We start from the raw sequence: 57,671 nt of genomic DNA, 5'->3' as shown, positions 1-57,671 counted from the left end.
ACCGCGAACACATCGGCGAAGTCGGCGCCCACACGCAGTGAGACCGGCACCGTCATAGGACGCGTACTGAGGTTGCGCAACCGGAGGTCCTCGCGCATCCCCTCGCCGACGTAGCGCCGACGTTCCAGCAGGAGTTCGCTCTGCGCGCCGTGTGGCGGGACGCGGGAGACGAACGTGGTGCTGTAGGGATCCTGGGAAAGCACGGTGAGGTGGTGCGGCCGGTGGCTGTCCACCCGGACCTGCCAGTCGGAGATGACCCGCACGTCGCGGAAGAACAGCCCCTGCGGCGCCTCGGCCTCCATGTCGCCCGAGGTGCCCGAGACGCAGAACGTCGGACCCTCGACCAGCGTGACGGTGGCCGCCGTCAGTACGGCCGGTTCCGTCTCCTCGATGATCGCGCCGACCTCGTCGGTCATGGCCCCTCCTAGCCCGGGGCGCCGACGAGAGCCTCGAAGTCCCGGGGCAGCTGGGACATTACGTGGCGGAACTCTCCGTCACTGACCGCGTCCTTCAGGGTGCTCAGCTCGGCCCGTACGCCCTCACGGGCCTCGTCCGGGCTCACCCCTGCTCGCCTGCTCACCCGATTGATGAACTCGTCGAGTCCGAAGCTTTCGGCCTCCGGAGTGGGAGAGACCAGCGGTTCCTTCAACGGCTTGGGCAGTTCGGACGCGAGGTCCTCCGCCTCACCCCTGGTGAGCCGCTCGGCCAAGGTTTCCAGGGTGGCGCGGGTGAGGGGCTCCGCCTTCTCCGGGGGGACAGGGGCGCGCCGGGTGATGGTGTCGAGGAAGGTGTTGTAGTCCATGAGTCGTCCTTTTTCTGATTTGCACTGCCTGGCGTGGGACCTGAGGCAGCCACCGAAAGGTGCGTTGTTTTGTGGGGGTGGCGGGCTGATGCGCGTCATGGTGCATGCGCCTCAGCAGAGGCCATTTCCATTCCATGCTCCGGATGTGGGCCACACCCTGCTTGCTCCCAGCGGGCGGAAAAGCGGCGGGCTCCATAGACCTCCGAGCACAAGTGCAGACGGTCCGCCACGGCAAAGGGGACACCGACGCCGGTCCGCGTCAGGGCGCCGTGCCTGTGAGCGCGGTCGGCTTTCCGCCGTCGCGTTTCCGGCCGAGCCGGCTCCTGCGCCGGGCCCGGTCTTGTTCCAAGCTCGTCGGGACGCCCTGACACAGTCCCGCTTCCCCGAGTCGGTCATGTCGTCCGGTCAGTGGCTCTCGTTCGAGGCACTGCAACCCCGCGCAGCTTCCTGCGGAGGGACGGCCGTACGGCTGGCCGGGGGATGCCTGCGCATTTCATGCTGCTCTGCCAGGGTGGGAGGGGGGGTTCTTTTTCGGCCTGGGGTGCGGAGGCGCTCAGCAGGCGGGCTCTGCGAATCTCGACCGGTAACAGCCGATGGCGGCGCTGGCTGGAGCGAAGGACGCCGTCCGGTTCCCGGTAAGGAGGCGAGAGGCATGACCGTGATGGCTGTGTCGAAGTTCGAGAGGTTCTTCCGCGCCGCCGCAGGCCTCGACGTGGACAAGAACGACCTTAAGCGGTACGGCGACTTCGTCGACGCCAAGCTCTACGACCTCCTGGTCGTCGGCCAGGCCTCGGCCAAGGCAAATGGCCGGGATACCGTCGAACCGTGGGACCTACCGATCACCAAGGGACTCCAGGAGAGCATCCACCGGTTCCGGCGGCTCGACGAGGAGGTCGACCTGAAGCCGATCCTGGAACAGCTCGCCGCGCACCCTCCCCTCGACAGGGCACCCACGCAGGAGACCGAAGAGCGCTACCCGGAGATCATCGGCGGTCTCAGCGTCGCCCTCGCCGAGACGTTCAAAATCATGTATCCGGATGTCAAGAACCCGCAGACCAGCCACTGGGACGGCGTGACCGCGGTGTTCGACCGGCTGCTGTAGCAGTCGCGCCCCGGTGCACGTCACCGATCTGAACCGACAAGGCAGCAGACGGATGCCAGCACGTCGACGCCCGCGGCGACGGCTGGGCTTGGACCAAAGTCGTCCTCCACCCGGACGGCAGCTCCAGCTGATAGATGCTCGAGGCACCCTCGGCCGCGGCTTGCAGTCCCCGGTCCGGAAAAGGGATCCGAACGGGCCCTGCCGGGTGTCCCCGCCGCTCGCGTCGTACAAACAGCGACTCGTGAAGGGAGCCGTACCGTGACACAGGAACTGCAGGGGATGCGGGTGGCGATTCTGGCCACCGACGGCGTCGAGCGCGTGGAACTCGACCAGCCGCGCGGTGCGCTGCAGGGCGCAGGGGCGAAGACCGAGATCGTCTCGCTCCATCCCGGCGAGATCCAGGCCCGCCAGTTCGACCTCAACGCGGCAGGAACCTTCCCCGTGGACCGCCTGGTCGCCGACGCCTCCGTCGACGACTACCACGCCCTGCTCCTGCCCGGCGGCACCATGAACCCCGACCAGCTGCGCATGGACCGCGACGCGGTGCAGTTCGTCAGGGACTTCATGGCCAGCGGGAAACCGGTCGCCTCGATCTGCCACGGCCCGTGGACGCTGGCGGAAGCCGACGCCGTGCGCGGCCGACGCCTGACGTCCTGGCCAAGCATCCGCACCGATCTGCGCAACGCCGGCGCGGAGGTCGTCGCCGACCAGGAGGTGGTCGTCGACGGGCAACTGGTCACCAGCCGCGGCCCGTCCGACCTGCCCGCCTTCTGCGCCGCCGTCGTGGAGCAGTTCGCCCGGGCGCACCATCCCATGCCCGGCTGAACCAACGGCAGGTCGCCGCGGAGAGAGCAGGCGGTGCACGGTGGCCGTGGGCTCGCTCTCCACCCACGGGCTCGTCATCCGTGGCGGTCGCCTCCGTACGGCCCCCGGTCCGTGGCGTCGCGCGGCCGCGTCGAACGTCGCCACCTGAGGTACCCCGCCGCGAGCCGCGAGCCGCCAACCCGAATCGCCGTCCCGCCTCCTGTCCTCGCAGACCGACCGTTGGTGCCACTTTTCGACCCGCTGGGCGCAGGCGGGGTGACCGGGCGAACAGCCACTCTGGGGCCTGTCGGGACCGCACGGCGGTCCGTCTGCGGAAGGAGTGGCCATGACCGAGCAGGCCCGCAGGGCCGTTGCCTCGTACTCGACGTACCAGGAAGCCGAACGTGCCGTCGATCACCTCGCCGACCAGGGCTTTCCCGTTCAGAAGGTGGCGATCATCGGTCGGGACATGCGCCTTGTCGAACAGGTGATCGGTCGAATGGGGTACGGGGGGGCCGCCCTCCACGGCGCAGCCTCCGGAGCGCTGCCCGGCGTACTCGTCGGCTGGATCTTCGGGCTGCTGAACTGGCTGAATCCGGTCGTCTCCGGTCTGCTCCTCGCCCTGTACGGGCTGATCTTCGGAGCGGTGGTCGGTGCGCTGCTCGGCGTGCTGTTGCACGCGGCCCAGGGCGGCCGCCGGAACTTCGCCTCGGTCCGCTCGATGGAGCCCAGCCGGTACGACGTCGTGGTGGACGAGGACGTCGCCGATGAGGCCGTCCGGCTGGTCGCCGGGCTGGAGAGCAGGGTCGGCGCGAACACGGAGAGCACCTCATCGAAGGGCGGCCGCCCGCGCAGCGACCCCGCCCCCAGCTGAACGAGTTTCGAAGCCGGGCGGACAGGGCCCGGAGGGTGAGCGGTCGCCGACGGACGTCGACCGCCGCGGAAGGAGTTCCTCATGGCCAAGGCAGTGGGCATCGACCTGGGCACCACCAACTCGGTGATCGCCGTGTGGGAGGGCGGTGAGCCGACCGTCGTGCCCAACAGCGAGGGCAACCGGACCACGCCGTCCGTGGTGGCCTTCACCGACACCGGTGAGCGCCTGGTGGGCCAGCTGGCCCGGCGCCAGGCGATCCTCAACCCCAAGGGGACCATCTACTCGGCCAAGCGGTTCATCGGCCGACACTTCGACGAGGTCTCCGACGAGGCCAGGGCCGTCGCCTACGACGTCGTCCCGGGAGAGAACGGCGAGGCCCGCTTCAAGGTGCGTGACAAGCTGTACGCGCCTGAGGAGATCAGCGCCCAGGTGCTGCGCAAGCTCGCCGACGACGCCTCCAAGCAGCTGGGGGAGCGGGTCACGGAGGCGGTCATCACGGTGCCCGCCTACTTCAACGACGCCCAGCGCACCGCCACCCGTGACGCCGGCCGGATCGCGGGCCTGGAAGTGCTGCGGATCATCAACGAGCCGACGGCGGCCGCCCTCGCGTACGGCATGGACAAGAAGCAGCACGAGACGGTGCTCGTCTTCGACCTGGGCGGCGGCACGTTCGACGTGAGCATCCTCGACGTCGGCGACGGCGTGGTGGAGGTGCGCTCCACAGCGGGTGACAGTCATCTGGGCGGCGACGACTTCGACAGGCGTCTGGTGGATTACCTCGCGGACGACTTCCAGAAGGAGAACGGCATCGACCTGCGCAAGGACCCGCAGGCGCTGCAACGCCTGTTCGAGGCGGCGGAGAAGGCCAAGACCGAGCTCAGCTCCGTCACCCAGACCCAGGTCAACCTGCCGTTCATCACCGCCGACGCCTCCGGGCCCAAGCACCTCACCGACTCGATCATGCGCTCCACGTTCGAGCAGATCACCGCTGACCTGGTGGAGCGCTGCCTGGGACCGGTCCAGCAGGCCATGGCCGACGCCAAGGTCGGCGAGAACGACATTGACGAGGTCATCCTCGTCGGCGGCTCCACCCGCATCCCCGCCGTCCAGGCGCTGGTGCGACGGCTGACCGGCGGCAAGGACCCCAACATGAGTGTGAACCCCGATGAGGTCGTGGCGCTGGGCGCCGCGATCCAGGCCGGGGTGCTCAAGGGCGAGGTCAAGGATGTCCTGCTGCTCGACGTCACCCCGCTGTCGTTGGGCGTAGAGACGCGTGGCGGAGTGATGACGAAGATCGTCGAGCGGAACACCACCATCCCGGTGCGCCGCAGCGAGACCTTCTCCACCGCCGAGGACAACCAGCCGGCCGTCGATGTGGTGGTCCTCCAGGGCGAGCGCGAGCGGGCCGCCGACAACCGGGCGCTCGGCCGGTTCCAGCTCACCGACATCCGGCCGGCGCCGCGGGGCGAACCACAGGTCGATGTCACTTTCGACGTCGACGCCAACGGCATCCTCAACGTCAGCGCGCGCGACAAGGACACCGGCAAGGAACAGGGCATCACCATCAGCGAGAGCTCCAACCTCGACCGGAGCGAGGTCGAACGCATGGTCCAGGAGGCCGAAAGCAACCGGGGCCAGGACCAGGCACTCCGCGAGGCCGTCGACGCCCGCAACGAACTCGACGCGATCGCCTACCAGGTCGAAAAGCGTCTGAACGAACTGGCCGACGCCGCGCCCGCGCACGAAAAGGCGCGAGCCGAGATGCTGGTGGCAGAGGCCCGCGACGCGGTCAAGAACGAGGCCGGAGTGGACAAGGTCAGGCCGCTGATCTCCGAACTCCAGCAGGTCTACGCCGGGCTCGCCGCCCACGAGGCCGAAGCCGCGGCGGCGAGTGGTCCGTCGGACACCACCGGGCCGGACGCCTCCGGGCAGGGCGGTGCCGGCGCGGACGAAGACGTGATCGACGCCGAGTTCGACAAGGGCTGAGGTACCCGCCATGCCGATCCCTCCCCAGGACCGATCGTCCGACCTACCGCCCGAAGGCGCCGCACAACCGCCGCAGGGCGACCTGCCCGAGCCCGCGCCGCCGAGCACGGAGGCCGAACCGGGGCCCGACGCGGCCACCGGTCCGGCCGGCGCCGAGGACGAGTACGCGGCCGCGCTGAAAGAGGTCGAGGACCGCTGGCGGCGTGCTCTCGCCGACCTGGACAACCTGCGCAAGCGACACGCCAGGGAACTGGACCGGGAGCGCGCGGTCGAACGCGCCCGCACGGCCGCGGCCTTCCTTCCCGTCATCGACAACCTCGAACTGGCACTGAACCACGCGGGCTCCGACCCCGGGGCGATCGTCGAGGGGGTTCGCGCCGTGCGCGACCAGGCCGTGTCCATCCTTGAACGCCTTGGTTACGAGCGTCACGCCGAGACCGGCGTCCCGTTCGACCCGTCCCGGCACGAGGTCGTCGGCGTGGTCCAGGACCCCGACGCCGAACCGAACACCGTGGCGCAGGTGCTGCGCCCCGGCTACGGCGAGGCCGAGCGGCAGCTGAGGCCGGCCGCCGTGACCGTCGCCAAGCGGGAGTGAGCGGCCATGGCACGCGACTTCTACGAGGTTCTCGGGGTCCCGCGAGACGCCGACAAGGACGAGATCCAGCGGGCGTATCGCAAGCTGGCCCGCAGGTACCACCCAGACGTCAACAAGGACCCCGAGGCGGAGGAGCGGTTCAAGGAGATCAATGAGGCCTTCAGTGTCCTGTCCGAGCCCGACCAGCGGGCCCGTTACGACCGCTTCGGCGAGGACTTCCGGAAGGTTCCCGAGGACTGGGAGGAGCGGGTCGGTGCCGGCGCGGGACCCGGCGGCGGCTTCCGCTGGTCCACCGGGGGCGGCCCCCGGGTCCGGTACGCCACCAGCGGCTTCGGCGCGGAGGACGTCGACGTCGAGGACCTGTTCGGCTCGTTCTTCGGAGGCGCCGGACGGATGCGTGTCCCCGGAGCCGACCAGGAGGCCGAACTGCCGCTCACCGTCGAGGAGGCCTACCGGGGAGGCCGTCGCACCGTCACGCTCGCCGGTCCCACAGGGCAGCCGCGGCGGTACGAGGTCGACGTGCCACCGGGTATCACCGACGGGCAGCGTATCCGGCTGGCGGGCGAGGGCGGCCGGGGCAACGGTGACGCCCCCGCGGGGGACCTGTACCTGCGGGTGCGGATCCAGCCGCACCCCCAGTTCCGCCTCGACGGCCGGGACGTGTATGTGCAGCTTCCGGTCACACCCTGGGAGGCCGCGCTGGGTGCGACGGTTACGGTGCCCACGCCGAGCGGGGAGACGGCGAAGGTGAGCGTGCCCGCTGGCTCGTCCAGCGGCCGGCGTCTGCGGCTGCGCGGTGAGGGCATGCCGAACCCGCGCGGCCCGAACGGCAACCTCTACGCCGAACTCCGGATCATGGTGCCGTCCAGGCTCACCGACCGGGAGCGCGCACTCTTCGAAGAGCTCGCCGCCGTCTCCTCGTTCGACCCCAGGAGGACACGATGAGTGACCCACGCGCCGAGGCACGCCAGGCGTCTCGGCTGACGGCTCCCGCGCCGACACGCGTCCGGTACGCGATCGTGCCGGTGCCCAGGCTCTCTCTGCATACCGTGGCCCGCCGCTCCGGGGTCCATCCCGACCTCATACGCCGGTTCGTCGCTCTGGGCCTGGTCGAGGCCGAGCGCGACGCCTCCGGAGGGCTGGTGTTCGACCCCACGGCACCGGCCGCCCTCGCCCGCGTCCAGCGGCTGCGCACCGGGCTGTGCCTCAACTACGCATCCATCGGCCTGGTGCTCGACCTGCTGGACCGCATCAGCATGCTCGAAGCCGCCCTGCGCCGCGCCGGTACGAGGAGGGAAACACCCCCATGGACATGAACCGTCTCACCCAGAAGTCCCAGGAAGCCCTCCAGGAGGCCCAGAGCGCGGCCGTCGGCATGGGGCAGACCGAGGTCGACGGGGAACACCTGCTGCTCGCGCTTCTCGATCAGGAGGACGGTCTGATCCCACGGTTGCTGCAGCAGGCCGGCACCGAGCCGAAGGAGCTGCGCGCGGCCGTGCGCGAGGAACTCGCCCGCCGCCCGAGGGTCACCGGTCCCGGCGCGGCACCCGGCCAGGTCTTCGTCACTCAGCGCCTGTCCCGCCTGCTCGATGCCGCCGAGCGGGAGGCCAAACGCCTCAAGGACGAGTACGTGTCGGTGGAGCACCTCCTGCTCGCCCTGGCCGAGGAGGGCTCGGCGACCGCCGCCGGACGCCTGCTCAAGGAGCACGGCGTGACCCGGGATTCGTTCCTGAGCGTGCTCACCCAGGTCCGCGGCAACCAGCGCGTCACCTCCGCCAACCCTGAAGTGGCCTATGAGGCTCTGGAGAAGTACGGCCGCGACCTGGTCCTCGAGGCTCGGTCCGGGCGACTGGACCCGGTCATCGGCCGTGATGCGGAGATCCGCCGCGTCACCCAGATCCTCAGCCGCAAGACCAAGAACAACCCCGTCCTCATCGGCGATCCCGGCGTCGGCAAGACCGCCATCGTCGAGGGCCTGGCCCAGCGCATCGTTCGCGGCGACGTCCCCGAGGGACTGCGCGACAAGACGGTGTTCGCTCTCGACATGGGCTCCCTGGTCGCCGGCGCCAAGTACCGCGGCGAGTTCGAGGAACGCCTCAAGGCCGTCCTGTCCGAGGTGAAGGCCGCCCAGGGACGCATCCTGCTCTTCGTCGACGAACTCCACACCGTCGTCGGCGCGGGCGCCGCCGAAGGGGCCATGGACGCGGGCAACATGCTCAAGCCGATGCTCGCCCGCGGCGAACTCCACATGATCGGCGCGACCACCCTCGACGAGTACCGCAAGCACATCGAGAAGGACGCTGCCCTCGAACGCCGCTTCCAGCAGGTGCTGGTCGACGAGCCGAGCGTGGAGGACACCATCTCCATCCTGCGCGGACTGCGCGAACGCCTCGAGGTCTTCCACGGCGTGAAGATCCAGGACACCGCACTGGTCTCCGCGGCCACCCTCAGCCACCGCTACATCACCGACCGGTTCCTGCCCGACAAGGCCATCGACCTCGTCGACGAGGCGTGCGCCCGGCTGCGTACCGAGATCGACTCGATGCCCGCCGAACTCGACGAGATCACCCGTCGCGTCACCCGCCTGGAGATCGAGGAGGCGGCCCTGTCCAAGGAGACCGACGCCGCCAGCAAAACCCGCCTGGAGGAACTGCGCAAGGAACTGGCCGACCTGCGCGGCGAGGCCGACGCCAAACGCGCCCAGTGGGAGGCCGAACGGCAGGCCATCCGCCGCGTGCAGGAACTACGCCAGGAACTGGAGCAGGTCCGCCACGAGGCGGAGGAGGCCGAACGCTCCTACGACCTCAACCGCGCCGCCGAACTCCGCTACGGCCGCCTCCAGGAACTGGAGCGCCGGCTGAAGGCCGAGGAGGAGCAACTGGCCGCCAAACAAGGGCAGAACCGACTGCTGCGCGAGGTCGTCACCGAGGAGGAGATCGCCGATATCGTCGCAGCCTGGACCGGCATCCCCGTCGCCCGCCTCCAGGAGGGCGAACGCGAGAAGCTGCTGCGCCTCGACGAGATCCTGCGCGAGCGCGTCATCGGCCAGGACGAGGCCGTCAAACTCGTCGCCGACGCCATCATCCGCGCCCGCTCCGGTATCCGCGACCCGCGCCGCCCCATCGGCTCGTTCATCTTCCTCGGCCCCACCGGCGTCGGGAAGACGGAGCTGGCCAAGACCCTCGCCCGGGCCCTGTTCGACTCCGAGGAGAACATGGTCCGCCTCGACATGAGCGAGTACCAGGAGCGGCACACCGTCAGCCGGCTCGTGGGCGCACCACCCGGATACGTCGGCTACGAGGAAGGCGGCCAGCTCACCGAGGCCGTACGCCGCAAGCCGTACTCGGTGGTGCTGTTCGACGAGATCGAGAAGGCGCACACCGATGTCTTCAACACCCTGCTGCAGGTCCTCGACGACGGCCGCATCACCGACTCCCAGGGCCGCACCGTCGACTTCCGCAACACCGTGATCATCATGACGTCGAACATCGGCTCCGTGCACCTCCTCGACGGCGCCACCGCCGAGGGCGAGATCAAGCCGGACGCCCGCGCCCTGGTGATGGGCGAGCTGCGCGGGCACTTCCGCCCGGAGTTCCTCAACCGCGTCGACGACATCGTGCTGTTCAAGCCACTCGGTGAGCGGCAGATCGAACGCATCGTGGAGCTGCAGTTCGACGAGCTGCGCCGCCGCCTCGCCGAACGCCGCATCACCGTCGAACTCACCGACGCCGCCCGGGAGCTGATCGCCCACCAGGGCTACGACCCGGTATACGGGGCCCGGCCGCTGCGCCGCTACATCTCCCACGAGGTCGAGACAATGGTCGGGCGCGCCCTGCTGCGCGGCGACGTCCAGGAAGGCGCCACGGTCCGCGTCGACGCCGAGGCCGGGGAACTGGTGGTCACCTACGACCAGCCCGAGGACGTGAAGGGAGCGCGTGCGGCATGAGCACGATGCAGGCGACGACCGTCAAGTGTCCGAACTGCGGGCGCACCAACCGGGTACCCGCGGCCGCGGAGGGCCGCCCCAAGTGCGGCCACTGCAAGCAGCCCCTACCGTGGATGGTGGACGCGGGCGACGACGACTTCACCGAGGTCGCCGAGCGGGCCGACGTCCCCGTCGTGGTCGACCTTTGGGCCACCTGGTGCGGCCCCTGCCGCATGGTCAGCCCCGCACTGGAGAAGGTCGCCACCGATCTCGCCGGCCGAATCAAACTCGTCAAGGTCGACGTCGACAAGAACCCGCGACTGTCGCAGCGTTTCGAGGTCCAGGCCGTACCGACACTGCTGATCCTCGACCGGGGCGAGACGGTCGCCCGGCAGGCGGGGGCGGCGCCCGCCCCCGCTCTGCGCCGGTGGGTGGAACAGTCGATCACCGCCCGGAAAGGGTGATCCGGATGACTCTGCACGCAGACCCCCACCTCGCGCTTGTCCGGCCGGTCCAGCCGCTGACCCCAGAAGGGTGTCAGGAGTGTCTGATGCTCGGCTCCCCGTGGGTCCACCTGAGGCTCTGCCTGACCTGCGGGCACGTCGGCTGCTGCGACTCCTCGCCGAACAAGCACGCGCGCAAGCACGCAGCTGCCGACGCTCATCCGATCGTGCAGTCGTTCCAGCCCGGCGAGGATTGGCGCTGGTGCTACGTTCACGAGGCGTTCGTCTGATGTCCGGTGACCAGTCGCTGCCGGGCGAAGAACCGGTGCCGGAGGAAGCGGACGAGGCGGCCTTCTGGGAGACCCCGGACATCTACGGCGCGTACCCGCGCCTCACGGAGGACCAGATAGCACGTCTGGAGGAGCACGGGCAACACCGGACCATGGCTCCGAACGAGGTGCTGATCCGGGAGGGGGAGCGCTGCGAGACGTTCTTCGTCGTCCTCAGCGGTTCCGTCGCCGTCGTCGAGAACTACGGCACTCCCGAGGAGCACCTGCTGCGCGTGCACGGCCCCGGTCGCTTCATCGGCGAACTCGGGCTGCTGCACGGACAGGTGGCCTTCTACACCGCTGTCGCGAGGGAGCCGGGCGAGGTCCTCGTCGTCCCCTTGGACCAGTTGCGCCACCTGGTGTCCCAGGACTCCAGCATCGGGGACGTCGTGCTGCGCGCCTGTCTGGGCCGTCGCGCGCTGCTCGTCGGACAGGGCGCCGGCTTCCGCATCGTCGGCTCGCGCTACTCGCCCGACACCAGACGGCTGCGCGAGTTCGCCGTCCGCAACCGGCTGCCGCACCGGTGGATCGACCTGGAGACCGACGAGGAGGCCGAGGAGCTGCTGCGCCGCTTCGGCGTCGGCCCGGAGGAGACACCGCTCGTCATCTGGCGGGACACCACCTTGTTGCGCAACCCCAGCAACGCGGAACTGGCCCGGCTCATCGGCCTGCCGTCACTGCCCGCCGGAAACCGTCACGGCGACGTCCTCATCGTAGGCGCCGGACCCGCCGGCCTCGCTGCCGCGGTGTACGCCGCCTCCGAGGGCCTGAGCACCACGGTGGTGGAGGCGATGGCCACCGGCGGCCAGGCCGGCACGTCGTCCCGCATCGAGAATCTGCTCGGCTTCCCATCCGGCATCTCCGGCGCCGAACTCACCGAACGCGCCGTACTCCAGGCCGACAAGTTCGGCGCCAGGATCAGCCTTCCGCTGGAGGCGACCGGTCTCCATCCCAAGGACGACGACCACTACGTCGTGGCGTTCGCCGACGGCAGCGAGATCGCCGCCCGCGCCGTCGTCCTGGCCATGGGTGCCCGCTACCGCCGGCTCCAGGTGCCCGGCATCGAACGCCTGGAGGGAACGAGCGTGCACTACTCGGCGACCGTCTACGAGGCCCAGCAGTGCCGCACCGACCCGGTGGCCGTCGTCGGCGGAGGCAACTCGGCGGGCCAGGCGGTGCTGTTCCTCGCCGGGTACGCGCCGAAGGTGCACCTGCTGGTCCGGGGAGCCAGCCTTGAGGCCAACATGTCCCGCTACCTGGTCGACCAGGTCGAGCGCCATCCGCGGGTGGAGGTCATGCTGCACACCGAGGTCACCGAGGTCATCGGCCAGGAAGTGCTGGAGGAGCTCGACGTGGTCGACAACCGCACGGGCGGGCACCGCCGGCTCGCGGTACGGAGCCTGTTCGTCTTCACCGGAGCCGACCCTCACACCGAGTGGCTCGCCGGCACCATCGCCCTCGACTCCCGCGGCTTCGTCCTCACCGGACCAGAGGCCCAGGAAGCCTGCGCCTCCCCCGAGGTGTGGCACGGCCGCGGGCGCCCGTGCATGACCCTGGAGGCCAGCCTGCCCGGGGTCTTCGCGGTAGGGGACGTCCGGAGCGGCTCGGTGAAGCGGGTGGCCTCCGCGGCCGGTGAGGGCGCGATGGCCATCCACTTCGTGCACCGGCACCTGGGGCACTCGGCCGCACCCGGCACCACGGGCACGTCAGCTGTCGCGGGCCACTCGGACGTCTCCCCACGCATGCGTCACAAGGAGTCCGCATGGCTCGCATGACGAATGGCGGACGATGAGATCACGAGAAGGAAGAAGGAGGCGATTGCGATGGCCATGCCCGTCCGGCGCCACCGCGGTGGCGGCCTGCAGGAAAGGCCCGTCTGGGCACCCACCCCTCTCAGTCCCCTGGTCGAGTTCGACGAATTGCTCAACCAGATGAGCGGCCTGCTGGAGTCGACGGTGGGCGCGGCACCCGCGGTCGCGTGGACGCCTCTCGCGGACGTGTCGGAGTCCGAGGACGCGTTCCACATAGAGATCGAACTCCCCGGTGTGAAGAGCAAGGACATTGACGTAGAGGCCAACGGTCCCGAACTCGTGGTGACCGGAGAGATCAAGGAGCGGGAGCGCAAGGGTGTCCTGCGCCGCAGCACCCGCCGCGTCGGAGCCTTCGAGTACCGTTTGCGGCTGCCCGGAGAGTTGGACGCCCAAAATATCAAGGCTGAGATGCACGACGGAGTGCTCAGCATCACCGTCCCCAAGGCCGAAGCCGCCAGGCCTCGCCGGGTCCAGATCAGTGAGTCCGGAGAGAGCGCGGGCGAAGACGCCGCCCAGAGCGGCGCAGAGACGGGCGGCGGGACCACCACCGCCTGAGACTCCCTCGAGCCAGCGGTGCCGGACCAGTGTCCGTCACCGCTGCCGTCGCGACGGGGGCGACGGCCTGCACGGTGCGGTTGGTCGGCATGGTCTCGACGCACACGTCAGAGCCCGGGCCACCGACCGATCATGGCCCGATCGCCCACCGCATCGGTGTGAGTCCTCGAACACCTGGCGACAGCCTGCCGAGCATGCGAAATGATGTAGCCTCCGAATACCGCCCTTGACCTGCAACAGCAGGCAGGGAGCAGACGAATCAGGAGCTTCCTCGTGCTTCGAACCATGTTCAAGTCCAAGATCCACCGCGCCACCGTCACCCAGGCCGACCTGCACTACGTGGGATCCGTGACCATCGACGCCGACCTGCTGGACGCCGCCGATCTGCTGCCCGGTGAGCTCGTGCACATCGTGGACATCACCAACGGCGCCCGCCTGGAGACCTACGTCATCGAGGGGGAGCGCGGGTCCGGGGTCGTCGGGATCAACGGGGCGGCCGCCCACCTCGTGCACCCCGGGGACCTGGTGATCATCATCAGCTACGCTCAGGTCACCGACGCCGAGGCGCGGGAACTGAAGCCGCGGGTGGTGCACGTGGACGGCGACAACCGGATCGTCGAGCTCGGTGCCGACCCGTCGGCGCCGGTGCCCGGCTCGGACCAGCAGCGCAGCCCGCAGGCCGTTCCGGCCTGACCCGGGACGACGACCAGGAGCGTGCGTGCCCATGACTGACATCGAGATCCGCGACGACCGGGCGGCGGGCCGGCTGGAGGCCGTCGGCGACGGCGAAGTCGTCGGTCGCGTCGAGTACTTCGTCCTCGAGTCGCCCGCGCGCGCCCTGGTCCCGGTCCACACCATCGTCGAGCCGGCCCACGAGGGCAAGGGCATCGCCGGCTCCCTGGCCCGCGAGCTGTACGCCGTCGCCGAGCGCGAGGGCGTCCCCGTCGCCCCGCTGTGCCCGTACGTCGTCAAGTGGGCCGAACGCCACCCCGAGGTCGCCCCGCCGGCCGACCCGGAACTGCTCGCCGCCGCCAAGGACTGGCTACGGGCCCACCCCGGCCGCTTCTGAGACCGGCGGACCGGACCACCGAGGCTTCCGACTCCACGATGCTCGCGCTTGTGCACACCTCACCCGTGCACGTTCCGGTCTTCGACGCCCTGCGCGACAGCGACCACCCGGGGCTGGAGCTACGGCACCTCGTCGACGAGGAGTTGCTGGAGCGGGCCCGGCGCGACGGCCCCGAGGCGGTCGGCGGTGATGTACGCGGCGTCCTCGGCCGGGCCGTGGGCGCCGGGGCGCGGGCGGTGCTGTGCACCTGCTCCACCATCGGCGGGGTAGCTGAGGCCCAGGCGGCCGCGGCGGGTGTGACGGTGCTGCGGGTCGACCGGCCGATGGCGGCCGCCGCCGTGGCCGCGGGCCCGCGCGTCACCGTCCTCGCCGCCCTTCGCAGCACCCTCGGCCCCACCGCCGATCTCGTCGAGGAGGAGGCGCGCCGGGCCGGCCGCCCCGTCTCCGTCCGCACCGTGCTGGTCGACGGGGCCTGGGACCACTTCACCGCCGGAGCCACCGAGGCGTACGTACGGCGGGTCGCGGCCGCAGCCGACGCGGTCACCGACACCGATGTGATCGTCCTCGCCCAGGCATCCATGGCCCCGGCCCAGCGCCTGACCTCGGCGCCGGTTCCGGTGCTGTCCAGCCCCCGGCCGGGACTGGCCGCCGGGGCCGCGGCCGTCGCGGCGGCGGTGCGAGAGCGCTGAGGGCGGGGCCGTCGAGTACCGGGCTGCGCCAAGCCGGGGGGCTGCCGTCGCGGCGGCGGTGCGAGGGCGCCTCGCGGGCGGGCCGGCCGGGCAGCGGCGGCAGCCGGCAAGTGCGGGCCGCACCCCGCGCCTGCGCCCGGGCGCCTTCCGTGTCGCCGTCGGGTGAGTGGCCGAGCGGCGCTCGGGTAGGCGGGGGAGTAGTCCAGAGGCGATGACGTACAGCGACCGCCGGAGGCCATCCATGACGAGTCCGCACCCCGACCCCGTACCTCCCGGCCCGACCCCGGGCCCGGGTCCCACCCCGCCCGATCCGTACCCGAGCCCGGTACCGCCCCCCGCGCCGGGGCCCGAGCCGACGCCGCCGGGTCCGGGACCCGATCCCACACCGCCTCCGGCACCCCCGGCCCCCGGGCCGCCGGAGCCCTCACCGTCCCCGATCCCGCCGGGCCCCGAGCCGACCCCCAGTCCGGAACCCGGCCCGCCCCTCACCACCGGGACCTGAGAGGGGCGTGACAAGGGGCGCAGAAGGGGTGTGAGAAACGGGGCGGGGACGGTAGCGCCCGCGGCGCTCACCGTCCCCGCCCCACGTGCGCGGAGCGTTACGCCCTGACCTCCGACCGGTCCCCGCCCCACAGCGTGTGGAACGACCCGTCCTGGTCGACCCGCCGGTACGTGTGCGCCCCGAAGAAGTCCCGCTGCCCCTGCGTCAGGGCCGCCGGCAGGCGCTCGGCGCGCAGCGCGTCGTAGTAGGCGAGCGCCGCCGCGAAGCCGGGCGTCGGCACGCCCTGCCGGGTGGCCGCGATGATCACCTCGCGCCAGTCGTCCTGCGCCGCGGCGATCTCCTGGGCGAACGTCTCGTCCGACAGCAAGCTGGGCAGGTCCGGCCGGGCGTCGTACGCGGCGCGGATCCGGTCGAGGAAGGCCGCGCGGATGATGCAGCCGCCGCGCCAGATCGCCGAGACCGCGCCGAGGTCGATGTTCCAGTCGTACTCCTCGCTGCCCGCCGCGATCTCGTGGAAGCCCTGCGTGTACGACACGATCTTGGACGCGTACAGCGCCTGCTCCACCCGGTCCGCGAAGGCGGCGGCCTCCGCCTCGCCGAGCGGCGACGCCTTCGGACCGGCCAGGCCCTGGGACGCCTCGCGCAGCGCCGCGTGCCCCGACAGGGACCGGGCGAACACCGCCTCGGCGATGCCCGACACCGGCACGCCCAGGTCCAGCGCGATCTGCACGGTCCAGCGGCCGGTGCCCTTCTGCTCGGCCTGGTCCACGACGACGTCCACGAACGGCTTGCCGGTGGCCGCGTCCACGTGGGACAGCACCTCCGCCGTGATCTCGATCAGGTACGAGTCCAGGCGCCCGGTGTTCCAGGTGCGGAAGATCTCCGCGATCTGGGCGGGGGAGTACCCGGCGACATCGCGCAGGAGCTGGTAGGCCTCGCCGATGAGCTGCATGTCGGCGTACTCGATGCCGTTGTGCACCATCTTCACGAAGTGACCGGCGCCGTCGGGGCCGACGTGCGTCACACAGGGCGCCCCGTCCTTAGCCTTCGCGGAGATCTTCTCCAGCATCGGGCCCAGCGAGTCGTAGGACTCCCGCGGGCCGCCCGGCATGATGCTCGGCCCGTTCAGCGCGCCCTCCTCGCCGCCGGAGACGCCCATGCCCACGAAGTGGATGCCCTGCTCGCGCAGCGCCTTCTCCCGGCGGCGGGTGTCCGCGAAGTGCGCGTTGCCACCGTCGATGATCATGTCGCCGGGCTCCAGCAGCGGCGCGAACTCCTCGATCACCGCGTCCGTCGGCCCACCGGCCTTGACCATCACGACCAGCCGGCGCGGGCGCTCCAGCGCCGCCACGAACTCCTTGGCGGTCTCGGCCGCGATGAAGTCGCCCTCGTCCCCGAACTCCTCCACCAGCGCGTGCGTCCGCGACGCCGTACGGTTGTGCACGGCGACCGTGTAGCCGTTGCGCGCGAAGTTCCGGGCGAGATTGCGGCCCATGACCGCGAGCCCGGTGACGCCGATCTGCGCTGAAGTGCTCATACCGCCTGCTCCCTAGCTGCCTCGTGTACTACGGCTCCGTCGGTGCGGACCCTCGCCCATCCTGACGTGCCGCTTCGGCGAGCGCACATCCGACCCGCCACGCTTGTTTACGCACGGAGCACGGCAGTCGGCTCACCGCGGCCGCCGGCGCCGTCAAGAAGGGTCCGTTCCCGGCCACTTGCGACGGGCAGGAGGCCGATTTCCCGTCTTGTCATGGCCTGTTCGCGGCGCTTACTTTTGCCGCTCCTGACGCATGCCGAGGGGAATTCGGACATGGCCGTACGCGGCCGGCATCGCCGGTACCAGCCGAACAGGATCAACCGCGCCTCACTCACCGTCACGGCGGGCGGCGCCGGACTCGCGATCCCGCTGGTCGCCGCGGGTACCGCCGACGCGGCCGACGCGGCCACCTGGAACAAGGTCGCCGCCTGCGAGTCCAGCGGGAACTGGCACATCAACACCGGCAACGGCTACTACGGCGGGCTGCAGTTCACCCAGTCCACGTGGGAGGCCTACGGCGGCGCCCGGTACGCGCCGCGCGCCGACCTCGCCACCCGGGACCAGCAGATCGCCGTCGCCGAACACGTCCTCGACGGCCAGGGGCCCGGCGCCTGGCCGGCGTGCTCGGTACGGGCCGGGCTGAACCGGGGCGGCGCGGCCCCGGACGTCCACACGGACGGTGCCACGAGCCGCCCGGCGAGGACCGGGCCGACACGGGACTCACGGGACACGCGGGACGTCCGGGACGTGAAGCCGCAGACGACACCGCAGTCCCGCGCGGGCCGGGCCGAGATGTACACGGTGGTGCGCGGCGACACCCTGTCCGGCATCGCGGGCGAGCACCACGTCCGGGGCGGCTGGCGGGAGCTCTACGAGGGCAACCGGGCCGTCATCGGCTCCGACCCCGACCTGATCCTGCCGGGCCAGCGGCTCGGCCTGCGCGTCACCGCCGCACCGGCGTCCGACACGCGCGCGCACCCCGACACCACACCCCAGTCCAAGCCCAAGTCCAGGCCCAAGTCGAAGTCCCCGGAGACGAGGGAACCTTCGAGGAAGAGACCCGCGGAGAAGAAGCCCGCCAAGCAGCGGGAACACCCGGGCAGGTCCGGGCACTCGGAGACGAAGACCTCCCGGCATCCGGCGCCGGGCGGCGGACACTCGCTCGTCGCCCCGGTCCACGCCGGCATCGGCACCGGCTACCACGTGGCCGGGTCGCACTGGTCGAAGGGCTACCACACCGGCGTCGACTTCCTGGTGCCGACCGGCACCAGCGTCGAGGCGGCGGGGGCCGGGCAGGTGGTGTCCGCGGGCTGGGGCGGCTCCTACGGCTACCAGGTGGTGATCCGGCACGCGGGCGGCCACTACACCCAGTACGCCCATCTGTCCGCGATCTCCGTACGGGCCGGGCAGAGCGTCGGCACGGGCCAGCGCATCGGCCGGTCCGGGTCCACCGGGAACGTCACGGGCCCGCACCTGCACTTCGAGGTGCGGACCGGACCCGGCTTCGGCTCCGACGTCGACCCGATCGCCTATCTCCGGGCCGGCGGCGTCAGGATCTGACCCGCGAGCGGTAGGCGTTCAGGACGGGCAGCGGGGCGTAGATGTTGGCGCACAGCGGGACGTACGGCCTGTCGTCGAAGACGGGGGCCTCGGGCATCCGTACGTCCGCCAGGGTGGCCGGCGTCAAGTCGCCCTCCGGCAGACCCGCGTGAGCGGAGACCACGTGCGCCGGACCCGCCGGCGACGGGCCGCTCCGCGTCACGCCCGCCGGCGACGGGCCGCTCCGCGTCACGCCCGCCGGCGACGGGCCGCCCCGCGTCACGCCCGCCGGCGACGGGCCGCCCTCGTGCGGACCCGTCTTCGCCGGCCCGGCCCCGGCGGCGGCCGGGGTGTGCTCCAGCCGCTCGGTGGTGAGCAGGATCAGGCCGCCCGCGGCCACCACCGCGCAGCCGAGCGCCAGTACGGTGCCCGTACTGCCGTGGCGGAACGTCTCGCCGAACATCAGGATGCCGACCGCCGCGGCCAGCACCGGATTCACCACGGTGGCCGTGGCCAGCGGCGCGGCGAGGCCGCCGCCCCGGTATGAGGCCTGGGAGAGCAGGACCCCGGCGGTCGCGAACGCGCCGATCACCGCGAGGGAGGGCAGATCGCCGAGGCTGATCCCGTCGCTCCAGTCGACCGCGACGGTCTTGGTGAACACCGACGACATGCCGAACGCCGTGCCGGAGGCGGTGGCGAGCAGCACGCTGCGCACGGCGGGGTGCCGGTGCACCGCCAGGCCCGCGCACGTCAGCGCCACGACCGCCCCGCCGGTGACCAGCGCGACGGCCACCCGCTGGGCCGATTCGAGGGACCGCGCGTCGGCCGAGCCGACCAGGGACAGCAGACCCGCGAGGCCCACCGTGGACATGACCGCGCCCCGCCAGGCGGCCGCCCCGGCCCTGCGGCCGACGAACAGCGCCGCCATGGGCAGGGCGAAGACGATGGTCAGCGCGCCCAGCGGCTGCACCAGGCTGAGCGGGCCGCAGGCCAGCGCCACGACGTGCAGCAGGCCGCCGAGACCGTTCAGCGACAGCGCCGCCCACCAGCCGGCCCGGCGCAGTGGCACGTACGACCCGTCGGGGCACGCCACCGCGACCTGCTCCTGCACGATGGCCCCGCCCGCGTAGGCGACGGCGGAGACGAACGACAGCAGCACGGACAGCGCGAGGGCGCTCATCTTCGGCTCCTTCGCGCGGTGCGGGACCCCTGGGCCCGGCGCGGCGTACGGTCGGCGGTCATGGCGAACACTCTGCCCGCCCGGGCCCGTCCCCGTCGTCGTCCCTGAGCACGCAATGGGTCCTACTGCCGATGGAGTACACCACCGGCCCGATCATCCCCAAGGCGGGTGCGGGCGGGGGCCGGACCCGGGCTCCCGAGCCGCGACCGGGGGCTGGTAGTAGTGCTGTCCGTGGACCTCGACGCCGAACTCGCCGCGCTCCGCCCGCTGGGCGGCTTCTTCGTGCTGCGCACCCGCGCGGACCCGGCCGGGCCGGCACCGGAAGGCCTCGCGACCCTCGCGGAGACGTACGCGACGGTGGCGCCGGAGGCTCAACGCGACGCGCTGGCTCTACGGGTCGCCACCGTCGCCGGCCGGCTGCGCGCCCCTGAGCCGCGGGTTTCCGTCTCCATCAGCCAGCAGGGGCTCGCCGCCCGGCTGTGGTCCGTGGCCCTGGGCTGCGCCGCGCTGTACGGCCGGGTGCCCGCCCTCGACCCGCGGCGCTTGCGCTGGGACCCCACCGCCACAGCCCCCGAGGACCTGTGGCTGACCGAGGTGCGCCCGCTGCCCGGGGACGCCGCCACGCTCGCGGACACCGTGCTGCACGGCCATCTGGAACCCCTAGGGGTGGCCCTGAGAGCCCGTTACGGAATCGCGCCCGGACTGCTGCGGGGCAACGCCGGCTCGGCCCTCGCCGGCGCGGCACGGGAACTGGACCGCTGGGCCCGCGCGGGCGGCCGTACCGACGTGGCGGAGCGGGCCCGCGTCCTCACGGACGAACTCCTCGCCCATCCGCTCCTGCGCGGCACCGGTACCCGCACGGCGACGGCCTTCCGCCGCCGGAGCTGCTGCCTGTACTACCGGGTGCCCGGCGGCGGAGTCTGCGGCGACTGCTGCTTCACCCGGCCGCCGCGCTCTTCCCCGCGCGCCGTATCTGGGTGACCATGAAGTCGACGAACGGACGAGACCAGGGGGCTGTCGGGTGCGAGTGGGACTGCTGACCCGGGAATACCCCCCGGACGTGTACGGCGGCGCGGGCGTCCATGTGGAGTTCCTCGCCCGCGAACTGGCCTCGCTGGTGGACCTCGAGGTGCACTGCTGGGGCGAGGGCCGCGGCGTGGGCGTCGTACGGCACCGCCCCTGGTCCGTGCTCGACGGCTCGAACGACGCGCTGCGCACCTTCTCCGTGGACCTCGCCATCGCCGCCGCCCTCGAGGGCCGCGAACTCGTGCACTCCCACACCTGGTACGCCAATCTCGCCGGGCACCTCGCCAAACTCCAGTATGGTGTCCCGCACGTGGTCACCGCCCACTCGCTGGAGCCCCTGCGCCCGTGGAAGGCCGAGCAACTGGGCGGCGGGTACGCGCTGTCGAGCTGGACCGAGCGCACCGCGATCGAGGCCGCCGACGCGGTGATCGCCGTGTCCGGGGCCATGCGCGAGGACATCCTCGCCTGCTACCCGGCGCTCGACCCGGCCCGGGTGCACGTCGTGCACAACGGCATCGACACCGCCCTGTACCGCCCGGACCACGGCATCGACGCCCTGCTCCGGCACGGCGTCGACCCCACCCGCCCGTACGTCCTGTTCGTCGGCCGGATCACCCGCCAGAAGGGCGTGCCCCATCTGCTGCGCGCGGTACGGGACATCGACCCCGGCACCCAGGTGGTGCTGTGCGCGGGCGCTCCCGACACCCCCGAGATCGACCGGGAGTTCCGCGAGCTGTACGAGGAACTGAGCCGGGTCCGCGCGGGCGTGCTCTGGATCCCGCAGATGCTGCCGCGCCCGGAGGTGATCCAACTCCTCACGCGGGCGGCCGTGTTCGTCTGCCCGTCGGTGTACGAGCCGCTCGGCATCGTCAACCTGGAGGCGATGGCCTGCGGAACGCCGGTCGTGGCCTCCCGGGTCGGCGGCATCCCGGAGGTCGTGGACGACGGCCGCACCGGCCTGCTGGTCGACGTGGACGACGACTTCGAGGCGAACCTCGCCCGGGCACTGGACACCGTGCTCGGCGACCCGGCGGCCGCCGAGCGGATGGGCGAGGCCGGACGGCTGCGCGCGGTGGGCGAGTTCGGCTGGGACACGGTGGCCCGGCGGACCGCCGGTCTCTACGAGGAGATCCTCAAGCAGGCTTAGTCCGGCCCGCTCGGGGCATCCATGTGGAACCAGGGGTGAGGGGAGCCGTCATGCGTCGTGGTGGGCCTTCGGTACTCGGGATCGTGCTGGCGGGCGGGGAGGGCAAACGCCTGATGCCGCTCACCGCCGACCGCGCCAAACCAGCAGTCACCTTCGGCGGCACCTACCGGCTCGTCGACTTCGTCCTGTCCAACCTCGTCAACGCCGACGTGCTGCGCATCTGCGTGCTGACCCAGTACAAGTCGCACTCGCTGGACCGGCACATCACCACCACCTGGCGGATGTCCAGCCTGCTCGGCAACTACGTCACACCGGTCCCGGCCCAGCAGCGACTCGGCCCGCGCTGGTACCTGGGCAGCGCCGACGCGATCCTGCAGTCGCTGAACCTCGTGTACGACGAACAGCCCGAGTACGTGGCCGTGTTCGGCGCCGACCACGTCTACCGGATGGATCCGCGGCAGATGCTCCGCCAGCACATCGAGGGCGGCGCGGGTGTGACCGTGGCCGGCATCCGGGTGCCGCGCTCGGAGTCGTCCTCCTTCGGGGTGATCACACCCGGCTCGGACGGCCGTACCGTGCAGCGCTTCCTGGAGAAGCCGGCCGATCCGCCCGGTCTCGCGGACGACCCCCAGTGCGTGTTCGCCTCCATGGGCAACTACGTCTTCACCACCAAGGCCCTCGTCGAGGCGCTGCAACGGGACGCCGAGGACAGCCAGTCCGTGCACGACATGGGCGGCTCGATCCTGCCCCAGCTCACCGCCCGCGGCGAGGCGCAGCTCTACGACTTCCAGGAGAACCACGTCCCCGGCGAGACGACCCGGGACCAGGGCTACTGGCGGGACGTCGGCACCCTCGACGCCTACTACGAGGCGCACATGGACCTGATAGCCGAGCGCCCCGCCTTCAACCTGTACAACCGCCAGTGGCCCATCTACACCCACTCGGGCCAGCTCTCCCCGGCACGCTTCAACGCGGGCGGCATCGCGAGCGAGTCCATCATCAGCGCCGGCTGCCTGATCCGCGGCCAGGTCACCCGCTCCGTGCTGTCGCCCGGGGTACGCGTCGACCCGGGAGCGGTCGTACAGGGCTCGGTGCTGCACGACAACGTGCGCATCGGCCGGGGCGCGGTGGTGCGCGGTGCCGTCCTCGACAAGAACGTCGAGGTTCCGCCCGGCGCGACGATCGGGGTCAACCCCGAGCGGGACGCCGAGCTGTACACCGTCTCGAAAGGCGGCGTGATCGCCCTGGGCAAGGGGCAGCGGGTGGACTGACCGACGCCCCGTCAGCGCCCCGTCCCCGCGACGCGTTTCGCATCACCCTGCCGGAATGCCCGGGTTCGCCTCGTTCGCCCGCCACGATGCAGGCAACGATGTCGAACCTTCGGAGGTCATCCGACATGAGAGGGACCCGGCGCACACGGCTGTGCCTGGCCGGGGTGATGGCAGCCTCCACGCTGATCGCCACCCCCGCCGCACGCGCCGTCGAGCGGACCGACGGCCACCTCACCGACCTGGTCAACCCCTTCATCGGGAGCCAGAACGAGGGCAACACCTTCCCCGGCGCGGCCGTGCCCTTCGGCATGGTGCAGCTCTCCCCGGACACCGGGCACAACACCGGCTACGACTACACGCAGAGCCGCGTCCGCGGCTTCTCGCTGGTCCATCTGTCCGGCGTCGGCTGCCGGATCGGCGGTGACCTGCCCGTACTGCCCACCACCGGCGACGTCACACAGACGGACTACTCCAAGTACGCCGCGGGGTTCCGGCACGCGGACGAGGAGGCGAGCCCCGGCTACTACCGTGTCGGCCTCGACTCCGGCATCCGCGCCGAGCTCACCGCGACCGCGCGCACCGGGGTGCAGCGCTACACCTTCCCCGCCACCGGCCGGGCCAACGTCCTGCTGAACGCGGCCCAGGCGCTGCACCGGCCGGGCACCAGCAAGGTCGAGATCCTCGACGACCGCACCGTGCGCACGGAGATCACCGGGCACGGATTCTGCCGGGACTCCGGCCCGTACACCGTCCACACCATCACCCGCTTCAGCCGCCCGTTCACCGCGCACGGCACCTGGGACGGACCGAAGGTCACCGACGGCGCGCGCACCGGCCGCGGCGGTGCCTACGTCCGCTTCGACACCACACGGGACCGTACCGTCGAGGCGACCACCGCCCTGTCGTACGTCGACGCCGCCGGAGCCGCCGCCAACCTGCGGGCCGAGGGCGGCCGGTCCTTCGACGCCGTACGGCACGGGGCCCGCGAGCGATGGGAGCGGCGGCTCGCCACGGTCCGCGTCCGGGGCGGCGCGCCCGCGCTGCGCCGCACGTTCTACTCGTCGCTCTACCGCTCGTTCCTCGCGCCGAACGTCGGCAGTGACGTTGACGGCCGCTACCTCGGCTGGGACCGCCGCGTCCACCGGGCGCGGGGCTTCACCTATTACCAGAACTGGTCCCTGTGGGACACCTACCGCACCCAGGCCCAGCTCCTCGCCCTGCTCGCGCCCCGGGAGGCCCGCGACATGGCCCGGTCGGTGGTGCGGGTGGACGAGGACGGCGGCTGGCTGCCCAAGTGGGGCTACGGGCCGGTCGAGACGAACGTCATGAGCGGCGACCCGGTCACCCCGTTCCTGACCACCGCCTACCAGATGGGCCTGCTCAAGGGGTTCGAGGAACGGGCCTACCGGGCGCTCAGGAAGAACGCCGACGGCGTGCCGCCGGCCGGCTATCCGGGCATCGGCCGGGAGGCCAACGCCGAGTACATCGCGCACGGCTTCGCGCCCTATGTCTGGAACCGCCCGCTCGCCAAGATGGGCGACTCCGACTACCACCACGGTGCCTCCGTCACCCTGGAGTACGCCCTCGCCGACGCCGTGCTCGCCCAGATGGCCCGCGGCCTGGGACACCGGGCGGACGCCGACCGCTACGCCGCCCGCGCCCGGAACTACCGGACCGTCTTCGATCCCGCGACCGGCTTCTTCCGCCCCCGCGACGCCTCCGGCGCCTTCACCGGCACGTCCGACCCGGCCCGCGCCCCCGGCTTCCACGAGGGCACATCCTGGCAGTACCAGTGGCTGGTCCCGCACGACCTCCCCGGCGTGGTCGCCCTGATCGGCGGCCGGCGCGCGGCCAACGACCGCCTCGACGCCTTCTTCGCCTACGACCGGCTGCTGGCCGATCCCGCGCGCACCGCCCGCGAGGTGTGGGTGCACGGTGACGCGTACGCCTACTACAACGCCGACAAGTACAACCCGATGAACGAGCCCGACCTCATCGCGCCCTACACGTACCTGTCCACCGGCCAGCCGTGGAAGACCACGGACGTGGTGCACGCGGCGCTGACCCTGTTCACCGACGGACCCACCGGCATGACCGGCAACGACGACCTGGGCACCATGTCCGCCTGGAACGTCCTGACCTCCATCGGGCTCTTCCCGGTCCAGCCCGGCTACGACACCTGGGGCCTGTCCACCCCGGTGTTCGACCGGGTCGACCTCGCCCTGGACCGCCGCTACTGGCCCGGCGGGCGGCTCACCGTGACCGCCCCCGGCACCTCGGCCACCGAGCGCTACATCCAGGGCGTCCGCACGGACGGGACACCGCACGCGCGGACCTATCTGCGCACCGGCGCGCTGCGCTCCCTGCGCACGCTCGCGTTCACGGTCGGCCCGCGCCCGTCGGAGTGGGGTACGGCGCCCTCGGCCGCGCCCCCCGTCCTGAAATGACCTCGGTCGACCTCGGCCGTCTCGTGACTCCCGCCCCTCTCGGCGGGGCGGGACTTAATCCGCCGTTAACTGTCCGTAGCACGATCGTACTTGACCGTAATCGCCCCTCGGGGATTGACTTCTGGTTCACCCCGTCGTCGACGTGCGAGGCAAACCTTGACCTCCGACCCGCTCGCTCCCCTCGATCTGGCCTTCTGGAACATCGAGTCCGAACGGCACCCGATGCACCTCGGCGCGCTCGGCGTGTTCGCCGCGCACTCACCCACCGCGGGCGCGCACGCGGCCGACCTGCTGGCCGCCCGCGCCGCCGCCGTGCCCGGTCTGCGCATGCGCATCCGGGACACCTGGCAGCCGCTCGCGTTCGGCGGCGCCACCCGCGAACCCGCCCCGGACTTCGACCCGCTGGACCACGTACGCCTGCACGCGCCGACCGCCGACTTCCACGCGGTCGCGGGCGGGCTGATGGAACGGCCGCTGGCGCGCGACCGCCCGCCGTGGGAGGCGCATGTGCTGCCCGGTGAGGACGGCGTCTCCTTCGCCGTGCTGTTCAAGTTCCACCACGCCCTCGCCGACGGGCTGCGCGCGCTGAAGCTGGCCGCCGGTGTACTCGACCCGGTCGACCTGCCCGAGCGTGCCCCCCGGGCCGTCGAGCCGCCGCGCGGCCCGCTCTCCGACGTCCTGTCCGACGTGCGCAGACTGCCCGGCTTGATGCCCGGTCTGGTCAGGGGCGCGCTGTCCGACGTGGGCCGGGCCCTGGACATCGGTGCCTCGCTCGCCCGGTCCACCCTCGGCATGCGCCCCTCGTCGGCGCTGACCTCGGCGCCCAGCGGCACCCGCCGCACGGCCGGCGTCGTCCTCGACATCGACGACGTGCACCGGGTCCGCAAGAGCGCCGGCGGCACCGTCAACGACGTGCTCATCGCCGTCGTCGCCGGTGCGCTGCGCCGCTGGCTGGACGCGCGCGGCGAAGAAACCGCGGGAGTGGCGCCGCGCGCCCTCATCCCGGTCTCCCGGCGCCGTCCGCGTACCGCGCACCCACAGGGCAACCGGCTCTCCGGGTACCTGATACGGCTTCCGGTCGACGACCCCGATCCGCTGCGCCGGCTCGACAACGTCCGCACGGCGATGGTCCGCAACAAGGACGCGGGACCCAACCGGGGCGCCGGCGCGGTCGCGCTGCTCGCCGACCACGTACCGGCCCTCGGCCACCGGCTCGCGGGGCCGCTGGTCGGCCAGGCCGCGCGGCTGTGGTTCGACATCCTGGTCACCAGCGTGCCGCTGCCGGGGTTCGGGCTGCGGCTGGGCGGTCACGAGCTGACGGAGGTGTATCCGCTGGCCCCGCTCGCGCCGGGCCAGTCGCTGGCGGTCGCGATCTCGACGTACCGGGGGCACGTGCACTACGGCCTGGTGGCCGATGCCCGGGCCGTTCCCGACCTGGACGTGTTCGCCCGCGCGGTGTCGGAGGAGGTGCGAGACCTGCTCACGGTGTGCGAGGCCTGAGGACCGGCGACCGGCCGGACCCCGCGTCCGGCTTCGCCTCCGGGTTCGCGCCGGCCCGTGCGGCCGAGGCCCGCTCCGCCCCGGCACGGCTCCGCCCCGGCCCGCCTCCGCGGCGGACCGGGGCGGAGCCGTGCCGGGGCCGGCCGCCGGTGGAGCCTTCCGCGCGGGCGGCGGCCGGTGCCCTCGGTGGGTGCCACGGTCGGCCGTAGGGCCGCCGGGCCGGACCGCGGGGCCGGCGAGGGGAGTGGCGTTGTCGCAGCTCACGAGGGTGGGGCGGAGGGCGGGGGCGGGGTCCGGGGGAGCGGTTTGGCCGTTGGGTGTGCCGCTACGTAAAATGCCCCGTTCGAAAGCGGGCGCGAGTCGGAGCGCTGCGCGGGTGATCAGGGAAGCGGCAGCGCGATGACGGTGACAGAGGACGGTTCCGTGTCCATGGAGGCAGCCATGGCCGTCCCCACGGACGCATCCATGGAAGAGGTGGTCCACGGACCCGGTATCGACCCCGAGCGGCTGGCCGTCTGCCTGAGCGTGCTCGATGAGCTCGACCGGCTCGACGTCGACCACCCCGACGCGATCGCGGTGCGCCGGGCCACCTCGCACATCTACCGTACGGTCAAGCAGCGCCGCCGCCAGGAGCGCCGCGCCGCCAAGACCGCGCACGACCGCGCGGTCACCGAGGCCACCGCCACCGGCTCCGCCGAGCGCATCGACGACGAGACCGAGGGCATCCTGCCCTCCTCGAAGACCGACGAGGGCCGGATCGCGGGCATCCTCCAGCGGCCCCGCTCCTGCTACGTCTGCAAGCAGCGGTACGTCGAGGTCGACTACTTCTACCACCAGCTCTGCCAGAAGTGCGCCGACGAGAACCGGGCCAAGCGGGACGCCCGCGCCGACCTCACCGGCAAGCGCGCCCTGCTCACCGGCGGCCGCGCCAAGATCGGCATGTACATCGCGCTCCGGCTGCTGCGGGACGGCGCGCACACGACCGTCACCACCCGCTTCCCCAAGGACGCCATCCGCCGCTTCAAGGCGATGGAGGACTCGGCGGACTGGCTGCACCGGCTGGAGGTCGTCGGCATCGACCTGCGCGACCCCGCGCAGGCCGTGGCCCTGGCCGAGCAGGTCGCCGAGGCGGGCCCGCTCGACATCCTGATCAACAACGCGACGCAGACCGTGCGCCGGCTGCCCTCCGCGTACGCCGCCCTGGTGGACGGCGAGAGCGCGCCGCTGCCCGCCGGTGAACTGCCCTCGCACCACGTCATCGGCGCCTTCAACTCCGGCGCCGTCGACGGCATAGCCGCGCTGCCCGTCGGCACCAGCGGCATGGACGCGCAGAAGGTCGCGGACCTCGCCCTCGTCGCGGGCAACGCCAGCGTCGCCCGGCACCTCGAGGGCACGGCCATCGACGCGGGCGGCCTCGTCCCCGATGTGGTCGACACCAACACCTGGGTGCAGACCATCGAGCAGATCTCCCCGGTGGAGCTGCTGGAGACGCAGCTGTGCAACTACACGGCGCCGTTCATCCTCATCAGCAAGCTGCGCCCGGCCATGGCCGAGGCGGCGCGGCGGGCGGGCCGCGGGCGGGCCTACGTCGTCAACGTCTCCGCGATGGAGGGCGTCTTCAGCCGTGGTTACAAGGGCGCCGGGCACCCGAACACCAACGCCGCGAAGGCGGCCATGAACATGGTGACGCGGACCAGCGCCCAGGAGATGTTCGACACGGACGGCATCCTCATGACCGCCGTCGACACCGGCTGGATCACCGACGAGCGTCCGCACTACGAGAAGCTGCGGCTGGCCGAGGCCGGCTTCCACGCGCCCCTCGACCTGGTCGACGGCGCGGCCCGGGTGTACGACCCGATCGTGCGCGGCGAGGCGGGCGAGGACCTGTACGGCGTCTTCATGAAGGACTACGCGCCCGGCAAGTGGTGAGCCCGCTCGCTCGGCAACCGGAGCACCCACTCGGACTCGAAGGCTCGTTCGCCCGATAGGCCGAGTGGGTGATTCGTTTGGGTCATCGAGCGCTGCGCTTTGTGGCAGTTAGCTGCATATTGAGAGGCATTGGGGGGTCGGGTGACTCCCAAGAGTTACACCTTGTTTGCACTCCCTATCGAGCGGCAGTCCGCTCATTTGGTTAATCTGGAGAGCGCGGACAGTAGTACGGGTCCCACCCACACCCATCGTCCGTACCGGCGCCACCGCGTCCGAACTGGCCTTCCATCCAGACCCGAGCGGGCACGAGTGCCGGAGCGCAGCTGTGCGGTATGCCCCGAGGGTGAGCCCGACACATAAGGAGTGCGCGGTGACACCGGAGAAGACGAATCTCGACGAACGCCCCAAGGAACGCGGCGAGCGCGCCGGCCGGCGGCACGGCGAGCTGGGCAGCCTCGACGTGTGGGCCCGCTCCGCCCCCATCCGCCTCGCGGGCTACGAGGAAGACCTCGCCGAGCCTCACATCCTGCCCAGCGTGGACTGACCGCCGGGCCGTAACCCGCTGGTCACCGCAGGTATGGGCGTGGCAGGCTCACGCCCATGCCGATCCGGGAAGCCGCCCCCCGGCCGCACCCGTACGGCTCGATCAGACCCCGTCCGCCGCGTCAGGCAGCGGTGCCGTCCGGGCCCACGGGCGCAGTGTCTCCAACTCCTCCGCCAGTGCCAGCAGATCCGCCTCCCGGCCCGGCCGCGCCACGAGCTGGACGGCGCAGGGGGCGCCCGAGGGCAGGGTGCCGAAGGGGACCGACATCGCCGGCCAGCCGGTCAGGTTCCACGGCGGGGTGAACGGCGAGTAGGCGGTGTTCGCCAGGATGTTGCGCAGCCAGCCGCGCTCGTGCCAGGGAGCGGCCTCGGGGGAGCGGCGGGCGAGGGACGGGGTCAGCAGCACGTCGTGCTCGGTGAGGAACGGGGTCAGCCGGGCGCGCAGGCGTTCACGCTGGTCCCCGGAGCGGACCGACCGGACGAAGCGGCGGCCCACGGCCGCGTGAACCCGGGTCCGCCGGGCCAGCAGCGCCGGGTCCAGGCCCTCCGCGTCCACCGCCGTACCCGCCGTCCAGTGCCGCAGCGAGGTCACGCCGAGGGAGAGCGGATAGGGCGGCTCCGCGCGCCGGACCCGGTGGCCCGCCCCGGCCAGCGCCCCGGCCGCCTCCCGGACCGCGGCCGCGTACGGCCTGCTCACACTCACCCCGGCGAGCGGGCTGCGCAGGGCCACGGCGATCCTGAGCGGCTTTTGCTCCGCGCGCCTCGGGAACCCGGTGTCCGCGAGGACCGCCAGCATCAGCCGCAGGTCTCCGACCGTGGTGGCCAGCGGGCCGTTCTCCGACATGCCGAACCAGTCGCCGTTGCCGATCCCGGCCGGCACCACCCCGTGCCCCGCCTTCAGCGTGACCAGTCCGCAGTTGGCCGCCGGGATGCGCAGCGACCCCATGCCGTCGTTGCCGAGCGCCAGCGGCACCAGGCCCGCGGCCACCGCCGCCGCGCTGCCGCCGGAGGAGCCGCCCGCCGTGCGGGTCGGGTCCCAGGGGTTGCGGGCGGTGCCGTGGACGCCCTCCGTGGTGCCGAAGACGCACAGCTCGGGCACGTTGGTCAGGCCCACGACCACGGCGCCGGCCGCCCGCAGCCGTGCCACCGTCACATGGTCCTCGGCGGCCGGTTCGTCCGGCGTCGCGGCGGAACCGTTGCGGTGCGACTCGCCGCGGACCGCCAGGTTGTCCTTCACCGCCACCGGCACCCCGGCGAGCGGCAGTCCGGCCAGGTCGGCCCGCGCCCCCACCTCGTCCGCCTCCGCGAGCGCCGCCTCGGCCCGCACGGCGCGGAAGGCCCCGATCCGGCCGTCGAGGCGCTCGATCCGCGCGAGGTGCTCCGCCACCACCTGCCGCGGCGTGACGTCCTTTTCGCGTACGGCCGCGGCGATGTCGGCGGCGGTCCGGCCGGCCCAGCTGGTCACGGGCACTCCCTGGCTACTCGTCGGTATGAATCAAGCGCGCAGGGAGAACTGTGCACGCTCGGACGCGGCACGTCGAGAGGCCGGAAGGGGCCATCGCCCTGGCCGCCGGCAGCGCCGACTCGTGTGGTCGGGGGCGAGCGGGCCGGCCGGGCCGTCCTCGCCGGCGTCCGTCGCCGCCACCGCGCACGAAGCACCAGCGGCCGCCGCCGCCCCCTGATTCCGCCTCGCCGCCTCAAGTCGTCCGTGCGGTCGGCGAGTCGGGGCGGGAGGCGGACGCCGCCCCCGTGCTGCCGCGTCCGGTGAGCCGGGGCACCGGCACCCCCACCGAGCGCGCCGGCTCACCGTCCAGCAGCGCCAGCAGCTCCCGCGCCGCGGTCCGGCCGAACTCGGCGCTGTCGCGGGACAGGGCGGACAGCCGCGGCGTGACCATGCGGCACAGGGCCGAGTCCTCCCACGACACCACCGACACGTCCCGCGGGACACGGAAGCCGAGTTCGGCCGCCGCGGCCAGACCCGCCACGGCCATCACGTCGTTGTCGTAGATCAGCGCGGTCGGGGGAGGCGAGCCGCCGAGGACCCGGCGGGTCACCGCGGCGCCCTCCGTGTCGGAGTAGTCGGTGGTCACCGAGCGGACCCCGGTGAGGCCGCGGCGCTCCGCCTCCGCTCGCAGGGTCGCGATCCGGCGCTGGGTGTGCGCCAGGCCGGGCAGCCCCGCGATGTGCACGATCCGGCGGTGCCCCAGCGCCGCCAGCTCGTCCACCACCGACGCCATCGCGCCGGCGTCGTCCGCCCAGACCGTGGACAGGCCGGAATGCCGGACGTCGGGCGCGCCGCCGATGACCACGGCGGGCAGGCCGAGTTCGTCCAGCAGACCGGGGCGCGGGTCATCGGCCCGCGGGTCGACGACCAGGACGCCGTCCACCCGGTGCTCCGCCCACCAGCGCCGGTACACCGTGCACTCGTCGGCCACGTCCGGGGCCACCTGGAAGAGCAGGCCCAGGTGGCGCTCGGCCAGCACCTCCTGGATGCCGGAGACGAGGTGCAGGAAGAAGGAGTCGACGCCCAGCGTGTCGGCGGGCCGGGCCAGCACGAAACCGACCGTGGCCACCCCCTCGCCGGAGAGGGCGCGGGCCGCCGTGCTGGGACGCCAGCCCAGTTGCTCGGCGACCCGGCGGACCCGGGCGCGGGTGGTCTCCGAGACCCCGGGGCGGCCGTTGAGGGCGAACGAGACCGCGCTCTCGGAGACTCCGGCGCGGCGCGCGATGTCCTTCATCGTCGGCCGGCGCGCGGGTGATCGCTTCTCCGGCAACGCTGTGCCCCTTCCCTCGACGGCCCGGTACCGGCCAACTGCTAATGCGCTTGAGTCCACTTACCCTAAAGCGCATTAGTGATCGGCGGCAATGGGTGACAAGCGCCATTCTGAGCAGGGGTTTTGAGTCACTAATGACTTTAGCGGAGTCGAATCCATTGACGCGTCCCGCAAACGCTGGGCACAGTCTGGCCCGGCACCTTCTGCCACATCCCCCCTGCAAAGGAGCCCAGCCGCCGTGCGCATCTCCCGCAGAACCTTCGCCACCGCCGCCGTAGTCCTGCTCCTGCCGCTGAGCGCATGCGGCTCGGGCGGGGACGAGGGCGGCTCGACCGACGCCTCGGGCAAGGTGGAGGGCGACATCACCTTCCAGACCTGGAACCTGCGCGCCAACTTCAAGCCGTACTTCGAGGGCCTGATCGCGGACTTCGAGAAGCAGCACCCCGGCACCCATGTGAAGTGGATCGACCAGCCCGCCGAGGGCTACGCCGACAAGATCAGCGCCGATGCCGCCGGCGGCACCCTGCCCGACGTCGTCAACGTCTCCCCGGATCTGGTCGCCCCGCTCGCCAAGGCCGGTCTCGCCCTCGACCTCGACAAGTCCGCGGGCACGTACAGGTCCGAGTACCTGCCCGGGGCCTGGGCCGGCCACCAGGTGCCGGGGCTCGACGGAACGTACGCCTTCCCCTGGTACCTGAACACCGGGCCGCTCTTCTACAACAAAGCCCTGTTCGAGAAGGCCGGACTCGACCCCAGCGCACCGCCGAAGACGTACGACGACCTCTTCACCGACGCCCGGCGGATCGCCGAGAAGACCGGCGGCAAGGTCGCCACGCTCGCCAACGTGCCCACCATCGAGGACTTCGGCCGGTACGGCGTGCCGCTGATGAACAAGGAGGGGACCGGCTTCGCCTTCGACGACGCCAAGGGGGTCGAACTCCTCACCGAGTACAAGCGGCTCTACGACGCCAAGGCGCTCGACCCGCAGGCGCTGACCGCCACCCCGGAGTCCTCCGGGAAGAAGTTCCTCACCCAGGCCGTCGCCATGAACCCCGGCAGCGCCCTGGACCTCGGCAACTTCAAGAAGCAGGCGCCCGGCCTCTACAAGAACATCGGGATCACCGACCAGATCACCAGCACCGGGCACGCCAACATGTACGTGATGGGGGTGATGGTCAACTCCCGTACGAAGCACACCCCGGCCGCGGTCGCCTTCGCGCATTTCGTCACCGACGCGCGCAACCAGATGTCCTTCGCCAAGAAGGTCGCCATCTTCCCGAGCACCGCGGGCTCCCTCGACGACCCGTACTTCACCAAGGAGGACGGCACCGACGAGACGCGGGTACGCGTCGCCGCGGCCAAGTCGCTGAAAACGGCCGTCAACTACACGCCGGTGCTGTTCAGCGAGCAGATGAAGACCGCGCTGCGCAACGAGGTCGCCAAGGCGCTGCAGGGCAAGGAGAGCCCCGCGGCGGCTCTCGACAACGCTGTCAAGTCCTGCGACCAGCTTCTGAAGCAGCAGGGCTGAGCAGCATGGCCACGCCTTCCACCACCTCCCGGATACGGCGGCAACTGCCCAGCACCCCCTGGCTGTTCGCCGCCCCCGGGCTGCTGATCGCCGGCGCCTTCGTGCTCTACCCCTTCGTGTCGACCGTCGTGAACTCCTTCACCGACCGCCGCACCCTGATCCCGGGGCGCTTCGTGGGCCTCGCCAACTTCCGCGAGCTCCTCCACGACGACATGTTCTGGACCGGCCTGCGCAACAGCGTCCTGTACATCGCCGGTGTCGTACCCGCGCTGGTGATCCTGCCGCTGCTGCTCGCGCTGCTGGTGCGGCGCGACATCCCCGGCATCACCTTCTTCCGGTCCGCCTTCTACACCCCGGTGGTCGCCTCCATCGTGGTCGTCGGCCTGATCTGGGTGTGGCTGCTGGACGAGCGCGGCCTGGTCAACTCCCTGCTGGAGGCGGTCGGCATCGGGCGGGTCGGCTTCCTCAGCGACCAGTGGCTGCTCCTGCTCAGCGCCATGGCGGTGACGGTGTGGAAGGGCCTCGGCTACTACATGATCATCTATCTGGCGGCGCTCGCCAATGTCCCGCGCGAACTGCACGAGGCCGCCGCCGTGGACGGCGCGGGAGCGGTCCGCCGCTTCTTCGCGGTCACGGTGCCCGCCGTGCGATCCACCATGGTGCTGGTCGCCGCGCTCTCATCGGTCGCCGCGTTCAAGGTGTTCTCCGAGGTGTACCTGATGGCCGGCCCAAGCGGCGGCCCGGCCGGCGAGGACACCACCCTCGTCATGCTCGTCCAGCGCACCGGCACCGGGCTGACCGGACGCGTCGGCTACGCCTCCGCCCTCTCCGTCGTGGTGTTCGCCGTCACCGTCGCGCTGATGCTCCTCGTGCTGCGCGCCGACCGGAGGGAGGAGACATGAGCGTCCTGGAGAAGGCGGCGGGCACGCACCGCACACCCGGCCCGGCCCGCCCGGCCGTCACCCGGGCCCCCCGGGTCACCGACGAACACGGCCGCCGGGTCCGGCCCGCCGAGCTGGTCCTGCGCTACGTGCTGCTGCTCGCCGTCCTCGCCCTCACCATCGGCCCCTTCCTGTGGCAGCTCTCCACGTCCCTCAAGGGCCCCACCGAGGACATCTTCGGCTCACCGCCGCGGTTCCTGCCCCGCCATCCCACCCTGCACAACTACACGCGGGTCGCGCACACCATCCCCGTGTGGGACTACGCCCTCAACTCGCTCAAGGTCGCCGCCGCGAGCGTCGTGACCAACTGCGCGGGTTCGGCACTCGCCGGATACGCCCTGGCCCGCCTGCGCTACCGCGGACGCGAAGCGGCGACCCTGGCCTTCGTGCTGGCGATGCTGGTCCCCGTGGAGGGCATCATCATCGCCCAGTTCACCACCATGCGGGAACTCGGCCTGAACAACACGCTCATCGGCGTCGTGCTGCCCGGTTCCGTCGCGGCGATGAACGTGCTGCTGATGCGCAACGCCTTCCGCAACCTGCCGTACGAGATCGAGGAGGCCGCCTACGTCGACGGCGCCAACGTCTGGCAGCGGTTCCTGCGCGTCGCGCTGCCGGCGGTGAAGGGCACCCTCGCCGTCGTCGCGATCTTCGCCTTCATGGGCGCCTGGGACGACTTCCTGTGGCCGCTCGTGGTGCTCAGCGACCCCGACAGGTTCACTCTGACCATCGGCCTCAACTACCTGCACGGCACCTTCGCGAACGACGAACGGCTGGTCGCCGCCGGCACCGTCATCGCCGTGGCCCCGCTCATCGCCCTCTTCGCCTGCCTGCAGCGGTACTTCTTCCGCGGGGTCGGCGAGGGAGCCGTCAAGGGCTGACCACACCGCCGAAGGCCCGCCGCCTCGTACTCCACCGCAAGGACACCGTATGCCCCCTGCCGTGCGCTTCGGCGTCAACTACACCCCGAGCCAGGGGTGGTTCCACCACTGGCTCGACTTCGACCTGGACGCCGTGCGCGCCGACCTGGACGCGATCGCGGACCTCGGCCTCGACCACGTCCGCGTCTTCCCGCTGTGGCCCTACTTCCAGCCCAACCGCACCCTGATCCGCCCCCGCGCGGTGGCGCAGCTGGTGGCGCTCGCCGACGCCGCCGCCGAACGCGGCCTGGACGTCAACGTGGACGGCTTGCAGGGCCACTTGAGCAGCTTCGACTTCCTGCCCGCCTGGACCCGCACCTGGCACCGGCGCAACCTCTTCACCGACCCGGACGTGGTCGACGGCCAGGCCCGATACCTGCGCACCCTCGCCGCCGCACTGGCCGGCCGGCCCAACTTCATCGGCATGACCATCGGCAACGAGGTCAACCAGTTCGCCGCCGGACCCCACCCCGACCCCGACCGGATCACGGCGCGGGAGGCCGAACGGTGGCTGAGCACGCTGCTCGCCGCCTGCGCCGACGGCGCCCCGGACCGGCTCCATCTGCACGCCTCGTACGACGCCGCCTGGTACCAGGACGACCAGCCCTTCACGCCCGGGCACTCGGCCCGGCTCGGCGCCGTCACCGCCGTCCACTCCTGGGTGTTCAACGGCACCGCGCAGCGCCACGGCCGCACCTCCGTACCCGCCGAGCACCACGCCGCCTACCTGGTCGAGCTGAGCAAGGCCTGGGCGGAGGAGCCGCACCGGCCGGTCTGGCTGCAGGAGGTCGGGGCACCGGCGCCCCTGGTGCCCGCCGAGCACGCCGCCGCCTTCGCCGAGGCCACCGTGGCCGGCGCGCTGGACTGCCCGGACCTGTGGGGCATCACCTGGTGGTGCTCGTACGACGTCTCGCGCGAACTCGCCGACTTCCCCGAACTCGAATACGGACTCGGCCTGTTCACCAACGACCGCAGACCCAAGGACATCGCCCGCGTACTGGCCGCGGCCGCCCGCGGGACCCGCACCCGCCCGGCGGTGCGCACCACGGCCCTCGTCGTACCCGCCGACCCGGGCCGCCGCTCCCGATGCGCCCCCGGCGGGCCCGTCTTCGAGGCCTTCTTCCGGCTCGTCGCCGACGGCGCCCGCCCGACCACCGTCCTCGACACCCGCGCCGACGACAAGGAACACCTCGCCGCGCGCGGCATCACCGAAGTCGTCACTCCCGACCAGGTACTCCCCACCCCACAAGGAGACGCTTGCTCGTGAACCCCACCAGACGCACCGTCCTGATCGCCGGCGCCGCCGCGGCCCTCCTCCCGGCCGCCCCCGCCCCGGCCGCCCCGGGAACCAGGGCCGCCACCGCGCCGTACGCCTCCTACTGGTACCCGGACTCCCTGCCCTCCGGCAGCCCGGGCAGCGGCGTCACCTGGCGCAGCCTGAAGGCCTGGCGTGCCGCCGACGACCCCGACCTCGCCTTCAACGCGGTGTCCGTGCCGCTCGCCGCCCGCTTCACGCCGACCCCGGCCAACACCACCGCCCGCTCCGGCCAGGCCCGCGTCCAGGCCCTGGTCTCCTTCGGGCCCACCTCCGCCAACCCCTCGCAGGGGTCGCCCACCGCCGACTACTACGCCCTCACCCACTGGGCCTACCTGGACGAGCTGGTGTTCTGGGGCGGTTCGGCGGGGGAGGGGCTGATCCTGGCGCCGAACGCGCCGGTCGTGGACGCCGCCCACCGGCACGGCGTACCCGTCCTCGGCAACGTCTTCCTGCCGCCCGCCGCCTACGGCGGGCAGCTCCGCTGGACCCGCGACCTGGTCCAGAAGGACGCCTCGGGGCGTCATCCACTGGCCGCCCAACTCGTCGCGGTGGCGGCCGCGTACGGCTTCGACGGCTGGTTCCTGAACGCCGAGACGGGCGGCGGGGACACCGCCCTCGGGACCGCGACGCTGGACTTCGTGAGCGAGCTGAAGAGGCTCGCGGCGGCGAAGGGCCAGCGGGTGACCTGGTACGACGCGATGACCGTGGACGGGGCGGTCAACTGGCAGGGCGCGCTGAACGACCGGAACCAGGCCTTCTTCCAGGCCGCCGGTGACATGTTCGTCGACTTCCGGTGGAGCGCGGGCTCGTTGTCCGCCTCGGCCACCCGGGCCGGGCGACTGGGCCGTGATCCGTACGAGTTGTGGGCCGGTGTCGACGTCGAGTCCAACGGGTCCGGCTCGTCCGTGAACTGGGACGCGATCGTGCCGGCGACGAAGGCGCACATCACCTCGATCGGCTTCTACCGGCCCGAGTGGACCCGCGACCACCTGCCCGCCGACCGGCGGGCCCCCGAGGACTTCCACGCGGCCGACGACCGCTTCTGGACCGGCCGGTCACTGGACCCCGCGCGACCGGACGGCACCGATCCCTGGCGGGCACCGGCCGTGTCGGTGGCGGACCGGTCGACGGTGACCTCGGTGCCGTTCGCGAGCGTGTTCAACACCGGACACGGGCTGCGCTGGTACGAGGAGGGCGCCGTCACCTCGGACGAGCCGTGGAACCACCTCGGGCTGCAGGACCGGCTGCCGTCGCGGCGGTGGGTGGTGCGGACGGCGGGGCGGCGCCCGGACGTCTCCCTCGACTTCGGCGACGCGTGGCGGGGCGGCAGCAGCGTGCTGGTGGCGGGCGAACTCGACGAACGCGCGGTGCTGGACCTGTACGCGACCCGGCTGCCGGTCACCGCCGGCACGGTTGTCGAGCTGACGCACCGGGCCGACGCTGGAGGTGTGAACGTCGAGCTGGCCGTCGCCACGGCGGAACCGGACGGCCCCGGTACGCCTCCGCCGTACATCTACCTGCCCGTGCGTCCGGTGAAGCCTGTGAACTCGGTCGACCAGGCTCATGGTGTCAACGCGGTCGATGAGGCCGGCACCTGGCAGACCTCGACCGTGCGGCTCACCGGGCTGTCCGGCACGGTCCACGCCCTCGGCGTGCGCCTGACCGCACCCGGCGGTGGCCCCGTGCGCTGGCGGCTCGGCCGCGTCGCCGTGCGCGACACCGCCGAGGCCCCCGCCGCACCCACCGCCCTGCGGATCACCGCCGCCACCGGAGGCGACCTGCGCTTCGCCTGGAACGCCGCGCCCCACGGGGTCCCGGTCCGCCACTACGAACTGCGCCGTCTCCTGCCCGACGGCAGCCGCCGCTTCCTCGGCGGCACCTGCCAGCGCGCCCACTTCGCCACCGGTCTGCGGCCCGAGCAGGGAGAGGCGGCCGCACGATTCGAACTGCGGGCGGTGGGGGAGCTGTACAACGCCTCGGCGCCCGTCACCGTCACCCACACCTGGTAGCCCGCCCGTGACCCGCACCCGGAACCCAGCAGGGAGCACCCCGCATGCATGACGACCGCAGCCTGGTCGAAGCCCGTCTCCGGCGCGTCCTCGACGAACGCGTCCGCCCCGCCGTGTACCTCGAGTCCGTGCCGCTGCGGGTCGCCGTCTGGCACGCGCCCGGCGAGCCCGTGCCGGTCGCGGACGGGCTCGCGGCCGAACCCGAGCCGATCGAGGTGGGCGCCCGGTGGGGCGCGCCCTGGGGCACCAGCTGGTTCCGGGTGACCGGGACCGTCCCTGAGGCCTGGGCGGGCCGGACCGTCGAGGCCCTGCTCGACCTCGGCTTCGACGAGAACATGCCCGGCTTCCAGTGCGAGGGCCTGGTCTACCGGCCCGACGGCACCCCGGTGAAGGGCCTCAACCCGCGCAACCAGTGGGTCAGGATCGGCGCCCCGGCAGAGGGCGGCGAGGAAGTGCGTCTGCACGTCGAGGCCGCCTCCAACCCGGTCATCCTCGACTACCACCCCTTCCGGCCCACCGTGCTCGGCGACAGGGACACCGCCGGTCACGAGCCGCAGTACACGCTCACCCGCATGGACCTCGCCGTGTTCGACGAGACCGTGTGGCGGCTGGTGCAGGACCTGGAGGTGCTGGGCGAGCTGATGGCCGAGCTGCCGGCGGACTCGGCCCGGCGGCACGACATCCTGCGCGCCGTCGACGGGGCCCTGGATCTGGTCGACCTCCAGGACGTGAACGGCACCGCGGAGCGCGCGCGGGCCCGGCTCGCCGGCGTGCTGGCCGCCCCGGCCGTGCCCTCAGCCCACCGGATCAGCGCCGTCGGGCACGCGCACATCGACTCGGCGTGGCTGTGGCCGCTGCGGGAGACCGTGCGCAAGGTGGCCCGCACGACCGCCAACATGACCGCGCTGATCGAGGACGAGCCGGAGTTCGTCTTCGCCATGTCCCAGGCCCAGCAGTGGGCGTGGGTGAAGGAGCACCGGCCCGAGGTGTGGGCGCGGGTACGCAAGGCCGTGGCGGAGGGGCGGTTCGTGCCGGCCGGCGGGATGTGGGTCGAGTCGGACACCAACATGCCCGGATCGGAGGCGATGGCGCGGCAGTTCGTGCACGGCAAGCGGTTCTTCCTCGACGAGTTCGGCATCGAGAACGAGGAGGCCTGGCTGCCCGACACCTTCGGCTTCGCCGCCGGACTCCCGCAGATCATCCGGGCGGCCGGGTCCAAGTGGCTGCTGACCCAGAAGATCTCCTGGTCGCGGACGAACACGTTCCCGCACCACACCTTCCACTGGGAGGGCATCGACGGCACCCGGATCTTCACGCACTTCCCGCCGGTCGACACCTACAACTGCTCGATGCGGGGCGGCGAGATCGCCCACGCCGCACGCAACTTCAAGGAGAAGGGCAGGGCCCGGCACTCCCTGGCGCCCACCGGCTGGGGCGACGGAGGCGGCGGCACCACCCGCGAGATGGTCGCCAAGGCGGCCCGGCTGCGCGATCTGGAGGGCTCCGCGACCGTGGTCTGGGAGACGCCCCGGGCGTTCTTCGAGAAGGCCGAGGCCGAGTACCCCGAGGCGCCCGTCTGGGTGGGCGAGCTCTACCTCGAACTGCACCGCGCCACCCTCACCAGCCAGGCCATGACCAAACAGGGCAACCGCCGCAGCGAGCATCTGCTGCGCGAGGCCGAACTGTGGGCGGCCACCGCGGCGGTCCGCACCGGATTCCCCTACCCCTACGAAGAGCTGGACCGGATCTGGAAGACGGTGCTGCTGCACCAGTTCCACGACATCCTCCCGGGCTCGTCCATCGCCTGGGTGCACCGCGAGGCCCGGGCGACGTACGCCCGGGTAGCCGCCGAGCTGACCGGGATCGTCGAGGCCGCGCAGCGCGCGCTGGCGGGTGAGGGGACGACGCCGCTGGTGTTCAATGCCGCCCCGCACGCCCGCGCCGGCGTCCCGGCCGCGGGCGCGGCGGCCGCCCGGACGGAGGGCGCCACGACGCTCGCTCCGCGCCCCGACGGCGGACACGTGCTGGACAACGGCCTGCTGCGGATCCGGATCGACGCCCGCGGCCTGGTCGTCTCCGTGTACGACATCGCCGCCGACCGCGAGAGCGTCGCGCCCGGCCGCGCGGTGAACCTGCTCCAGCTGCACCCCGACTTCCCGAACATGTGGGACGCCTGGGACGTCGACGAGTTCTACCGGAACACGGTCACGGACCTCACGGACGCCGACTCGGTGACGGCGGGCGAGGACGGCGCCTCGGTGCGGGTCGTACGGTCCTTCGGGTCCTCGCGGGCCACACAGGTGCTGTCGCTTCCGCCGGGGGAGCGGCGGCTGCTGATCGACACCGAGCTCGACTGGCACGAGACGGAGAAGTTCCTGAAGCTGGCCTTCCCCCTCGACCTGCACGCCGAACGGTACGCGTCCGAGACGCAGTTCGGGCACGTCCACCGGCCCACGCACACCAACACCTCGTGGGAGGCGGCCAAGTTCGAGGCCTGCAACCACCGCTTCGTCCACCTGGAGGAACCCGGCTGGGGCGTGGCGCTGGTCAACGACTCCACGTACGGCCACGACGTGACCCGTACGGTCCGCACCGACGGCGACCGCGGTACGACGACCACGGTCCGCGCCTCCCTCCTGCGGGCCCCGCGCTTCCCCGACCCCGAGACCGACCAGGGCGTCCACCGCTTCCGGCACGCCCTGATCCCCGGCGCCGGAATCGCGGACGCGGTCCGCGAGGGCTGGCGGATCAACCTGCCGGAGCGGCGCGTCACCGGCGCCCACGAGGTCGCCCCGCTGGTCACGGTGGACGACGACGCGGTCGTCGTCACGGCCGTGAAGCTGGCCGACGACGGCAGCGGCGATGTCGTGGTCCGCTTCCACGAGGCCCACGGGGGCCGGGCCCGTGCCACCCTCACGGCCGGCTTCGAGATCACCGGAGTCACGGCGACGGACCTCCTGGAACGCCCGGCCGCCGGGAGTCCCGCTCCGGACCGGGACGGCGACCGGATCACCGTGCGGCTGCGGCCGTTCGAGCTGATGACGCTGCGGCTGAGCAGGCGTTGACCGGGCGCCTCGGGCCACAGCGGCTCAACGGGCGCTGACCGGGCCCGCAGCCGGCCCGGGGGCGGACCGGCTGCGGGCCCGGCTCACGGATCGAGCCGGGCCTGGGCATCCGCCACCAGGTACAGGCCGAACCCGGACCCGCGCTGGCTGCTGCGCGCCGACGTGCGGCGCGGCCTGGCCGCCGTCGCCGCCGCGGGCCTGGTGTACGACCTCGTGGTCCTGCCCCACCAGCTCCCGGCCTGCGCCGAGGCGGTGGCGCGCCTGCCCGGGCTCACCTTCGTGCTGGACCACCTGGGCAAGCCGCCCGTCGCCGCCGGGGAGCGTGAACCATGGGAGACGTCCCTGCGCGCCTTCGCCGCGCTGCCCAACACCGTCGCCAAACTCTCCGGCCTGGTCACCGAGGCCCACCCGGCCTCCTGGACACCCGACGACCTGCGCCCGTAGACCGACGCCGCCCTGGACGCCTTCGGGCCCGATCGGCTGATGTTCGGCTCCGACTGGCCGGTCTGCACCCTCGCTGCCGGCTACGCCCGGGCGTGCGGGACGGCACGGGAACTGACCCGGGACCTCGCCCCCGCGGAGCGCGCGGCCCTGTTCGAGGGCACCGCCCGCCGCGTCTACGGCCTCTCAGCCACTCCCGCGAGCCGCGTGGGCGGCAGGTACTCCCGCACGAACGTCCGCTCCCAGCACGCCCCGGTCGCCCGCAGTTCCCGCCAGGTGGTGTAGCGGTAGCGGAAGAGGCGGGCCCGGACGAACCGGGGCGGGGTGTCCCGGGGGAAGGGGGAGCGGCGCAGCAGCCGCAGGGTGTCACGGTCGTTCTCCAGCAGCCGCTCCACCAGCCGGCCGAACCAGTCGCCGGCGTAGCCCGGGGACAGCGCGGCGAACCACATCAGCCAGTCCAGGCGCAGATGGTAGGGCGCGAAGAGGCGCGGCCAGTGCCGTGGGTCGCCCGGCTTGCCCTTGAACTCGTACTCCAGCCACCGCGAGTCCTCCCTCGGCGCGTCGTCCAGAGTGCCCTCGATCACCACCTCGTACCGCACCCGGCTGACGCTGCCGAACGCGCCGTAGGTGTTCACCAGGTGCAGCGGGTCGAAGGACCGGTTCATCACCTGGCGCCGGGAGATCATGTTCATCACCGGGTGGTAGCTGAGGAACAGCAGCAGCGCGGCGACGGCCAGCACGACGGCCTCGTACCAGAGCGGGGCCGGGGGCACGGACGGCGCCGTCGCCGGCAGCCGCAGCGCGGACAGCGCCAGCACGATGGTGATCCAGTTCAGCCAGGCGAAGTTCCCGGACAGCACCAGCCACAACTGGGTGACGATCATCAGCGCGGCGGCGGCCGAGGCGACCGGCTGCGGCGTGAAGAGCAGGAACGGCACGGCGAGCTGGGTCACGTGGTTGGCGGCCACCTCCACCCGGTGCAGCGGTTTCGGCAGATGGTGGAAGAACCAGCTCAGCGGGCCCGGCATCGGCTGGGTCTCGTGGTGGTAGTCCAGACAGGTCAGCTTGCGCCAGCACGCGTCGCCCCTGAGCTTGATCAGCCCGGCCCCGAACTCGACCCGGAACAGGATCCAGCGCAGCAGGAACAGCACGACCACGGGTGGCGCGACCTCGTCGTTGCCGAGGAAGGCCGCGAGGAAACCGGTCTCCAGCAGCAGCGACTCCCAGCCGAACGAGTACCAGGTCTGCCCCACGTTGACGACCGACAGGTACAGCGCCCACGGCACCAGCCACAGCAGGATGCCGCCCCACAGCGGCAGAGCCGAGTCCACCCCCGCGAGCAGGGCCGCCGACACCGCGCAGCCCGCCCAGGCGACGGCCGCGAAGAAGCGGTCCGAGTAGTGCAGCTGGAACAGGCTGGGCGCCCGCCGGAACGGCACCCGCGCGGTGAAGCGGGGGACCGGCAGCATGCCGCGCTCGCCCAGCAGGGCCCGGAACTGCAGGGCCGCCACCAGGAACGCGACGAGGTACACGCCGGCCAGGGCCCGCTGGAGGACCAGCCTGCTCAGCCAGTAGTCGGGTGCGGTGAACCAGTCCACAACTGCGCTCCTGCCAGGGTCGTGGCCACCGCGACGAGGGTGCCCAGTGGCACGGGAAGGGCCCGTCACACCGTGTACCGCACGCCTCCGCCTGCGTAACACGGGCGGGTGAGGCGGGGGCGGATTACCACTCGAAGAATCGGGCGAATGCTGGCAAGGTAGGCGCATGGCTGATCGGGGAGCGAGCGCCCTGTCTCTCCCGGAGGACTGGCCCGCCCACCCGGACCCGATCCTGGCGCTCAACAACATGGGCAGCTTCGACTGGGACCTGGACACCGGTCTGTTCAGCATGGACGCCCAGGCGCACGAGATTTTCGACCTGCGCCCCGACGAGTACGACGGCCGCCCCGAAACCCTCTCCGTGCGGGTGCCCCCCGCCGAGGCGCACCGCCTGGACGCGCTGGTGGCCCTGGCCATCAAGGACGGCAGCGAGAACTACGGCGCGTACTTCCGCCTCCGCCGCCGTGACGGCAGCCTGCGGTGGACGCACACCCAGGGCTACATACGGCGGGACGAGACCGGCCGTCCGCGCCGGATCATCGGGATCGTCCGGGACGCCACCGAGGAGCTCAGCGAGAGCGCGGGCCGCCAGGACGCCGCCGCCCTGGACGCCGCGCGGCGCGAGCAGACCAACGTCGTCCAGATCGCCACCGCCGCCCTCGCCCACGCCCGCACCGTGCAGGACGTCATCGACGTCGTCACCGACACCCACGGACTGACCCTGCTCGGCTCCAGGAGCATGGTCCTCGGGCTGGTCGAGGCGGGCCGCATCCGGCTGGTCGCCGAGGGCCCCGCGGGCAGCTTCGTACCCGGCACCCGGGTCACCCGCACGGACGAGCAGTACCCGATGAGCGAGGCGGTGCGGACCCTCAGCCCGTGCTTCATCGAGTCACCGGAGGAGTTCGCCGAGCGCTTCCCGCTGCTGTGGCCGCACATCACCGACCTGCGGATCACCTCCGCCGCCTATCTGCCGCTGATCGCCCAGGCCCGCCCGATCGGCGCGATGGGCCTGCTCTACGACGACCGGCGCGGGTTCTCCCAGGAGGAGCGCAACGTACTCGTCGCCCTCGGCAGCAGCATCGCGCAGAGCCTGCAGCGGGCGATGCTCTACGAGCAGGAGAAGGACCTCGCCCAGGGCCTGCAGCAGGCCATGCTGCCCCGCACCATCCCCAGCGTGCGCGGCGCCGACGTCGCCGTCCGCTACCGCGCCGCCGCCGTCGGCGGCAGCCTCGGCCGGGACATCGGCGGCGACTGGTACGACCTGATCCCGCTGCCCGGCGGAAGGGTCGGCGCGGTCATCGGCGACGTCCAGGGCCACGACACCCACGCGGCCGCCGTGATGGGCCAGCTCAGGATCGTGCTGCGCGCCTACGCCGCCGAGGGCCACACCCCGGCCACCGTCATGGCCCGCGCCTCCGTCTTCCTGCGCGAACTCGACACCGACCGCTTCGCCACCTGCCTGTACGCCGAGGCCGACCTGTCCACCGGAGTCGTCCAGGTGGTCCGCGCCGGGCACATCGACCCGCTGGTCCGGTACGCCGACGGCACCTGCCGCCGCGTCCCGGTCGAGGGCGGTCTGCCGCTCGGGCTGTCCGCCGAGTTCGGCCGGCTGGAGTACCCCGTCTCCACCCTCGAACTCGATCCCGGCGACACGCTCCTGCTGTGCACCGACGGGCTCGTCGAACAGCCCGGCACCGATCTCGACGACGGTGTGCGCACCCTGACGGACCTCATCGCCCAGGGCCCCGAGGACGTGCGCGCGCTCGCCAACCGGCTGATAGCGGCGGCCGAGGAACGCGGCGGCGACGACGACGTGGCCCTGCTCCTGCTGCGCCGCCGGGCCCTGGAGGCCCCGAGGGCCGGAGGCCGCTTCCAGCAGCACGTGGCGCCCGGTGACCCGGAGGCGCTCACCCAGGCCCGGCACCTGATCCGCGCCGCCGTCCGCGGCTGGGGCGCACGGGACCGGACCGACGAGATCGAACTGGTCGCCGACGAACTGATCACCAACGCGCTGATACACACCGAGGGCGCCGCGATCGTCACCCTGCGGGTCCTGGAGGGCAGCGACCGGCGGCTGCGGGTCGAGGTCGAGGACTCATCCAGCGCCCTGCCGCGCCGCCGGGACGCGGGCGAGAACGGCGTCTCCGGCCGCGGGCTGCTCCTCGTCGACCGGCTCGCCGACGTGTGGGGCGTGGAGGCGCGCGGCGGCGGCAAGGCCGTGTGGAGCGAGTTCCAGGTGCCGAAGCGGCCGGCCGCGTGACCGGCGAGGCGTTGTCGGTGCGGGATGGCACTCTGGAACCATGCCGGAACTGCCCGAGGTAGAAGCGCTGAAGGACTTCCTCACCGAGCACCTGGTCGGCCGACGGGTGGTGCGGGTGCTGCCGGTCGCCATCAGCGTCCTGAAGACGTACGACCCGCCGGTCACCGCGATCGAGAACAGCGAGTTCACCGCCGTGCGGCGGCACGGCAAGTTCCTCGACCTGGCGACGGGCGACGGGCTGCACCTGGTCACCCACCTGGCCCGCGCGGGCTGGCTGCAGTGGCGGGACCGGCTGCCCGACGGCCCGCCACGGCCGGGCAAGGGCCCGCTCGCGCTGCGCGTCGCACTGGAGACGGGGGAGGGCTTCGACCTCACCGAGGCCGGCACCCAGAAGCGCCTCGCGGTGTACGTGGTCCACGATCCGCGGGAGGTCCCGGGCGTCGCCCGGCTCGGCCCCGATCCGCTCGCCGCGGACTTCGACGCGGACCGCCTCGCCGCCCTGCTGAAGGACGAGAGGCGGCAGCTCAAGGGCGCGCTGCGGGACCAGTCCCTGATCGCGGGCGTCGGCAACGCCTACAGCGACGAGATCCTGCACGCCGCGAAGATGTCCCCGTTCAAGCTCGCCGCGTCCCTGACCCCGGAGGAGACCGGGCGGCTCCACGAGGCCCTGCGCGGCACCCTCACCGAGGCGGTCGAGAGATCGCGCGGCCTGGCCGCCGGGCGGCTGAAGGCGGAGAAGAAGAGCGGTCTGCGGGTCCACGGCCGCACCGGTGAGCCCTGTCCGGTCTGCGGCGACACCATCCGAGAGGTCTCCTTCAGCGACTCCTCGCTCCAGTACTGCCCGACCTGCCAGACGGGCGGCAAGGCGCTGGCCGACCGCAGACTCTCCCGGCTGCTGAAATGAGGCGGCCCGCTCACCGAGGGGGACGGCCGGCCGTCGCCGGCCGGGGCACTAGCGGGGCGTGAGCGACACCAGCGGCTGCCCGTCCGTGGTGCGCACGTCGTAGCGGGCGATCTGGTCCGGGTGCATCGAGGAGCCGGCCATGGTCGTGGTCGTCCCGCGGTCGTGGGCGCCCACCGTCCAGCCGGAGACCGTCTGCTCCGAGCCGTCCCGGCCGACGACCACGAGCCGGCAGGAGTGCGGCCCCGAGCCGTCCTTCACGTCGAGCCGCATCCGGCTGCCCAGGTCCCCGTCCTCCGTGGTCACCTGCGCCCACACCCCGGTGCCCGGATCGGTCGCCGCGGTCACCCGGGCGGCCGGGGCCCCGTGCGCGGAGTGCAGCACGACCCCCGGTCCGGCCACCGCCAGCACCACCGAGGCCGCCAGGCCGTACAGGAAGTGGCGGCGCCGGGCGCGGTGCCGGAGCGCCAGTTCACCGAGGAGCCGGTCCAGCAGCCGGGGACCGGGCTGGGCCATGGGGTGCACGAAGCGGGGCGTGGCCCGGCGGTACAGCATCAACTGCCGTGCGGCGGGACCGAATTCGGTCACCTGTGCCGCGCACCGGGGGCACTCCATGAGGTGGTCCTCGAAGCGGAAGGCCTCCGCCTCGTCCAGCACGCCGAGCGAGTAAGCGCCGACGTCGCGATGCCTTTCCAGGGACCTCATGCCGAATCCTCGTGCCGATGGGTGCGGGTGGGGTTACTCCGTGCTCCCATCCGTACGCAGCCGACAACCGAATCACTCAAGGCGCACACCGAATCGTGACCAAGAGATTCGGAGCGGACCGCCCCGCGGATTGGTGCGATTTCCAGAAAACCTCAGGAACTCGCCATCGAGGAGGTCAGGGCGGTGCCGGGGCCTCAGAACAGGTGGATGGCGAGATGACCGAGGGGCAGTCCGAGCCGCCAGGCAGGGGTCCACACCTTGGGTCCGTCCTCCTCGCCGGACACCGAGCCGCCGCCCGGCACCGCGTCCAGGTCGGGCGCGAGCAGCTCGGTCTCCTCCAGCCAGCGCCAGGCGTCGGCGGCCAGCGCCAGATCGGGTGAGGGCGCGGCGGCCGCGGACTCCTCGGCGGCCAGCTCCGCCATCCGCAGGCCCACCCACTCCTGCCACGGCTGGTCGTACGCCGTCAGCGACAGCCAGTTCTCCAGCTGTGAGATCACCCGGATGCCGGAGAGCTCGCCGTCGGTGTCGGAGAGGAAGACGGTCAGTGCCAGGGCGTCCCGTCCGGCCCGGAACTCGAAGGACGTCGGCGGCATCAGATCGCCGGTGCGCAGCAGCTCGTCGGCGATGTACTCGGCGTACAACCAGGCCATCGGGACGGCCAGTTCACCACCATCGCCGACGCTGCCGTCGGTGCTCTCGTGACCTCTGTGCGGCATCCCTTCCTGCCCTTCCTCCGGTGCGTGCGCTCGCCCGAACCTCCGGGCCCGGCCACGAGCCCGGCCCCCGTCCGGAAACACGGATGAGGACAGCTGATGGCCCGAACGGGGTTCTCAGCAAGGCGCTTTACCGAGGTTTGACCCGGCGGCCGGTTTCACCGCAGGTCGGCCGCATAACCCGGAAGGACCCCGCGCAGGGCGCGCAGCGCGTAGTACGCGCGGGACTTCACGGTACCGGGTGGGACGCCGAGGGTCCGCGCGGCCTCCGCCACACTGGCCCCGCGGAAATACACGAGTACCAGCACGTCACGGTGGGCCGGCGTGAGTGTCTTCACAGCCTTGCGGACGTCCAGCGCCGCGGCGGCCAGCTCGGCGTGGTCGGCGGTCACCCGCGCGTTCTCCGGCACCTCGTCACCGACCTCCGGCGGCCGCGCCTGGCGGGCCCGCCGCGCGTCGATCGCCAGCCTGCGGGCGACGGTCAGCAGCCAGGGCCGTACCGAGTCGAACCCGGCCGCGTGCAGGGCCTCCGGATGCTGCCAGGCGCGCACCAGCGTCTCCTGCACGAGGTCCTCGGCGCGCTGCCGGTCTCCGTCGCTCAGCCTGAGCAGCAGTGCGAAGAGGGGGCCGCCGTGCTCGCGCTGGAGTGCGGCGAGCTCGTGCTCGGCGGTCGTCGTCCCGGGGGGAAGTGAGGTTCCGGCCGTCATGGCCGTATGGCAGCGCAGGGCGCCGCCGGGGGACAGGGGGCGCGCGCCGCTCTGCGACGGACGGTCCGATCGCGTCGGTGAGCGGTCGCGCGAGCGGTGCGCGCACCGGCGCGGGTGGCATCGGATGGGCTAATTCCGGTGCTCCGTTTGTTTGCGCCGGGAGCCGTATTCATACCCATATGCCGTCAAAGCTTTGCCGGTGGACGAGACGTCCGCAGTGACGACGATGCTGGGGTGAACCGATGATCGCACGCAGGCATCAGGTGGCGCTGGCGCTGACCGCCCTGCTCGCCGCCGGGGCCGCCTGCCTGAACCAGGAACGGCAGGAGCCCGTCGCGGCGGGCCGCCCGGCACCGCCGGCCGCCCGCGCCGTCACGCTCGTCGCCTCCGGTGACGTGCTTGCGGACCGTTCGGTCGCCGATCGGGCGGGCTACGACGCCGGCGGCCACGGCCACGACTACCGCCCGATGCTCTCCGGCGTGGAATCCCTCGTGCACGGGGCCGATCTGGCGCTGTGTCACCTGGAGTCCGTCACCGGCGACGGCACCGCGGACGCCGGCACCGCGTCCCCGCCGCAGCTCGCCGCCGGCCTCGCCGCGACCGGCTACGACGGCTGCGCCACCGCCTCCGAGCACGCCCTCGACGACGGCGCCCCCGGTATCCGGCGCACCCTGGACACCCTGGACCGGGCCGGCCTGCGGCACACCGGGACCGCCCGCACCGAGGCCGAGTCCCGCTCGGTCACCCTGTACCGGGCGGGATTCGCCAGGATCGCGCACCTGTCGTACACCTACGGCACCGCCGGCCGGCCGCTCCCGGCTGGGCAGCCCTGGGCCGTCAACCCGCTCGACGCCGACCGGATCGTCTCCGACGCCCGCGCCGCCCGGCTGGCGGGCGCCGACCTGGTCGTCGTCTCCGTGCACTGGGGCACCGAGTGGCAGGACGCCCCCGACCGGACCCAGCTCGGCCTGGCGAACGCGCTGACGGCCTCGACGACCAACGGCCGCCCGGACATCGACCTGCTCCTCGGCACCCACGCCCACGTCCCGCAGGCCTACCAGAAGGTCAACGGCACCTGGGTCGTCTACGGCCTCGGCGACCAGATCGCCGGCGAGATGTTCAACGACAGAGGCGTGCGGGACTCGCGCGGCAACGAGTCCACCACCGCCCGTTTCACCTTCGCCCCGCCCGCCGCGCCCGGCGAACGCTGGCGGGTCACCAAGGCCGAGTTCGTCCCGCAGATGTACGACGTCGACGCCGGGCGGGTGCTCGACCTCAACCGGGCCATCGCCGGGGGCGCCGAGCTGGAGGGGGTGCGCGACCGCGTACGGGACGTGGTCCTCAGCCGCGGAGCCGCCGGGGACGGGCTGGTCATGGCGGACTGATCAGTCGGCCGGCCGGCGCTCGGCCAGCACCGAGCGCCGGTAGGAGTAGCCGAAGTAGATCACGCAGCCGATCAGGAACCACACCGCGAACCGCACCCAGGTCTGCCACTGCAGGAACGTGATCAGCCAGATGGAGAAGAGGACTCCGAGCGCCGGCAGGAACGGCATCCACGGCGTGCGGAAGCCGCGCGGCAGGTCCGGCCGCCGGTAGCGCAGCACGATCACCGCCGTGCACACCACCACGAACGCCAGCAGGATGCCGATGTTGGTCAGCTCGGCCGCCTCCCCGATGGGGATGAACCCGGCGATGAGCGCCGACGCCCCTCCGACGATCCAGGTCACCCGGGTCGGCACGTGGCGGGTCGGGTGCGTCTTGGCGAACCACCGGGGCAGCAGTCCGTCCCGGGACATCGAGAACCACACGCGGGTCACGCCCAGCATGAACGTGAACATCACGGTGAGGATGCCGATGATCGCGCCGACCGCGATCACGTCGGCCAGCCCGCTCAGCCCGACCGACTTGAACGCCGAGGAGAAGCCGCTCTCCGGGTCGATGTCCTTGTAGTTCTGCATGCCGGTCAGCACCAGGCAGGCCGCGACGTACAGCACCATCGAGATCGCCAGCGAGTAGATGATCGCCTTCGGCATGTGCCGCTGGGCGTCCTTGGACTCCTCCGCGGCGGTCGACATGGCGTCGTAGCCGAACACCGCGAAGAACACGGTCGCCGCGCCGGTGAAGGCCCCGCTGATGCCGAACGGGAAGAACGGATGGTAGTTCGCCGTGGTGATGTGGAACACGCCCACCCCGATCACCAGCAGCACCACCAGCACCTTCAGCGTGACCACGAACGTCTCGAACCGGGCCGCGCTGCGGATGCCCTGGGTGAGCAGCCAGGCGATCAGCAGGCACAGCACGGCCGCGAACAGGTCCACCCGGTGCCCGTGGCCGGTCCCCGGCGCGCCCAGCATCCAGGCGGGCAGGTCGGCGCCCATCTGCTCGACCAGGAAGCCGAAGTAGCCGGAGATGCCGATGGCGACCACCGCCACGATGGCCGTGTACTCCAGCAGCAGGTCCCAGCCGATGAACCAGCCCGCGAACTCGCCGAGCACCGCGTACCCGTAGGTGTAGGCCGAACCCGCCTTCGGGATCATCCCCGCGAACTCGGCGTACGACAGGGCGGCGCAGGCGCTCGCGACACCGGCGATGAGGAACGACACCAGCACCGCGGGCCCGGCCGTCTCGTTGGCCACCGTTCCGGCCAGTGTGAAGATACCGGCGCCGATGATGCCGCCCACACCGATGGCGGTGAGCTGCCACAGGCCGAGCGACCGCTCCAGCCCGCCGCCCCCGCCGACCTCGGTCTCCTCGATGTGCTCGATGGGTTTGCGGCGGAGAATTCCTTCGCCCATTCGGAGCTTGGCCATACGTTCCACCTCTTCGCCGACGGCAAACGGCTGACGGCGGATCATGATGGCTCAGCGGCGCTCCGTACGGAAGACGCCACGCACGGGCGGTCCGGCCCGGGGCCGGGCCGGACCCGGTTTTGATTCGCGGGGCCGGCGTTCGCTTTGATGGCGGGGACCAACGGGAGGTTCCGCATGGGGCGGCGGTTCGGGTGGCTGTGGGCCGCGTACGCGGTGAGCGCGCTGGGCACCTATCTGGCTTTCGACGCCTTCTCGGTGATCGCGGTCCTCGCGCTGCACGCCGGACCCGCCGAGGTGGCGCTGCTCGCCGCGACCGGGCCGGCCGTGGGTGCCGTGGCGGCGGTGCCGCTCGGACCGTGGGTCGACTTCCGGCTCAAGCGGCCGGTGATGATCGGCATGGACCTGATCAGGTTCGCCGCGCTGCTCACCATCCCCGCCGCCTACGCGTTCGGCGGCCTCGGGCTCGGCCAGATGCTGCTCGTGTCCGTCGTCGTGGCGGCCGCCGACATCACCTTCAACGCGGCCTCCGGCGCCTTCCTGAAGACGCTCCTCCCGGCCGACCGGCTGCTCGGCGCGAACGCCCGCTTCGAGTCCGCCAACTGGACCGCGCTCGTCCTCGGGCCACCCCTCGGCGGCGCCGCGATCGGCCTGTTCGGCCCGGTCACCACGGTCGTGGCCAACGCGGTCAGCTTCCTGCTGTCGGCGCTCGGCATCCGGGCCGTCGGCGCCGGCGAGCCCCGCCCCGAGCGCGGGAATGGGGAACGCCTGCGGGCGGGCGACCTGCTCGACGGCTGGCGGCACATCCTGTCCAGCCCGGAGCTGCGGCCGCTGTTCTTCAACAACCTCGCGGCCAACGCCCTGATCATGGTGGCCGCACCGCCGCTGGCCGTCCTCATGCTGGGCCCGCTCGGCTTCTCCCCCTGGCAGTACGGCCTCGCCTTCGCCGTGCCCTGCCTCGGCGGCCTCCTCGGCTCCCGGCTGGCCCGGCCGCTGGTCACCCGGTACGGGCAGTGGCGGGTCCTGCGCGGCGCGACCGTCCTGCGCGCCGTCTGGCCGCTGGGGCTGGCGTTCGTCCGGCCCGGGCTGCCCGGGCTGCTGCTGGTGATGGCCCTCGAGCTCGGCGTGATCACCTGCTCGAGCGTCTACAGCCCCGTCTACGCCACCCGGCGCCTGGAGTGCACGCCGAACGACCGGGTCGCCCGTACCCTCTCCGCCTGGTCGATCACCGGCAAGGCCACCACGGCCGCCCTGACCGCCCTCTGGGGCCTGCTGGCGACGTTCACCGGCCCCCGCGCGGCCATCGCCCTGGCGGGCGTGCTGCTCCTCGCGACCCCGCTGCTGCTGAGGCAGCCGGCTACGGAACGACCGTCACCGGCCAGCGTCCCGCCTTCACCAGCCGCACCGCCACCGAGCCGATGATGCGGTGCCCGGCCTGCTCCGAGGCCCCCACCACCACCGCGTCGGCCTTGAGTTCGTCGGCGGCCTTCACCAGGCCGTTGTAGGGGTCGCCGCGGAAGGTGTGGAACTCCCACCGGATGTCGAATATCCCCCGGACCCGTTCGGCCGCCTCCCGGATATAGGTGACCAGGTCCTCGGCGATCTCGTCGGTCGTCTCCGCCACCGGCGCCCCGAGCGCGGCCCCGGCCGCGAGCACCGGCTGCACGTACACGACGGCCAGCAGCGCGCGCTGCCGGCGGGCCAGACCGCCCGCGTACGCGGCGGCGCGCAGCGAGGAGTCGGAGCCGTCCACCCCGACCACGATGACCTTCGGTCCGTCGGTACCCCGCTCGAACTGGTGCGCGTGCTGTTCGTGCTGTTCCGTCACGGCCCGAGGCTATCGGAAGCACCCCCTCCGGCCGACGCACGGGTTCACGGGGCCGGGCGGCCGACGGTTCACGCCGCCGGGCCACCACCGGCCCCGCGTCGCCGCCCCGCACGGCCACCGGCCACGCGGCCGTGCGGCGCCGTTCGCTCGACGGGCGGCCCGACCGGGGTCTTCCTACAGTCGGAACCATGACTGCCACCGCCGGGCCGGCCGCACGGAGGGCTGCCGGGGGGCCGGGTCACCCGCCCGCCGGCGGGCACCTCGGACGGGTGCCCGAGGCCTTCGCGGCCTTCTTCGCCGCGCTCGGCCTGCTGTGCGCCCTGCTCGCGTTCGTCGCCCCGCTGCGCCGCGTCCTGCGCCCGGTCGTGCGGGCCCTCGACCTGCTCCTGGTCCCGATCAGCGCCAACCTCGCCTACGCCGTCTTCCTGTTCCTGCTGGCCGGCGCCACCGCCGCCCGCAAGAAGGTCGCCTGGTGGCTGGTCGTCGTCTATCTGGGGCTGCTGGTCCTCAGCGACGCCCTCGGTCTGGCCCTCGGCCAGTACGGCCAGTCGCTGCCGTCGCTGGTGCTGTGCGCCCTGCTGCTGCTCGTGCTGGTGGCGGCCCGGGGGGAGTTCTGCGCCGCCTCCCGGCGCGGAGCCGTGTGGCGGGCCCTGGGCGTACTGCTCGGCGGCCTCGCGGTGGCGATCCTGCTCGGCTGGGGGCTGGTCTCGCTGTTCCCCGGCACCCTGCCGCAGGGCCAGCACCTCGCCTGGGCGGCGGACCGGGTGTGCGGCGGCCTGGTCTCCAACAGCGCCTACGACGGCCGCCCGCCGCGCAGGGTCACCTTCGTGCTCGGTCTGCTCGGCGCGCTCGCCCTGCTGAACGCGGCGGCGACGCTGTTCCGTTCGCAGCGCCTGGAGGCGGCCCTGCACGGCGACGAGGAGGACCGTATCCGGGCGCTGCTGAGGGCCTACGGAGACCGGGACTCGCTCGGCTACTTCGCCACCCGCCGCGACAAGGCCGTCGTCTTCTCCGCCAGCGGCAAGGCCGCCGTCACCTACCGCGTAGAGGTGGGCGTGTGCCTCGCCAGCGGCGACCCGGTCGGCGACCCCGAGGCCTGGCCGCACGCCATCGCCGCCTGGCTGGACGTGGCCCGCCGGCACGCCTGGGCGCCCGCCGTGATGGGTGCCTCCGAGGACGGCGCCCGCGCCTACGCACGCGCGGGGCTCGGCGCCCTCCAGCTCGGCGACGAGGCGATCCTGCACATACCCGGGTTCGATCTGGACGGCCGGGACATGCGCGTCACCCGGCAGGCCGTGCACCGCGTCCGCCGCACCGGCGCCACCTGCCGGGTCCGCCGCCACGCCCAGCTCACCGACCGGGAGACGGAGGAGATCGTCGCGAAGGCCGACGCCTGGCGGGACACCGAGACCGAGCGCGGCTTCTCCATGGCCCTGGACCGGCTCGGCGACGCCGCCGACGGCGACTGCCTGCTGGTGGAGGCCATCGGCGACGACGGCCGGCTCCTCGCGCTGCTCTCCTTCGTGCCGTGGGGCCGCGACGGCGTCTCCCTGGACCTGATGCGCCGTGACCGCGCCGCGCCCAACGGCGTGATGGAGTTCATGGTCACCGAACTCTGCGCGGCCGCCCCCAAACTGGGAGTGCACCGGATCTCCCTCAACTTCGCCGCCTTCCGCTCCGTCTTCGAGGAAGGCGCCCGCATCGGCGCCGGACCGGTCCTGCGGCTCTGGCGCCGGCTCCTGCTGTTCTTCTCCCGGTGGTGGCAACTGGAGGCCCTGTACCGCTCCAACGCCAAGTACCACCCGCAGTGGTATCCGCGCTTCATCTGCTACGGCGACGCCGCCTCCCTCGCCCGCATCGGCCTCGCCTCCGGCATCGCCGAAGGATTCGTCTCCGTACCGTCCTTGCGCAAACTCCGCCGGAAGGGGCACCCGAAGACCTGGCGGCGGCCCGCCACCACCGAGGGGCCGCCGTCCTCGACGGCGCTCGGCCTCGACGGAGGGGACGAGGCCGGAGCCGCCGCTCCGGACGCGGGCCTGCCCGACCAGGTCCGCGTCCGGCACCACACCCTCGACCGGCTGCGCGCCACCGGCACCGACCCGTACCCGGTCGGCACGCCCCGGCCCACGCACGCCCTCGCCGACGTCCCGCAGGGGCAGGACGTCACGGTCGCCGGCCGCGTCATGCTGGTCCGCGACTTCGGCGGCATCGTCTTCGCGGTACTGCGCGACTGGTCCGGGGACCACCAACTCGCCCTCACCCGCGACCACTGCGGGGCCGCCCTCCGCCGCTTCCGGGCCGACACCGACATCGGCGACCACATCACCGCCACCGGGCGCGCGGGACGCAGCGACAAGGGCGAGCCCACCGTCTTCGTACGCGCCTGGCAGCTCACCGGGAAGTGCCTGCACCCGCTGCCCGACAAGCGCCACGGCCTCACCGACCCCGAGGCCAGGGTCCGCCGCCGGCACCTCGACCTGCTCACGAGCCCCGACGCCCGCCGCGTGGTCCGCGCCCGCTCCGCGGCCGTACAGGCATTGCGCCAGGGCCTGCTGGACCGCGGCTACCTCGAGGTCGAGACTCCGATGCTCCAGCAGATCCACGGCGGCGCCAACGCCCGCCCCTTCACCACCCACATCAACGCCTACGACCTCGACCTGTACCTGCGCATCGCGCCCGAGCTGTACCTGAAGCGGCTGTGCGTGGGCGGCCTCGAGAAGGTGTTCGAACTGGGCCGCACCTTCCGCAACGAGGGCGTCTCCTACAAGCACAACCCCGAGTTCACGATGCTGGAGGCCTACCAGGCGCACGCCGACTACGATGTGATGCTCGACCTGACCCGGGAACTCATCCAGGGCGCCGCGACCGCCGCCTTCGGCGCCCCGGTCGCGCACAAGGGCGGCCACGAGTACGACATCTCCGGGGACTGGCCGGTCAGGACGGTGTACGGCGCGCTCTCCGAGACCCTGGACGAGGAGATCGGCCCCGGCACCGAACTCCTGCGGCTGCATCGGCTCTGCGACCGCGCCGGAGTGCCGTACACCGCCGACGACGGGCCGGGCGACGTCGTCCTGGAGATGTACGAGCGGCTCATCGAGGAACGCACCCTGCTGCCCACGTTCTACAAGGACTTCCCGACCGAGGTCTCCCCGCTCACCCGGCAGCACCGCAGCGACCCCCGGCTCGCCGAACGCTGGGACCTGGTCGCCTTCGGCACCGAACTGGGCACCGCCTACTCCGAGCTGACGGACCCCGTCGAACAGCGCCGCCGGCTCACCGCGCAGTCCCTGCTGGCCGCCGGGGGAGACCCCGAGGCGATGGAACTCGACGAGGACTTCCTGGACGCCCTCGAGTACGCGATGCCGCCCACCGGAGGCCTCGGCATGGGCGTCGACCGGCTCGTCATGTTCCTCACCGGCCTCACGATCCGCGAGACCCTGCCCTTCCCGCTGGTGCGCCACGGGCGGCGGCCCTCCTGAAGATCGTTCCCGGGTCGCCGGGCGTTGCGCCGTACGGGTGTATTACCGCCGCCGCAACGGTGTCGCTGTGGT

46 protein-coding genes and 1 pseudogene (1 of these 47 running past the window's edge) are annotated in these 57,671 nt (G+C 72.3%); 35 read left to right on the top strand and 12 right to left on the bottom strand.

What is annotated here, in order from left to right; all coding sequences use genetic code 11:
• A protein-coding gene (locus AB0924_RS26075) for a glycogen debranching N-terminal domain-containing protein (RefSeq protein ID WP_366912663.1) crosses the window boundary here: on the bottom strand, positions 1-416 show its 5' end (the start). It extends 1,768 nt beyond the left edge of the window; only the first 416 of its 2,184 coding nucleotides appear in the window; the start codon lies at positions 414-416; its stop codon lies beyond the left edge, outside the window.
• An 8-nt stretch (positions 417-424) separates the two neighbouring features.
• On the bottom strand, positions 425-802 hold the full coding sequence (locus AB0924_RS26070) for a DUF2267 domain-containing protein (RefSeq protein ID WP_358940235.1): 378 nt from the start codon (positions 800-802) through the stop codon (positions 425-427).
• Between the two features lie 652 nt (positions 803-1,454).
• Here AB0924_RS26070 and AB0924_RS26065 point away from each other — a divergent pair.
• The 15 genes from AB0924_RS26065 (at position 1,455) to AB0924_RS25995 (ending at position 14,984) form a co-directional block, all read left to right on the top strand.
• Positions 1,455-1,904: a DUF1931 family protein gene (locus AB0924_RS26065; RefSeq protein ID WP_358940234.1), complete on the top strand. Its 450-nt coding sequence runs from the start codon at positions 1,455-1,457 to the stop codon at positions 1,902-1,904.
• Between the two features lie 258 nt (positions 1,905-2,162).
• On the top strand, positions 2,163-2,729 hold the full coding sequence (locus AB0924_RS26060; RefSeq protein WP_358940233.1) for a type 1 glutamine amidotransferase domain-containing protein: 567 nt from the start codon (positions 2,163-2,165) through the stop codon (positions 2,727-2,729).
• A 325-nt stretch (positions 2,730-3,054) separates the two neighbouring features.
• Positions 3,055-3,582 carry a general stress protein gene (locus AB0924_RS26055; RefSeq protein WP_358940232.1) on the top strand — a complete coding sequence of 176 codons (528 nt, stop codon included), beginning with the start codon at positions 3,055-3,057 and terminating at the stop codon, positions 3,580-3,582.
• Between the two features lie 81 nt (positions 3,583-3,663).
• Positions 3,664-5,568, top strand: coding sequence for a molecular chaperone DnaK (gene dnaK / locus AB0924_RS26050; RefSeq protein ID WP_358940231.1), 1,905 nt, complete (start codon positions 3,664-3,666; stop codon positions 5,566-5,568).
• A gap of 10 nt (positions 5,569-5,578) precedes the next feature.
• Complete coding sequence (locus AB0924_RS26045; protein ID WP_358940230.1) at positions 5,579-6,163, top strand: nucleotide exchange factor GrpE; 585 nt, start codon at positions 5,579-5,581, stop codon at positions 6,161-6,163.
• A gap of 6 nt (positions 6,164-6,169) precedes the next feature.
• Positions 6,170-7,108, top strand: coding sequence for a J domain-containing protein (locus AB0924_RS26040; RefSeq protein WP_358940229.1), 939 nt, complete (start codon positions 6,170-6,172; stop codon positions 7,106-7,108).
• Positions 7,105-7,479, top strand: coding sequence for a chaperone modulator CbpM (locus AB0924_RS26035; RefSeq protein ID WP_358940228.1), 375 nt, complete (start codon positions 7,105-7,107; stop codon positions 7,477-7,479). The genes AB0924_RS26040 and AB0924_RS26035 overlap by 4 nt, the downstream gene beginning before the upstream one ends.
• Positions 7,470-10,109 carry an ATP-dependent chaperone ClpB gene (gene clpB / locus AB0924_RS26030; protein ID WP_366912662.1) on the top strand — a complete coding sequence of 880 codons (2,640 nt, stop codon included), beginning with the start codon at positions 7,470-7,472 and terminating at the stop codon, positions 10,107-10,109. The genes AB0924_RS26035 and clpB overlap by 10 nt, the downstream gene beginning before the upstream one ends.
• Positions 10,106-10,552, top strand: a complete 447-nt coding sequence (gene trxA, locus AB0924_RS26025) for a thioredoxin (RefSeq protein WP_358940311.1) — start codon at positions 10,106-10,108, stop codon at positions 10,550-10,552. The genes clpB and trxA overlap by 4 nt, the downstream gene beginning before the upstream one ends.
• A 5-nt stretch (positions 10,553-10,557) precedes the next feature.
• Positions 10,558-10,821, top strand: a complete 264-nt coding sequence (locus AB0924_RS26020) for a UBP-type zinc finger domain-containing protein (RefSeq protein WP_358940312.1) — start codon at positions 10,558-10,560, stop codon at positions 10,819-10,821.
• Positions 10,821-12,635: an FAD-dependent oxidoreductase gene (locus AB0924_RS26015; protein WP_358940313.1), complete on the top strand. Its 1,815-nt coding sequence runs from the start codon at positions 10,821-10,823 to the stop codon at positions 12,633-12,635. Before AB0924_RS26020 ends, AB0924_RS26015 begins: the two co-directional genes overlap by 1 nt.
• A 48-nt stretch (positions 12,636-12,683) precedes the next feature.
• On the top strand, positions 12,684-13,226 hold the full coding sequence (locus tag AB0924_RS26010) for an Hsp20/alpha crystallin family protein (protein WP_366912661.1): 543 nt from the start codon (positions 12,684-12,686) through the stop codon (positions 13,224-13,226).
• 273 nt (positions 13,227-13,499) lie between these two features.
• Positions 13,500-13,919: an aspartate 1-decarboxylase gene (panD, locus tag AB0924_RS26005; RefSeq protein WP_351668007.1), complete on the top strand. Its 420-nt coding sequence runs from the start codon at positions 13,500-13,502 to the stop codon at positions 13,917-13,919.
• A gap of 31 nt (positions 13,920-13,950) precedes the next feature.
• Entirely contained in the window at positions 13,951-14,295 is a 345-nt protein-coding gene (locus AB0924_RS26000; protein ID WP_358940324.1) for a GNAT family N-acetyltransferase, read from the top strand.
• Between the two features lie 38 nt (positions 14,296-14,333).
• A complete protein-coding gene (locus AB0924_RS25995) occupies positions 14,334-14,984 on the top strand; it encodes an aspartate/glutamate racemase family protein (protein WP_366912660.1) in 651 nt (216 codons plus the stop codon).
• Between the two features lie 599 nt (positions 14,985-15,583).
• On the opposite strand, the gene gndA is transcribed toward AB0924_RS25995, so the two are convergent.
• Positions 15,584-17,023, bottom strand: coding sequence for an NADP-dependent phosphogluconate dehydrogenase (gene gndA, locus AB0924_RS25990; protein WP_358940316.1), 1,440 nt, complete (start codon positions 17,021-17,023; stop codon positions 15,584-15,586).
• 273 nt (positions 17,024-17,296) lie between these two features.
• Between gndA and AB0924_RS25985 the strand changes: the two genes are divergently transcribed.
• Positions 17,297-18,583 (top strand): transglycosylase family protein, encoded by a 1,287-nt coding sequence (locus tag AB0924_RS25985; protein ID WP_366912659.1) that lies wholly within the window; start codon positions 17,297-17,299, stop codon positions 18,581-18,583.
• Here the strand turns inward: AB0924_RS25985 and AB0924_RS25980 are convergent.
• Positions 18,573-19,742, bottom strand: coding sequence for a DMT family transporter (locus AB0924_RS25980; RefSeq protein WP_366912658.1), 1,170 nt, complete (start codon positions 19,740-19,742; stop codon positions 18,573-18,575). The genes AB0924_RS25985 and AB0924_RS25980 overlap by 11 nt on opposite strands.
• A gap of 231 nt (positions 19,743-19,973) precedes the next feature.
• Between AB0924_RS25980 and AB0924_RS25975 the strand changes: the two genes are divergently transcribed.
• The 7 genes from AB0924_RS25975 to AB0924_RS25945 all read left to right on the top strand — a co-directional run bounded on the left by AB0924_RS25975 (position 19,974) and on the right by AB0924_RS25945 (position 29,606).
• On the top strand, positions 19,974-20,723 hold the full coding sequence (locus tag AB0924_RS25975) for a (2Fe-2S)-binding protein (protein ID WP_366912656.1): 750 nt from the start codon (positions 19,974-19,976) through the stop codon (positions 20,721-20,723).
• 40 nt (positions 20,724-20,763) lie between these two features.
• Positions 20,764-21,915 (top strand): glycogen synthase, encoded by a 1,152-nt coding sequence (gene glgA, locus AB0924_RS25970; RefSeq protein WP_358940320.1) that lies wholly within the window; start codon positions 20,764-20,766, stop codon positions 21,913-21,915.
• A 50-nt stretch (positions 21,916-21,965) separates the two neighbouring features.
• Complete coding sequence (gene glgC / locus AB0924_RS25965) at positions 21,966-23,186, top strand: glucose-1-phosphate adenylyltransferase (RefSeq protein WP_358940321.1); 1,221 nt, start codon at positions 21,966-21,968, stop codon at positions 23,184-23,186.
• Positions 23,187-23,311: 125 nt separating this feature from the next.
• On the top strand, positions 23,312-25,633 hold the full coding sequence (locus AB0924_RS25960) for a GH92 family glycosyl hydrolase (RefSeq protein WP_366912655.1): 2,322 nt from the start codon (positions 23,312-23,314) through the stop codon (positions 25,631-25,633).
• A 156-nt stretch (positions 25,634-25,789) separates the two neighbouring features.
• Complete coding sequence (locus AB0924_RS25955) at positions 25,790-27,133, top strand: wax ester/triacylglycerol synthase family O-acyltransferase (RefSeq protein WP_358940323.1); 1,344 nt, start codon at positions 25,790-25,792, stop codon at positions 27,131-27,133.
• A 441-nt stretch (positions 27,134-27,574) separates the two neighbouring features.
• Complete coding sequence (locus AB0924_RS25950) at positions 27,575-29,062, top strand: SDR family NAD(P)-dependent oxidoreductase (protein ID WP_366912654.1); 1,488 nt, start codon at positions 27,575-27,577, stop codon at positions 29,060-29,062.
• 370 nt (positions 29,063-29,432) lie between these two features.
• A complete protein-coding gene (locus tag AB0924_RS25945) occupies positions 29,433-29,606 on the top strand; it encodes a hypothetical protein (protein WP_358937041.1) in 174 nt (57 codons plus the stop codon).
• A gap of 102 nt (positions 29,607-29,708) precedes the next feature.
• On the opposite strand, the gene AB0924_RS25940 is transcribed toward AB0924_RS25945, so the two are convergent.
• Both AB0924_RS25940 and AB0924_RS25935 read right to left on the bottom strand, forming a co-directional pair.
• Positions 29,709-31,070, bottom strand: a complete 1,362-nt coding sequence (locus AB0924_RS25940) for an amidase (protein WP_358937039.1) — start codon at positions 31,068-31,070, stop codon at positions 29,709-29,711.
• A 232-nt stretch (positions 31,071-31,302) separates the two neighbouring features.
• Positions 31,303-32,379, bottom strand: coding sequence for a LacI family DNA-binding transcriptional regulator (locus AB0924_RS25935; protein WP_358937037.1), 1,077 nt, complete (start codon positions 32,377-32,379; stop codon positions 31,303-31,305).
• 238 nt (positions 32,380-32,617) lie between these two features.
• Here AB0924_RS25935 and AB0924_RS25930 point away from each other — a divergent pair, with 238 nt between their 5' ends.
• The 7 genes and pseudogenes from AB0924_RS25930 to AB0924_RS25900 all read left to right on the top strand — a co-directional run.
• Positions 32,618-33,907: an extracellular solute-binding protein gene (locus AB0924_RS25930; RefSeq protein ID WP_358937035.1), complete on the top strand. Its 1,290-nt coding sequence runs from the start codon at positions 32,618-32,620 to the stop codon at positions 33,905-33,907.
• A 5-nt stretch (positions 33,908-33,912) separates the two neighbouring features.
• Positions 33,913-34,809, top strand: a complete 897-nt coding sequence (locus AB0924_RS25925; protein ID WP_366912653.1) for a sugar ABC transporter permease — start codon at positions 33,913-33,915, stop codon at positions 34,807-34,809.
• A complete protein-coding gene (locus tag AB0924_RS25920; protein WP_366912652.1) occupies positions 34,806-35,729 on the top strand; it encodes a carbohydrate ABC transporter permease in 924 nt (307 codons plus the stop codon). The genes AB0924_RS25925 and AB0924_RS25920 overlap by 4 nt, the downstream gene beginning before the upstream one ends.
• A 49-nt stretch (positions 35,730-35,778) precedes the next feature.
• Complete coding sequence (locus AB0924_RS25915) at positions 35,779-37,035, top strand: glycosyl hydrolase (protein WP_366912651.1); 1,257 nt, start codon at positions 35,779-35,781, stop codon at positions 37,033-37,035.
• Positions 37,032-39,095, top strand: coding sequence for an endo-beta-N-acetylglucosaminidase (locus AB0924_RS25910; protein WP_366912650.1), 2,064 nt, complete (start codon positions 37,032-37,034; stop codon positions 39,093-39,095). Before AB0924_RS25915 ends, AB0924_RS25910 begins: the two co-directional genes overlap by 4 nt.
• A gap of 44 nt (positions 39,096-39,139) precedes the next feature.
• Entirely contained in the window at positions 39,140-42,160 is a 3,021-nt protein-coding gene (locus AB0924_RS25905) for a glycoside hydrolase family 38 C-terminal domain-containing protein (RefSeq protein WP_366912649.1), read from the top strand.
• Positions 42,161-42,292: 132 nt separating this feature from the next.
• Positions 42,293-42,787 (top strand): annotated as a pseudogene (locus AB0924_RS25900) (amidohydrolase family protein); the annotation flags it as partial.
• Here AB0924_RS25900 and AB0924_RS25895 read toward each other — a convergent pair.
• Positions 42,778-44,199: a lipase maturation factor family protein gene (locus tag AB0924_RS25895; RefSeq protein WP_358937023.1), complete on the bottom strand. Its 1,422-nt coding sequence runs from the start codon at positions 44,197-44,199 to the stop codon at positions 42,778-42,780. The pseudogene AB0924_RS25900 and the gene AB0924_RS25895 sit on opposite strands and share 10 nt — an antisense overlap.
• A gap of 166 nt (positions 44,200-44,365) precedes the next feature.
• On the opposite strand from AB0924_RS25895, the gene AB0924_RS25890 reads away from it, so the two are divergent.
• Entirely contained in the window at positions 44,366-46,459 is a 2,094-nt protein-coding gene (locus AB0924_RS25890) for a SpoIIE family protein phosphatase (RefSeq protein WP_358937021.1), read from the top strand.
• A 40-nt stretch (positions 46,460-46,499) separates the two neighbouring features.
• Positions 46,500-47,363, top strand: coding sequence for a DNA-formamidopyrimidine glycosylase family protein (locus AB0924_RS25885; RefSeq protein WP_358937019.1), 864 nt, complete (start codon positions 46,500-46,502; stop codon positions 47,361-47,363).
• Positions 47,364-47,411: 48 nt separating this feature from the next.
• Here the strand turns inward: AB0924_RS25885 and AB0924_RS25880 are convergent, their stop codons facing one another.
• The 3 genes from AB0924_RS25880 to AB0924_RS25870 form a co-directional block, all read right to left on the bottom strand.
• The gene (locus AB0924_RS25880) at positions 47,412-48,065 is read right to left on the bottom strand and encodes a zf-HC2 domain-containing protein (RefSeq protein WP_358937017.1); all 654 of its coding nucleotides are present in this window, start codon (positions 48,063-48,065) and stop codon (positions 47,412-47,414) included.
• A 194-nt stretch (positions 48,066-48,259) separates the two neighbouring features.
• Positions 48,260-48,781: a hypothetical protein gene (locus AB0924_RS25875; RefSeq protein ID WP_358937015.1), complete on the bottom strand. Its 522-nt coding sequence runs from the start codon at positions 48,779-48,781 to the stop codon at positions 48,260-48,262.
• Positions 48,782-48,936: 155 nt separating this feature from the next.
• The gene (locus tag AB0924_RS25870) at positions 48,937-49,485 is read right to left on the bottom strand and encodes a sigma-70 family RNA polymerase sigma factor (RefSeq protein ID WP_358937013.1); all 549 of its coding nucleotides are present in this window, start codon (positions 49,483-49,485) and stop codon (positions 48,937-48,939) included.
• A gap of 242 nt (positions 49,486-49,727) precedes the next feature.
• Between AB0924_RS25870 and AB0924_RS25865 the strand changes: the two genes are divergently transcribed.
• Complete coding sequence (locus AB0924_RS25865; protein ID WP_366912648.1) at positions 49,728-50,870, top strand: CapA family protein; 1,143 nt, start codon at positions 49,728-49,730, stop codon at positions 50,868-50,870.
• On the opposite strand, the gene AB0924_RS25860 is transcribed toward AB0924_RS25865, so the two are convergent.
• The gene (locus AB0924_RS25860) at positions 50,871-52,295 is read right to left on the bottom strand and encodes an amino acid permease (protein ID WP_358937009.1); all 1,425 of its coding nucleotides are present in this window, start codon (positions 52,293-52,295) and stop codon (positions 50,871-50,873) included.
• A gap of 174 nt (positions 52,296-52,469) precedes the next feature.
• Between AB0924_RS25860 and AB0924_RS25855 the strand changes: the two genes are divergently transcribed.
• Complete coding sequence (locus AB0924_RS25855) at positions 52,470-53,714, top strand: MFS transporter (protein WP_358937007.1); 1,245 nt, start codon at positions 52,470-52,472, stop codon at positions 53,712-53,714.
• On the opposite strand, the gene AB0924_RS25850 is transcribed toward AB0924_RS25855, so the two are convergent.
• A complete protein-coding gene (locus AB0924_RS25850) occupies positions 53,650-54,120 on the bottom strand; it encodes a universal stress protein (RefSeq protein WP_358937005.1) in 471 nt (156 codons plus the stop codon). The two genes, AB0924_RS25855 and AB0924_RS25850, sit on opposite strands and share 65 nt — an antisense overlap.
• Positions 54,121-54,308: 188 nt before the next feature.
• Here AB0924_RS25850 and lysX point away from each other — a divergent pair, with 188 nt between their 5' ends.
• Complete coding sequence (lysX, locus tag AB0924_RS25845; RefSeq protein WP_366912647.1) at positions 54,309-57,599, top strand: bifunctional lysylphosphatidylglycerol synthetase/lysine--tRNA ligase LysX; 3,291 nt, start codon at positions 54,309-54,311, stop codon at positions 57,597-57,599.
• The last annotated feature ends 72 nt before the right edge of the window (positions 57,600-57,671 follow it).

It is taken from the genome of Streptomyces sp. NPDC047869 (assembly GCF_040704065.1).
Taxonomy (GTDB): Bacteria; Actinomycetota; Actinomycetes; order Streptomycetales; family Streptomycetaceae; genus Streptomyces.
Note: the sequence above shows the minus strand (reverse complement) of the source record. Positions and strands in the feature narration are given on the sequence as shown.

Coding starts and splice junctions, on each gene's coding strand:
- AB0924_RS26070 (WP_358940235.1), bottom strand. CDS start 802: ATGGACTACAACACCTTCCTCGACACCATCACCCGGCGCGCCCCTGTC.
- AB0924_RS26065 (WP_358940234.1), top strand. CDS start 1,455: ATGACCGTGATGGCTGTGTCGAAGTTCGAGAGGTTCTTCCGCGCCGCC.
- AB0924_RS26055 (WP_358940232.1), top strand. CDS start 3,055: ATGACCGAGCAGGCCCGCAGGGCCGTTGCCTCGTACTCGACGTACCAG.
- dnaK (WP_358940231.1), top strand. CDS start 3,664: ATGGCCAAGGCAGTGGGCATCGACCTGGGCACCACCAACTCGGTGATC.
- AB0924_RS26045 (WP_358940230.1), top strand. CDS start 5,579: ATGCCGATCCCTCCCCAGGACCGATCGTCCGACCTACCGCCCGAAGGC.
- AB0924_RS26040 (WP_358940229.1), top strand. CDS start 6,170: ATGGCACGCGACTTCTACGAGGTTCTCGGGGTCCCGCGAGACGCCGAC.
- AB0924_RS26035 (WP_358940228.1), top strand. CDS start 7,105: ATGAGTGACCCACGCGCCGAGGCACGCCAGGCGTCTCGGCTGACGGCT.
- clpB (WP_366912662.1), top strand. CDS start 7,470: ATGGACATGAACCGTCTCACCCAGAAGTCCCAGGAAGCCCTCCAGGAG.
- trxA (WP_358940311.1), top strand. CDS start 10,106: ATGAGCACGATGCAGGCGACGACCGTCAAGTGTCCGAACTGCGGGCGC.
- AB0924_RS26020 (WP_358940312.1), top strand. CDS start 10,558: ATGACTCTGCACGCAGACCCCCACCTCGCGCTTGTCCGGCCGGTCCAG.
- AB0924_RS26015 (WP_358940313.1), top strand. CDS start 10,821: ATGTCCGGTGACCAGTCGCTGCCGGGCGAAGAACCGGTGCCGGAGGAA.
- AB0924_RS26010 (WP_366912661.1), top strand. CDS start 12,684: ATGGCCATGCCCGTCCGGCGCCACCGCGGTGGCGGCCTGCAGGAAAGG.
- AB0924_RS26000 (WP_358940324.1), top strand. CDS start 13,951: ATGACTGACATCGAGATCCGCGACGACCGGGCGGCGGGCCGGCTGGAG.
- AB0924_RS25995 (WP_366912660.1), top strand. CDS start 14,334: ATGCTCGCGCTTGTGCACACCTCACCCGTGCACGTTCCGGTCTTCGAC.
- gndA (WP_358940316.1), bottom strand. CDS start 17,023: ATGAGCACTTCAGCGCAGATCGGCGTCACCGGGCTCGCGGTCATGGGC.
- AB0924_RS25985 (WP_366912659.1), top strand. CDS start 17,297: ATGGCCGTACGCGGCCGGCATCGCCGGTACCAGCCGAACAGGATCAAC.
- AB0924_RS25980 (WP_366912658.1), bottom strand. CDS start 19,742: ATGAGCGCCCTCGCGCTGTCCGTGCTGCTGTCGTTCGTCTCCGCCGTC.
- glgC (WP_358940321.1), top strand. CDS start 21,966: ATGCGTCGTGGTGGGCCTTCGGTACTCGGGATCGTGCTGGCGGGCGGG.
- AB0924_RS25960 (WP_366912655.1), top strand. CDS start 23,312: ATGAGAGGGACCCGGCGCACACGGCTGTGCCTGGCCGGGGTGATGGCA.
- AB0924_RS25950 (WP_366912654.1), top strand. CDS start 27,575: ATGGCCGTCCCCACGGACGCATCCATGGAAGAGGTGGTCCACGGACCC.
- AB0924_RS25925 (WP_366912653.1), top strand. CDS start 33,913: ATGGCCACGCCTTCCACCACCTCCCGGATACGGCGGCAACTGCCCAGC.
- AB0924_RS25920 (WP_366912652.1), top strand. CDS start 34,806: ATGAGCGTCCTGGAGAAGGCGGCGGGCACGCACCGCACACCCGGCCCG.
- AB0924_RS25915 (WP_366912651.1), top strand. CDS start 35,779: ATGCCCCCTGCCGTGCGCTTCGGCGTCAACTACACCCCGAGCCAGGGG.
- AB0924_RS25905 (WP_366912649.1), top strand. CDS start 39,140: ATGCATGACGACCGCAGCCTGGTCGAAGCCCGTCTCCGGCGCGTCCTC.
- AB0924_RS25890 (WP_358937021.1), top strand. CDS start 44,366: ATGGCTGATCGGGGAGCGAGCGCCCTGTCTCTCCCGGAGGACTGGCCC.
- AB0924_RS25885 (WP_358937019.1), top strand. CDS start 46,500: ATGCCGGAACTGCCCGAGGTAGAAGCGCTGAAGGACTTCCTCACCGAG.
- AB0924_RS25880 (WP_358937017.1), bottom strand. CDS start 48,065: ATGAGGTCCCTGGAAAGGCATCGCGACGTCGGCGCTTACTCGCTCGGC.
- AB0924_RS25875 (WP_358937015.1), bottom strand. CDS start 48,781: ATGCCGCACAGAGGTCACGAGAGCACCGACGGCAGCGTCGGCGATGGT.
- AB0924_RS25870 (WP_358937013.1), bottom strand. CDS start 49,485: ATGACGGCCGGAACCTCACTTCCCCCCGGGACGACGACCGCCGAGCAC.
- AB0924_RS25865 (WP_366912648.1), top strand. CDS start 49,728: ATGATCGCACGCAGGCATCAGGTGGCGCTGGCGCTGACCGCCCTGCTC.
- AB0924_RS25860 (WP_358937009.1), bottom strand. CDS start 52,295: ATGGCCAAGCTCCGAATGGGCGAAGGAATTCTCCGCCGCAAACCCATC.
- AB0924_RS25855 (WP_358937007.1), top strand. CDS start 52,470: ATGGGGCGGCGGTTCGGGTGGCTGTGGGCCGCGTACGCGGTGAGCGCG.
- lysX (WP_366912647.1), top strand. CDS start 54,309: ATGACTGCCACCGCCGGGCCGGCCGCACGGAGGGCTGCCGGGGGGCCG.